This window comes from Actinospineispora eucalypti (assembly GCF_039543365.1).
GTDB lineage: Bacteria > Actinomycetota > Actinomycetes > Mycobacteriales > Pseudonocardiaceae > Pseudonocardia > Pseudonocardia eucalypti.
The window spans coordinates 1-54935 of sequence record NZ_BAABJP010000020.1 but is presented as its reverse complement, the minus strand read 5'-3'; the positions used below and the strand labels follow the sequence as shown (position 1 = coordinate 54935).

General features: G+C 71.6%; 58 protein-coding genes (1 of these 58 running past the window's edge). 30 read left to right on the top strand and 28 right to left on the bottom strand.

Annotation, left to right across the window (positions count from 1 at the left end; all coding sequences use genetic code 11):
- On the top strand, positions 1-332 hold the final stretch of the coding sequence (locus tag ABEB12_RS20850; RefSeq protein WP_185060425.1) for an IS1096 element passenger TnpR family protein. It extends 775 nt beyond the left edge of the window; the window shows 332 of its 1107 coding nt (coding positions 776-1107); the start codon falls outside the window, past its left edge; it ends in the stop codon at positions 330-332.
- A 4-nt stretch (positions 333-336) separates the two neighbouring features.
- Positions 337-1044, top strand: coding sequence for a UPF0158 family protein (locus ABEB12_RS20845; RefSeq protein ID WP_185060426.1), 708 nt, complete (start codon positions 337-339; stop codon positions 1042-1044).
- Between the two features lie 298 nt (positions 1045-1342).
- Here the strand turns inward: ABEB12_RS20845 and ABEB12_RS20840 are convergent, their stop codons facing one another.
- The 3 genes from ABEB12_RS20840 to ABEB12_RS20830 are packed head-to-tail and all read right to left on the bottom strand — an operon-like array spanning position 1343 to position 3447.
- A complete protein-coding gene (locus tag ABEB12_RS20840; RefSeq protein WP_185060427.1) occupies positions 1343-2140 on the bottom strand; it encodes an SURF1 family cytochrome oxidase biogenesis protein in 798 nt (265 codons plus the stop codon).
- Positions 2141-2144: 4 nt separating this feature from the next.
- Positions 2145-2975 (bottom strand): fructosamine kinase family protein, encoded by an 831-nt coding sequence (locus ABEB12_RS20835; RefSeq protein WP_185060428.1) that lies wholly within the window; start codon positions 2973-2975, stop codon positions 2145-2147.
- A gap of 1 nt (position 2976) precedes the next feature.
- Positions 2977-3447: an arsenate reductase/protein-tyrosine-phosphatase family protein gene (locus tag ABEB12_RS20830; RefSeq protein ID WP_185061314.1), complete on the bottom strand. Its 471-nt coding sequence runs from the start codon at positions 3445-3447 to the stop codon at positions 2977-2979.
- 77 nt (positions 3448-3524) lie between these two features.
- Here ABEB12_RS20830 and ABEB12_RS20825 point away from each other — a divergent pair, with 77 nt between their 5' ends.
- Entirely contained in the window at positions 3525-4052 is a 528-nt protein-coding gene (locus ABEB12_RS20825; protein ID WP_185060429.1) for a MauE/DoxX family redox-associated membrane protein, read from the top strand.
- Positions 4052-4747: a thioredoxin domain-containing protein gene (locus ABEB12_RS20820; RefSeq protein ID WP_185060430.1), complete on the top strand. Its 696-nt coding sequence runs from the start codon at positions 4052-4054 to the stop codon at positions 4745-4747. Before ABEB12_RS20825 ends, ABEB12_RS20820 begins: the two co-directional genes overlap by 1 nt.
- Before the next feature lies 1 nt (position 4748).
- On the opposite strand, the gene ABEB12_RS20815 is transcribed toward ABEB12_RS20820, so the two are convergent.
- The gene (locus tag ABEB12_RS20815) at positions 4749-6512 is read right to left on the bottom strand and encodes a chorismate-binding protein (protein WP_185060431.1); all 1764 of its coding nucleotides are present in this window, start codon (positions 6510-6512) and stop codon (positions 4749-4751) included.
- Between the two features lie 16 nt (positions 6513-6528).
- Positions 6529-7914 carry a mycothione reductase gene (locus ABEB12_RS20810; RefSeq protein ID WP_185060432.1) on the bottom strand — a complete coding sequence of 462 codons (1386 nt, stop codon included), beginning with the start codon at positions 7912-7914 and terminating at the stop codon, positions 6529-6531.
- A 228-nt stretch (positions 7915-8142) separates the two neighbouring features.
- Here ABEB12_RS20810 and ABEB12_RS20805 point away from each other — a divergent pair, with 228 nt between their 5' ends.
- The 3 genes from ABEB12_RS20805 to cobO are packed head-to-tail and all read left to right on the top strand — an operon-like array spanning position 8143 to position 11328.
- Positions 8143-8619, top strand: coding sequence for a GNAT family N-acetyltransferase (locus ABEB12_RS20805; protein ID WP_185060433.1), 477 nt, complete (start codon positions 8143-8145; stop codon positions 8617-8619).
- Entirely contained in the window at positions 8616-10709 is a 2094-nt protein-coding gene (locus ABEB12_RS20800; RefSeq protein ID WP_185060434.1) for a putative cobaltochelatase, read from the top strand. The genes ABEB12_RS20805 and ABEB12_RS20800 overlap by 4 nt, the downstream gene beginning before the upstream one ends.
- A 4-nt stretch (positions 10710-10713) precedes the next feature.
- Positions 10714-11328, top strand: a complete 615-nt coding sequence (cobO, locus tag ABEB12_RS20795; protein WP_185060435.1) for a cob(I)yrinic acid a,c-diamide adenosyltransferase — start codon at positions 10714-10716, stop codon at positions 11326-11328.
- Between the two features lie 162 nt (positions 11329-11490).
- Here the strand turns inward: cobO and ABEB12_RS20790 are convergent, their stop codons facing one another.
- Entirely contained in the window at positions 11491-12165 is a 675-nt protein-coding gene (locus tag ABEB12_RS20790; protein ID WP_185060436.1) for a GDSL-type esterase/lipase family protein, read from the bottom strand.
- Between the two features lie 153 nt (positions 12166-12318).
- Here ABEB12_RS20790 and ABEB12_RS20785 point away from each other — a divergent pair, with 153 nt between their 5' ends.
- Positions 12319-13776: a cobyrinate a,c-diamide synthase gene (locus tag ABEB12_RS20785; protein ID WP_185060437.1), complete on the top strand. Its 1458-nt coding sequence runs from the start codon at positions 12319-12321 to the stop codon at positions 13774-13776.
- Here ABEB12_RS20785 and ABEB12_RS20780 read toward each other — a convergent pair.
- Positions 13743-16523 (bottom strand): insulinase family protein, encoded by a 2781-nt coding sequence (locus ABEB12_RS20780; protein WP_185060438.1) that lies wholly within the window; start codon positions 16521-16523, stop codon positions 13743-13745. The genes ABEB12_RS20785 and ABEB12_RS20780 overlap by 34 nt on opposite strands.
- Before the next feature lie 121 nt (positions 16524-16644).
- Here ABEB12_RS20780 and ABEB12_RS20775 point away from each other — a divergent pair, with 121 nt between their 5' ends.
- On the top strand, positions 16645-17100 hold the full coding sequence (locus ABEB12_RS20775) for a lipopolysaccharide assembly protein LapA domain-containing protein (protein ID WP_185060439.1): 456 nt from the start codon (positions 16645-16647) through the stop codon (positions 17098-17100).
- Positions 17093-18304, top strand: a complete 1212-nt coding sequence (gene cobA, locus ABEB12_RS20770; protein WP_185060440.1) for a uroporphyrinogen-III C-methyltransferase — start codon at positions 17093-17095, stop codon at positions 18302-18304. The genes ABEB12_RS20775 and cobA overlap by 8 nt, the downstream gene beginning before the upstream one ends.
- Before the next feature lie 32 nt (positions 18305-18336).
- On the opposite strand, the gene ABEB12_RS20765 is transcribed toward cobA, so the two are convergent.
- Positions 18337-19572: a cytochrome P450 gene (locus ABEB12_RS20765; protein ID WP_185060441.1), complete on the bottom strand. Its 1236-nt coding sequence runs from the start codon at positions 19570-19572 to the stop codon at positions 18337-18339.
- Positions 19573-19865: 293 nt separating this feature from the next.
- On the opposite strand from ABEB12_RS20765, the gene ABEB12_RS20760 reads away from it, so the two are divergent.
- Positions 19866-20258, top strand: coding sequence for a hypothetical protein (locus ABEB12_RS20760; RefSeq protein ID WP_185060442.1), 393 nt, complete (start codon positions 19866-19868; stop codon positions 20256-20258).
- The gene (locus ABEB12_RS20755) at positions 20255-21139 is read left to right on the top strand and encodes an alpha/beta fold hydrolase (protein WP_185060443.1); all 885 of its coding nucleotides are present in this window, start codon (positions 20255-20257) and stop codon (positions 21137-21139) included. The genes ABEB12_RS20760 and ABEB12_RS20755 overlap by 4 nt, the downstream gene beginning before the upstream one ends.
- Here ABEB12_RS20755 and ABEB12_RS20750 read toward each other — a convergent pair.
- On the bottom strand, positions 21136-22053 hold the full coding sequence (locus tag ABEB12_RS20750) for an SCO6745 family protein (protein WP_185060444.1): 918 nt from the start codon (positions 22051-22053) through the stop codon (positions 21136-21138). The genes ABEB12_RS20755 and ABEB12_RS20750 overlap by 4 nt on opposite strands.
- Before the next feature lie 121 nt (positions 22054-22174).
- Between ABEB12_RS20750 and ABEB12_RS20745 the strand changes: the two genes are divergently transcribed.
- Positions 22175-22585 (top strand): nuclear transport factor 2 family protein, encoded by a 411-nt coding sequence (locus ABEB12_RS20745; RefSeq protein ID WP_345702994.1) that lies wholly within the window; start codon positions 22175-22177, stop codon positions 22583-22585.
- Positions 22582-23376 carry an enoyl-CoA hydratase-related protein gene (locus ABEB12_RS20740; protein ID WP_185060446.1) on the top strand — a complete coding sequence of 265 codons (795 nt, stop codon included), beginning with the start codon at positions 22582-22584 and terminating at the stop codon, positions 23374-23376. The genes ABEB12_RS20745 and ABEB12_RS20740 overlap by 4 nt, the downstream gene beginning before the upstream one ends.
- 384 nt (positions 23377-23760) lie before the next feature.
- Here the strand turns inward: ABEB12_RS20740 and ABEB12_RS20735 are convergent, their stop codons facing one another.
- On the bottom strand, positions 23761-25038 hold the full coding sequence (locus tag ABEB12_RS20735) for a sensor histidine kinase (RefSeq protein WP_345702993.1): 1278 nt from the start codon (positions 25036-25038) through the stop codon (positions 23761-23763).
- Between the two features lie 151 nt (positions 25039-25189).
- Between ABEB12_RS20735 and ABEB12_RS20730 the strand changes: the two genes are divergently transcribed.
- A complete protein-coding gene (locus ABEB12_RS20730; RefSeq protein WP_185060448.1) occupies positions 25190-26167 on the top strand; it encodes a R2-like ligand-binding oxidase in 978 nt (325 codons plus the stop codon).
- Between the two features lie 51 nt (positions 26168-26218).
- On the opposite strand, the gene ABEB12_RS20725 is transcribed toward ABEB12_RS20730, so the two are convergent.
- Both ABEB12_RS20725 and ABEB12_RS20720 read right to left on the bottom strand, forming a co-directional pair.
- A complete protein-coding gene (locus ABEB12_RS20725; protein WP_185060449.1) occupies positions 26219-27487 on the bottom strand; it encodes an MFS transporter in 1269 nt (422 codons plus the stop codon).
- A gap of 170 nt (positions 27488-27657) precedes the next feature.
- Positions 27658-28329 carry a response regulator gene (locus ABEB12_RS20720; protein ID WP_185060450.1) on the bottom strand — a complete coding sequence of 224 codons (672 nt, stop codon included), beginning with the start codon at positions 28327-28329 and terminating at the stop codon, positions 27658-27660.
- Between the two features lie 86 nt (positions 28330-28415).
- Between ABEB12_RS20720 and ABEB12_RS20715 the strand changes: the two genes are divergently transcribed.
- The 6 genes from ABEB12_RS20715 to ABEB12_RS20690 all read left to right on the top strand — a co-directional run bounded on the left by ABEB12_RS20715 (position 28416) and on the right by ABEB12_RS20690 (position 33841).
- Complete coding sequence (locus ABEB12_RS20715) at positions 28416-29225, top strand: enoyl-CoA hydratase-related protein (protein WP_185060451.1); 810 nt, start codon at positions 28416-28418, stop codon at positions 29223-29225.
- A gap of 1 nt (position 29226) precedes the next feature.
- Positions 29227-29967 (top strand): SDR family oxidoreductase, encoded by a 741-nt coding sequence (locus tag ABEB12_RS20710; RefSeq protein WP_185060452.1) that lies wholly within the window; start codon positions 29227-29229, stop codon positions 29965-29967.
- Positions 29968-30185: 218 nt separating this feature from the next.
- Positions 30186-31442: a Rieske 2Fe-2S domain-containing protein gene (locus ABEB12_RS20705; RefSeq protein WP_185060453.1), complete on the top strand. Its 1257-nt coding sequence runs from the start codon at positions 30186-30188 to the stop codon at positions 31440-31442.
- The gene (locus ABEB12_RS20700; protein ID WP_345702992.1) at positions 31439-31912 is read left to right on the top strand and encodes an aromatic-ring-hydroxylating dioxygenase subunit beta; all 474 of its coding nucleotides are present in this window, start codon (positions 31439-31441) and stop codon (positions 31910-31912) included. The genes ABEB12_RS20705 and ABEB12_RS20700 overlap by 4 nt, the downstream gene beginning before the upstream one ends.
- 1 nt (position 31913) lies before the next feature.
- Complete coding sequence (locus ABEB12_RS20695; RefSeq protein WP_185060454.1) at positions 31914-32144, top strand: hypothetical protein; 231 nt, start codon at positions 31914-31916, stop codon at positions 32142-32144.
- A complete protein-coding gene (locus ABEB12_RS20690; RefSeq protein ID WP_185060455.1) occupies positions 32141-33841 on the top strand; it encodes an AMP-binding protein in 1701 nt (566 codons plus the stop codon). The genes ABEB12_RS20695 and ABEB12_RS20690 overlap by 4 nt, the downstream gene beginning before the upstream one ends.
- 193 nt (positions 33842-34034) lie before the next feature.
- Here ABEB12_RS20690 and ABEB12_RS20685 read toward each other — a convergent pair whose 3' ends face one another.
- The 8 genes from ABEB12_RS20685 to ABEB12_RS20650 all read right to left on the bottom strand — a co-directional run bounded on the left by ABEB12_RS20685 (position 34035) and on the right by ABEB12_RS20650 (position 42845).
- The gene (locus tag ABEB12_RS20685; RefSeq protein WP_185060456.1) at positions 34035-34676 is read right to left on the bottom strand and encodes a TetR family transcriptional regulator; all 642 of its coding nucleotides are present in this window, start codon (positions 34674-34676) and stop codon (positions 34035-34037) included.
- Between the two features lie 4 nt (positions 34677-34680).
- A complete protein-coding gene (locus tag ABEB12_RS20680) occupies positions 34681-35844 on the bottom strand; it encodes an acyl-CoA dehydrogenase family protein (protein WP_185060457.1) in 1164 nt (387 codons plus the stop codon).
- Between the two features lie 58 nt (positions 35845-35902).
- A complete protein-coding gene (locus ABEB12_RS20675; RefSeq protein WP_185060458.1) occupies positions 35903-36679 on the bottom strand; it encodes an alpha/beta fold hydrolase in 777 nt (258 codons plus the stop codon).
- Positions 36680-36690: 11 nt separating this feature from the next.
- Positions 36691-37848, bottom strand: coding sequence for a hypothetical protein (locus ABEB12_RS20670; RefSeq protein ID WP_185060459.1), 1158 nt, complete (start codon positions 37846-37848; stop codon positions 36691-36693).
- The gene (locus ABEB12_RS20665; RefSeq protein WP_185060460.1) at positions 37848-38735 is read right to left on the bottom strand and encodes a nitrilase-related carbon-nitrogen hydrolase; all 888 of its coding nucleotides are present in this window, start codon (positions 38733-38735) and stop codon (positions 37848-37850) included. Before ABEB12_RS20665 ends, ABEB12_RS20670 begins: the two co-directional genes overlap by 1 nt.
- A 12-nt stretch (positions 38736-38747) precedes the next feature.
- On the bottom strand, positions 38748-40175 hold the full coding sequence (locus tag ABEB12_RS20660) for an amidase family protein (protein ID WP_185060461.1): 1428 nt from the start codon (positions 40173-40175) through the stop codon (positions 38748-38750).
- Positions 40176-40288: 113 nt separating this feature from the next.
- Entirely contained in the window at positions 40289-41587 is a 1299-nt protein-coding gene (locus tag ABEB12_RS20655) for an MFS transporter (protein WP_185060462.1), read from the bottom strand.
- A 640-nt stretch (positions 41588-42227) separates the two neighbouring features.
- Positions 42228-42845, bottom strand: a complete 618-nt coding sequence (locus tag ABEB12_RS20650) for a TetR family transcriptional regulator (RefSeq protein WP_185060463.1) — start codon at positions 42843-42845, stop codon at positions 42228-42230.
- Positions 42846-42904: 59 nt separating this feature from the next.
- On the opposite strand from ABEB12_RS20650, the gene ABEB12_RS20645 reads away from it, so the two are divergent.
- Complete coding sequence (locus ABEB12_RS20645) at positions 42905-43381, top strand: hypothetical protein (protein WP_185060464.1); 477 nt, start codon at positions 42905-42907, stop codon at positions 43379-43381.
- 22 nt (positions 43382-43403) lie between these two features.
- Here ABEB12_RS20645 and ABEB12_RS20640 read toward each other — a convergent pair whose 3' ends face one another.
- The 5 genes from ABEB12_RS20640 to ABEB12_RS20620 form a co-directional block, all read right to left on the bottom strand.
- Complete coding sequence (locus tag ABEB12_RS20640; RefSeq protein ID WP_185060465.1) at positions 43404-44189, bottom strand: VOC family protein; 786 nt, start codon at positions 44187-44189, stop codon at positions 43404-43406.
- Between the two features lie 90 nt (positions 44190-44279).
- Positions 44280-44699: a DUF732 domain-containing protein gene (locus tag ABEB12_RS20635; RefSeq protein WP_185060466.1), complete on the bottom strand. Its 420-nt coding sequence runs from the start codon at positions 44697-44699 to the stop codon at positions 44280-44282.
- A 123-nt stretch (positions 44700-44822) separates the two neighbouring features.
- The gene (locus tag ABEB12_RS20630; protein ID WP_185060467.1) at positions 44823-45932 is read right to left on the bottom strand and encodes a hypothetical protein; all 1110 of its coding nucleotides are present in this window, start codon (positions 45930-45932) and stop codon (positions 44823-44825) included.
- On the bottom strand, positions 45932-47068 hold the full coding sequence (locus tag ABEB12_RS20625) for a phosphotransferase (protein ID WP_221497661.1): 1137 nt from the start codon (positions 47066-47068) through the stop codon (positions 45932-45934). Before ABEB12_RS20625 ends, ABEB12_RS20630 begins: the two co-directional genes overlap by 1 nt.
- 58 nt (positions 47069-47126) lie before the next feature.
- The gene (locus ABEB12_RS20620; protein WP_185060469.1) at positions 47127-47519 is read right to left on the bottom strand and encodes a DUF6463 family protein; all 393 of its coding nucleotides are present in this window, start codon (positions 47517-47519) and stop codon (positions 47127-47129) included.
- Positions 47520-47603: 84 nt separating this feature from the next.
- Here ABEB12_RS20620 and ABEB12_RS20615 point away from each other — a divergent pair, with 84 nt between their 5' ends.
- Complete coding sequence (locus ABEB12_RS20615) at positions 47604-48164, top strand: TetR family transcriptional regulator (protein ID WP_185060470.1); 561 nt, start codon at positions 47604-47606, stop codon at positions 48162-48164.
- A gap of 748 nt (positions 48165-48912) precedes the next feature.
- On the opposite strand, the gene ABEB12_RS20610 is transcribed toward ABEB12_RS20615, so the two are convergent.
- The 3 genes from ABEB12_RS20610 to ABEB12_RS20600 all read right to left on the bottom strand — a co-directional run bounded on the left by ABEB12_RS20610 (position 48913) and on the right by ABEB12_RS20600 (position 51230).
- Positions 48913-49419: a HEPN domain-containing protein gene (locus ABEB12_RS20610; protein WP_185060471.1), complete on the bottom strand. Its 507-nt coding sequence runs from the start codon at positions 49417-49419 to the stop codon at positions 48913-48915.
- Between the two features lie 291 nt (positions 49420-49710).
- On the bottom strand, positions 49711-50388 hold the full coding sequence (locus ABEB12_RS20605) for an HAD-IA family hydrolase (RefSeq protein ID WP_185060472.1): 678 nt from the start codon (positions 50386-50388) through the stop codon (positions 49711-49713).
- On the bottom strand, positions 50385-51230 hold the full coding sequence (locus ABEB12_RS20600) for a GntR family transcriptional regulator (RefSeq protein WP_185060473.1): 846 nt from the start codon (positions 51228-51230) through the stop codon (positions 50385-50387). Before ABEB12_RS20600 ends, ABEB12_RS20605 begins: the two co-directional genes overlap by 4 nt.
- Before the next feature lie 130 nt (positions 51231-51360).
- Here ABEB12_RS20600 and ABEB12_RS20595 point away from each other — a divergent pair, with 130 nt between their 5' ends.
- The 7 genes from ABEB12_RS20595 to ABEB12_RS20565 all read left to right on the top strand — a co-directional run bounded on the left by ABEB12_RS20595 (position 51361) and on the right by ABEB12_RS20565 (position 54889).
- On the top strand, positions 51361-51744 hold the full coding sequence (locus tag ABEB12_RS20595; RefSeq protein ID WP_185060474.1) for a hypothetical protein: 384 nt from the start codon (positions 51361-51363) through the stop codon (positions 51742-51744).
- A gap of 365 nt (positions 51745-52109) precedes the next feature.
- Complete coding sequence (locus ABEB12_RS20590) at positions 52110-52298, top strand: hypothetical protein (RefSeq protein ID WP_185060475.1); 189 nt, start codon at positions 52110-52112, stop codon at positions 52296-52298.
- Positions 52299-52301: 3 nt separating this feature from the next.
- The gene (locus ABEB12_RS20585; RefSeq protein ID WP_185060476.1) at positions 52302-52655 is read left to right on the top strand and encodes a hypothetical protein; all 354 of its coding nucleotides are present in this window, start codon (positions 52302-52304) and stop codon (positions 52653-52655) included.
- Positions 52655-52954 carry a hypothetical protein gene (locus tag ABEB12_RS20580; protein WP_345702990.1) on the top strand — a complete coding sequence of 100 codons (300 nt, stop codon included), beginning with the start codon at positions 52655-52657 and terminating at the stop codon, positions 52952-52954. Before ABEB12_RS20585 ends, ABEB12_RS20580 begins: the two co-directional genes overlap by 1 nt.
- 24 nt (positions 52955-52978) lie before the next feature.
- The gene (locus ABEB12_RS20575) at positions 52979-53152 is read left to right on the top strand and encodes a hypothetical protein (protein ID WP_345702989.1); all 174 of its coding nucleotides are present in this window, start codon (positions 52979-52981) and stop codon (positions 53150-53152) included.
- Between the two features lie 115 nt (positions 53153-53267).
- Positions 53268-54674, top strand: coding sequence for a cell division protein FtsK (locus tag ABEB12_RS20570; protein WP_185060478.1), 1407 nt, complete (start codon positions 53268-53270; stop codon positions 54672-54674).
- Positions 54674-54889 carry a hypothetical protein gene (locus ABEB12_RS20565; RefSeq protein ID WP_185060479.1) on the top strand — a complete coding sequence of 72 codons (216 nt, stop codon included), beginning with the start codon at positions 54674-54676 and terminating at the stop codon, positions 54887-54889. Before ABEB12_RS20570 ends, ABEB12_RS20565 begins: the two co-directional genes overlap by 1 nt.
- Positions 54890-54935 lie beyond the last annotated feature (46 nt).

Here is a 54935-nt window from a genome sequence, read left to right as displayed (position 1 = left end):
TCCGCAGGCTGCGGTCGTGGTTCGAGCCCGACGAGTTCCTTGGCATCCTCACCGTTCTCACCACGGCCGTCCTGTCGGCCGCTGGCCCGCTCAACGGCAGGGAGCTGGCGACCCGGGCGCACTCGCTGCTGGGCGAGCGATGGTCGGTGGACGGCCGGTCGCTGACCGCCGCCGACGTGGAGGCGGCGATCAACGAGCTGAGTGGGCAACTGGCCGCACTCGATCTCGCCGTGCATGACTGCAAGACGTGGCAGGCGGGCATGTCGGCGCGGACCCTGCTGCCGAGGGCCGCCGCTCTGGCGGCGCACTGGTCGCGCAGCCCGGCACGGTGACGCGATGGACCGACGGGATTGGCTGACACAGCTTCGCGCGGCCACCCATCGCCGTGACGGGGCGGCGGTGGTGACTCTGGCCGAGGACCCGGCTCGGCCGAGCGGGGTCTTGCAGCTCCTCGGCGACGGCCTGGCGGCTGTATTCGATCAGCGGGTCGACGGCTTGCGACCCGTGCTTGCCGACTGCGTCGCCGCGCTGCGCGAACGCGGATGGGCCGGTGACGTCGAGCTGGCCGACCAGCTCGACGCGCTGTCCGGAACCGCGCCGACCCCGATGTTGCGGTCGCTGGCGGTGGACCTGGACCAGCTGTCCGAGCTCCTCGAAGGTGACCCGATGACCACCGGCGGCGGGATCGACCTGCGGACCGGCGAGGTGTGGCCGCGCAGCGTCATCGAGTACGCCGAAGAGGGCGCGGACGACCTGGACGCCCCGGACTTCGAGGACGAGGAGCGGTTTCGGTGGGTGGACGGTGGGGGTTCCCGTGACGGTTACCGGGACATGGAGTCGTTCATCGACACGATCGGCGACCACGACCGGGCGGATCGGTTGGGCATCGCCATCCAGGGACGGGGCGCATTCCGCCGATTCAGGGATGTCCTAGCTCGCTGGCCTGACGAGCTGGACCGTTGGTACGCGTTCCGCGACGAGCGACAACGGGGCCGGGCACGCGAGTGGCTCGCCGACGCCGGTTACCGGGTCGCGAGCGACTGATGGAATGGCGGGCCGGCGCCGCACTACTTCGTCCCGCTGCCGGACGAAGACTCCGCCGCCATCGGCGACTTGGTCGTGATCGCGACGTACGGATGGGGCGTGATCCCGGTCGAGGCCAGCGTGCCGGGGTGATCGCTGTTCGTGGCGGTTTAGCCTCGAATATCGACGCTCAACCGCCACGTCTGGCGATCAAGCCTGGGCCAGGCCAACACTGACCCGGCGAAGCCGGGCGTTGCGTATTTCCACGCAGAGCCAAAGCGTTGTCGGGAGACCTCGGGAGGGAGAGCCGAGTGGCGGGTCAGAAGCGGGACTTGCCGTAGCGGGCCAGGAGGGGATCCTCGGGGGCTTCGGGTTCGGCGGTGTCCTCGGACGGTTCCCGGCGTTGCAGGAGTTCCAGGCGGATGAAGTAGACCAGGCCGAACAGGGCCATGGCGCCGAACGTGAGCCACTGCCAGGCGTAGGAGAGGAACGGCCCGTCGTCCATGTCCGGCAGGGGCAGCGCGCCCAGGCCGCCCGGTTGGTTCTCCACCAGCTGCAGGTAGCCGCCCTGCACCGGCAGCTTGGTGACCCGGGCCAACTCCCGGCTGTCGACGGCGTAGACCTGGTGCTGGCCGGCGTTGTCCAGTGGCGGGCGGTGCTGCGGGTCGGTCTCGTCCATCCGGATGCGGCCGGTCAGGGAGACCGGACCGGCGGGGGCCGGCGGCACCGAGGCGGTCTGGCTGCCGTCGTCGGGGCGCAGGAAGCCGCGGTCCACCGCGACGGTCCGGCCGTCATCGGTGCGGAACGCGGTGAGCACCTCGAACGCCGGCCGGCCCAGAACACTGCGCAGCCGCACCACGGCCTCGGCGCCCGGTACGTACTCGCCTCGGACCACGGCCTGCCGCCACTCCACGTCGCGGGACGGCCCGTTGCCGGGAACCAGGGAAGCCAGGGGCGCGGGCGCGTGCGCGTAGGAGGCGGTGATCGCCGCGTTCTGCGCCTCCCGCTCGGCGTTGCGCCGGAACTGCCACGGGGCCAGCAGCGTGTAGCAGGCCACGGCGAAGCCGATGACGCCGAGGATGAACGCCACCCAACCCGGCTTGAGCAGGAACCGCACCCCTCTACGGTATGCCGTCGGCCAGCCGGCGCACGGAGCGGGCGGCCGACAGCGCGCCGGCCGCGTAGCCCTGGCCGAACAGCGCCACGTGCACCAGCAGCGGGAACAGCTGGTGCAACCCGACCCGGTCCGGCCAACCCGGCGCCAGCGGGTTGACCGCCTGGTATCCGGCGAGCACCGCGTCCAGGTGCGGGCAGCCGAACAGCGCGAGCATGGCCAGGTCGGTCTCCGGGTGGCCGCCGTGGGCGGCCGGGTCGATGAGCCACGCCTCCACCCGGCCGCGGCCGTCACCCGGGCCACCCCGCCCGGCCGGTCCCCGGCTCCACAGCACGTTGCCGGACCACAGGTCGCCGTGCAGCCGGGCCGGCTCGACCGGCGGCCCGGCCACGTCGGCGAGCACCGTGCAGGCGGCCTCCACCTCGGCGCACTCGTCGGCGGTCAGGTCGCCGGCGTCCCGGGCCCGGCGGGCGTAGCGGAGCACCCGGTGCTCGGCGTACCAGTCCGGCCAGTCGGGCGAGGGCGAGTTGCGCATCGGGGCGCGGCCGATCCAGGCCTCGGAGGCTCCGCCGGGTGGCGGGGCGCCGAACGCGGGCGCGCCGGCCGCGTGCAGCCGGGCCAGCCCGGCGCCGAACCGGCGGGCCGCCGCCGCGTCCGGCCCAGCCGGTGGCAGGTACTCCACCACCAGCTCCCGGTCCTCCGCGCCGAGCACCCTGGGTACCGGAACGGCGCCGGCATCGGCCAGCCAGTTCAGCCCGGCCGCCTCGGCGGCCGCCTGCCCGCTCTCGCCCCGTTTGCGGACCACCGTCGTGCCGTCCGGCAACTCCTCCGGCCTCACCTCAGGTGAGCCGTTCCCTGGTCCAGTCCAGCAGGCCGGGCATGGCCGCCTCGATCAGGCCGAGTACCTGGTCGAAGCCCCGGTCACCGCCGTAGTAGGGGTCCGGCACCTCGGCGCCGGCCGGCGCCGCCGGGTCGAACGAGCGCAACAGGCGCACCCGCTCGGCCGCGTCCGCGCGGCCGAGCGTCCTGGTCAGCTCGTGCACGTGCCCGGCGTCGGCCGCCACCAGCAGGTCCGCCTCCAGGTGGTTGAAGTTGACCTTGCGAGCGGTGTGCTCGGTAGGGTAGCCGTGCCGGCGCAGCACCTCGGCGGCGCGCTCGTCGGCCGGCTCGCCGGCGTGCCACGCACCGGTGCCGGCGCTGGTGACCCGGACCCGGTCGGCCAGGCCGGCGCGGGCCAGCTCGGTGGCGTACACCTTCTCGGCGATCGGTGAGCGACAGATGTTTCCGGAGCAGACGAAGCAGACGTGCAGGTTCACCCATGCAGTTTCGCGTAACGTGGGAAGCCCGGGTGAGGGGGCCAGGAGCGGGTTTGCCACGATGAGCGCCGATGAGTGTTTCTGACACCGGGGTGCCCGCCGCCGCGCGGCTTTCCGACCTGTCCGGTTGGTTGGTGCTGATCGGGCGGCTGATCCTGGGCGGGGTGTGGATAGCCGCCGGCTACGCCAAGATCACCGACCTGGACGCCTCGGTGCGCGCGGTGCGCGCCTACCAGCTGCTGCCGGAACTGGGTGCGCAGGTGGTCGGCTCCGCGCTGCCCGCCGCCGAGCTGCTGCTCGGTGTGCTGCTGGTGGTCGGGGCGTTCGTGCGGGTCAGCGCGCTGGTTTCCGCCCTGCTGATGCTGGGTTTCGTGATCGGCATCGCGTCGGCGTGGGCGCGCGGGCTGCGCATCGACTGCGGCTGTTTCGGGTCCGGCGGCGAGCTGGCCGCCGGTGAGGACCCGACCTATGGACTTGAGCTGGCCAGGGACGGCGGGCTGTTCGTGCTCGCGCTGCTGCTGGCCCGCTGGCCGAGTGGTTTTTTCGCGATCGACAAGGTGCTTGCCGGCAGGCGAGAGGAAGTGAGCCAGAACCAATGATGGCCAAGAAGACGGCCCGGCGGCGCCCGGCTCCGGTGGTGACCCAGCGGCGGGGACCCTCGCTCGCGCTGATCATCGGAGCGGTGGTGGTGCTGCTGTTCGCCGGCATCGTCGCGTTCGGCATCTACCGCACCCAGCAGCAGAACCAGGCGCTGAACGCGCCGCCGGCCGGCGTGATCGCGGACGGCCTGGTGGTCGGCCAGCCGCAGGCCAGCACCACGATCGACGTCTACCTGGACTTCCAGTGTCCGGCCTGCCGCAACTTCGAGAAGAACGCCGGCCCGACCATCGACGAGCTGGTGGCCAAGGGCACGGCCCGGGTGATCTACCACCCGGTGGCCTACCTGGACGACATGTCCGGCGGCACCCGGTACTCCTCGCGGGCCTCGGCGGCGTCCGGCTGTGCGGCGAAGGACAACGTCTTCCCGCAGTTCGCCAAGCTGCTCTACGACAACCAGCCGTCCGAGGGCGGCAAGGGCCTGCCGGACCAGCAGCTTCTCGCCTACGGCCAGCAGGCCGGCGCCTCGCCGGCGTTCGCCGAGTGCGTGAACACCAAGGTCTACGAGCGGTGGACCCGCAAGGTCACCGAGGAAGCCTCCAAGAAGGGCTTCAACTCCACGCCGACCGTGCTGGTCAACGGCAAGAAGATCACCAACACGGACAGCGCGCTGCGCCAGGCCGTCGGCATCCAGTGACCTAACCGCCAAGCACCGCCGTGCGCCACCCGCGCACCGAGCTGACCAGCGCCAACGCCTCGGCCGCCGCCAGGTCCGGAATGCCCAGCACGCGTTCGGTGAGCGTGCCGTCGGCCACCAGCCGCCCCCGCTCGATCCCGGGCAGGCAGCCGGCCGACAACGGCGGGGTGTACCAGCGGCCGGCCAGGCGGAGAGCCAGGTTGGCGATCGTCGCCTCGGTCAGCTCGCCGCGCTCGTTCACCAGGATGACGTCATCGGCGTCCGGGTGCCGGCGCAGCCGTTCCGCGTACGGCTCGCGCAGTGAGGTCTTGTGGTACGGCCACGGCTGCCGGGTGTCGATCGGCTCCCGCTCCAGGGCCAGCCGCACCGGCCCGGGCGGCGAGGGCGGCAGCGGCCGGGCCTCCACCTCCACCGTGCTGTCCCGGTTCAGCCCCAGCCTCAGCATCGCGTCGCCCGCCTGCTCGGCGGCGGCCTCGGACAGGGCGGTCCGGGCGGCGGCCAGGTCGCAGGTGAACCCGAAGTAGTCGGCCGAGCGGGCCAGCCGGGCCAGGTGCGCGTCCAGGTGCCGGATGCCCTCGCCGGTTCGGAAGCCCAGCGTCTCGCGCAGGGTGAACTCCCGGGGCCGGTGGTGCAGCACCGCCGACTTGGCCAGCAGCTCGGCGTGTTCCGCCGCCGGGTCGGAGGACCAGGTGATGCCGCCGCCGGTGCCGTACTCGGCGGTGCCCGACTCGCGGTCCAGCACCGCGGTGCGGATGGCCACGCTGAACCGCGCGCGCTCCGGCGCGTCCGGCGGGGCCAGCCAGCCGACGGCGCCGCAGTAGACCCCGCGCGGGCCGTCCTCCAGCTCGGTGATCAGCCGCATGGTGCGCGGCTTGGGCGCACCGGTCACCGAGCCGCAGGGGAACAGCGCGCGGAACACCTCGGTGAGGCCCAGACCCGGGCGAAGGTGGGCGCTGATCCGGGAGGTCAGCTGCCAGACCGTCTCGTAGCGTTCCAGGTCGAACAGCGACTCCACCCGTACGCCGCCGGTCCGGGCCAGCCGGGCCAGGTCGTTGCGCATCAGGTCCACGATCATCACGTTCTCCGCGCGTTCCTTGGCACTGGCGCGCAGGGCCTCGGCGAGCCGGAGGTCCTCGCCGGGCTCGCGGCCGCGCACCGACGTGCCCTTCATCGGCCGGGTGGTGATCCGGTCCCCGCGCCAGTGCAGGAACAGCTCGGGGCTGGCGCTGGCCACCACGAACCGGCCGAGGTCCAGGTAGGCGCAGTAGCCGCCGCGCTGGGCCAGCGCGAGGTCGGCGTACACCCGGTCCAGCCGCGTGTCCCCGGTGTCGAGCTTGCCGGCCAGCCGCACGGTCAGGTTGCACTGGTAGGTCTCACCGGCGGCGATGTGCTCGCGCACCCGCCCGACGCGCGCGTGGTAGTCGTCCACCCGCCAGGTGGGGTGCCAGTGCGGCGGCTCCCCGGCACCGCCGCCGTCCGAGGGCCGCACCGGTGGCACCTGCTCGGGCGGCCCGGTCACGCCGAACCAGAGCAGCGGCGGCCCGTCCTCGGCCGGCGGGTGGGTGGCCAGCTGGGGGTCCAGCCCGCTGGCCGCCTCGTAGGCCAGGTAGCCGAACGCCCAGCCGCCCGCCCGGGTCGCCCGGTCCACCTCGCCCAGCGCCCCGGCCACCTGGCCCGGACGCTCGGCGGTGATCACCCGGTCCGGCCGGCCGAAGCGCAGCGCGGTGTTCGTCCGGAGATCGTCGAAGCGGGCCCAGGCGGTCACCGCTGGACAGTACGTCTCAGGTGACGTCCAGCGGCAGGGCCAGCAGCGCGTTCTCCACCACCTCGGGCAGCGCGGGGTGGATCCAGTACTGCTCGCGGGCCATCCGGTGCGCCGGCAGGCCGAAGGACATCGCCTGGATCAGCGGCTGGATCACCGTGGACGCCTGGGGACCCATCACGTGCGCGCCGAGCAGCTCGCCGGTCGCCGGGTCGGCGATCAGCTTGCAGAACCCGGTGGTGTCCTCCATCGCCCAGCCGTAGGCCACCGAGCCGTACTCCTGCACCGAGGTGACGTGGCGCAGCCCGCGCTCCCGGCACTCCTCCTCGGTGAGGCCGACCTCGGCGATCTGCGGCCGGGTGAACACCGCCGAGGGCACGTAGCGGTGGTCCGCCTTACGTCGGTTCCCCGGGTTCGCCAGGTTGTGCGCGACCACCTTGGCCTCGTGGTTGGCCACGTGTTTGAGCTGGTAGGGGGAGCAGATGTCGCCCAGCGCGTAAATGCCGGGGAGGTTGGTCTCCTGGTATTCGTCCACCACCACCCGGCCGTCTTCGTGGGTGGCGATGCCCGCACGGTCCAGCCCTAGCCGGTCGCTGTTCGGGGTGCGCCCGGTGGCCACGAGCAGCGTGTCGCCCTCCACGACCGTGCCGTCCTCCAGCTCCAGGTGCACCCCGGGGCCGGAGTCCGCGCAGCCGATCGGGGGCGCGTTGGTGTGCACCGTCCAGTGCTGCCTGGCCACCTCGGTGAACCGGGTGGCCACGGTGCCGTCCAGGTGCCGCAGCAGCCGGTCGCCCCGGGTCACGATGCTCACCTGGCTGCCCAGCGCGGAGAACACGTGCGCGAACTCCGCGCCGATGAACCCGCCGCCCAGCACGACCAGCCGCTCCGGCGGCTCGTCCAGCCGCATGATCGTGTCCGAGGTGTGGAACGGGATGCCGGAGTCCAGGATCACCGCGGGGATGCTCGGGCGGGCACCGGCCGCCAGCACCACCCGGTCGGCGGAGATCTGTTGGGCCGGCCCGCCGTCGGTCGGCGCGACGGACAGCTGCTTGGGGCCGGTGAACTCGGCGTGCCCGGCGATCAGGGTGATGTTCGGCTCACCCTCCGCCCGGTACCGGCGGCCGCCCTCGGAGATCGGGTCGATCCGGCCGAACACCCGGTCCCGGATGTCCGCCCAGCGGATCTTGTCCTGGGTGGCGTCGATGCCGTAGCGGGCCGCCTCGGTGACCTCGCGGGCCACGTCGGCGGCGTACACGTACATCTTCGTGGGGATGCACCCGACGTTCAGGCAGGTGCCGCCGAACACGCCGTGCTCCACGACGGCGACGTCCAGGTGGGAGAAGCGCTCGTCGGGCAGCGAGTTGCCCGAACCGGAGCCGATGATGACCAGATCGAAATGCCGCACACCACCGACATTAACCGGTGTTCCCCTCGCCCGTTTCGTAACGCCGGCCGTGGCACCGGCGACATACCTGGCACATGCCTGACCGCCGTGGGGGGTGGTCAGTCGCCGCGCATCGCGCCGCGGCTGGGTCACCCAGCCTTCACCCAGCCGCGCGCGGGCGGACGTGAGGTTGATCGTCACCGCTGCCTGATCTCGCCGTCCCCGGCGCTCGCATGGTAGGCAGAGCCGGTGAGCAGCGAACTGTTTCCCGCCACCGTGCACCGCTCCTGGGCCGCCGACCTGGACCCGCAGACCCTCTATGCGCTGCTGCGCCTGCGGGTGGACGTTTTCGTGGTCGAGCAGAAGAGCCCCTACCACGAGCTGGACGGGCGGGACCTGGAGCCGAGGACCCGGCACTACTGGCTGGGCGGTTCGGGCAACCCGGAACCGGTGCTCGGCTGCCTGCGACTGCTCAAGGACCCGGACGGCAACTACCGGGTGGGCCGGGTCTGCGTGGCGGCGGAGCACCGGGGGCGCGGGCTGTCCCGGCGCCTGATGGACGCCGTGCTCGCCGAGGTGGGCGACGCCGACTGCCTGGTGGACGCGCAGCGCTACCTGGCCGACTTCTACACCGGCTATGGCTTCGTGCCGGTCGGCGAGCCGTACGACTGGGACGGCATCGAGCACCTGCCCATGCGCCGCCGCAAGCGCGAGCTGGTGCCGTGAAGACTGGGCGCGCACAGTTCCCGTTCTCGGCCGTTGTCGGCCACGACGACCTGAGGCTGGCCCTGTTGCTGACCGCCGTGCACCCGGCGATCGGCGGGGTGCTGGTGCGGGGGGAGAAGGGCACCGCCAAGTCCACCGTGGTCCGCGCGCTGGCCGACCTGCTGCCCGGGCTGGTCGCGGTCGAGGACTGCCGCTTCGGCTGTGACCCGGCGGCCCCCGACCCGGACTGCCCGGACGGCCCGCACCCGGCGGGGGCGGAAACCGTGCGCCGGCCGGCCCGGTTGGTCGAGCTGCCGGTGGGCGCCACCGAGGACCGGCTGATCGGGTCGCTGGACCTGGAGCGCGCGCTCACCGAGGGGGTCCGGGCGTACCAGCCCGGCCTGCTGGCCGCCGCGCACCGGGGCGTGCTCTACGTGGACGAGGTCAACCTGCTGCACGACCACCTGGTGGACCTGCTGCTGGACGCGGCGGCGATGGGCCGCTCGCACGTGGAGCGGGACGGCGTCTCGCTGTCCCACGCGGCGGCGTTCCTGCTGGTCGGGACCATGAACCCGGAGGAGGGCGAGCTGCGCCCGCAGCTGCTCGACCGGTTCGGGCTGACCGTGGCGGTGGCCGCGTCGCGGGACGTCGACGTGCGCACCGAGGTCATCCGCCGCCGGCTGGCCTTCGAGGCCGACCCGGCCGGGTTCGCGGCCGGCTGGGCGGCGGAGGAGGACGCGCTGGCCGAGCGCATCGCCGCCGCTCGGGAACGGCTGCCCCGGGTGGTGCTGCCGGACGCCGAGCTGCGCCGGATCGCGGCGGTGTGCGCCGAGTTTGAGGTGGACGGCATGCGGGCCGACCTGGTGACCGCGCGGACCGCCACTGCCCACGCGGCCTGGCGCGGCGCCGACCTGGTCGGCGAGGAGGACATCCGGGTGGCGGTCCGGCTGGCCCTTCCGCACCGGCGCCGCCGCGACCCGTTCGACGAGCCCGATCTGGACCAGCGGGCGCTGGACGAGGCCCTGGACCGGGCCGCCGAAGCGGCGAACCCGACCGACGAGCCGCCGCCCGGCGGTCCCGGCGGTCCCGACGGCCCGGACGACCGGGGTCCGGACGGCGGCGGCCCGAACGGCGGTCCCGACGGCCAGGGGCCCGACGACAGTGGTCCGGACGGCGGGGGCGGTGCTCCCCGGCCGGAAGCCTTGCCCGAGCCTTCCACGAACGGCTCCAACGGACAGGCCCAGCCCTCCGGGGACGGCGCCAGCCGGCCGGTGCCGGCCCCCACGAGCCCGTTCCGCGCCCGGCTGCTCAGCGTGCCCGGCATCGGTGAGGGCGCGCCCGGGCGGCGGTCCAGGGCGCGCACCGAGTACGGCCGGGTGGTGCGGGCCGGCGACGCCGGCAACGGCCCGGCCAAGCTGGCCGACCTGCACCTGCCGGCCACGCTGTCGGCCGCCGCGCCGCACCAGGCCGCCCGGGGGCGGTCCGGCGCGGGACTGCTGGTACACCGGGAGGACGTGCGGCTGGCGGTGCGCGAGGGCCGCGAGGGCAACCTGGTGCTGTTCCTGGTGGACGCCTCCGGCTCGATGGCCGCCCGCAAGCGGATGGCGGCGGTGAGCGGCGCGGTGCTCTCCCTGCTGCGCGACGCCTACCAGCGGCGGGACAAGGTCGGCCTGATCACCTTCCGGGCCGCCGAGGCCGAGCTGCTGCTGCCCCCGACGTCCTCGGTGACCGCCGCGCTGCCCCGGCTGACCCGGATGCGCACCGGCGGGCGCACCCCGCTGGCCGCCGGGTTGCTGCGGGCGCGCCGGGTGCTGGCCGCCGAGCGGCTGCGTGACCCGCGCCGGCGCCCGCTGCTGGTGCTGCTCACCGACGGGCGGGCCACGGTGGCCGCCCGGCCGGGGGGCGATCCGCTGTGGGACGCGCTGCGGGCCGCCGGGCTGTTGGCGGCCGACGGGGTGGCCACGGTGGTGGTGGACTGCGAGTCGGGGCCGGTGCGGCTGGCGCTGGCCGGCCGGGTCGCGGCGGCGGCCGGCGGCGCACTGGTGCCGATGGCCCAGCTGGATGCGGACCGAGTGGCCGGCGTGGTGCACGCCGCACGAAAGGCGGCGTGAGGACATGCCTCAGGGACAGGTGACCGAGGTACCGGAGGACGGGCTGACCACCCGGCAGCGGCGCAACCGGCCGCTGCTGATGGTGCACACCGGCGAGATGAAGGGGAAGTCCACCGCCGCGTTCGGCATGGCCCTGCGGGCGTGGAACCAGGGCTGGTCGGTGGGCGTGTTCCAGTTCGTCAAGTCGGCGAAGTGGAAGGTCGGCGAGGAGGCCGCGTTCCGCGCGCTCGGCCGGCTGCACGAGCAGACCGGCGAGGGCGGGCCGGTGGAGTGGCACAAGATGGGCGAGGGCTGGTCCTGGTCGCGCAAGCCGGGCACCGAGGAGGACCACGCCGCCGCCGCGCTGGAGGGCTGGCGGGAGATCCGCCGCCGGCTGGAGTCACAGGCCCACGGGTTCTACGTGCTGGACGAGTTCACCTACCCGCTGAAGTGGGGTTGGGTGGACGTGGCCGAGGTGGTGGAGGTGCTGGCCGCCCGGGAGGGCCGCCAGCACGTGGTGATCACCGGCCGGGACGCCCCGGCCGCACTGGTCGACGCCGCCGACCTGGTGCTGCGCACCGACAAGGTGAAGCACCCGATGGACGCCGGCCAGAAGGGCCAGCGCGGCATCGAGTGGTAGGCGTACCTGGTGGATCATCCAGCCGGCTGCGCGGCGCCCAGATCGCGTCTCGCGGCGTTGTCCTCCTCGCCGATAGCTCCGCTATCGACTCGTCGTCCGCCTTGCGAGACCCAATCTGAATCGCCGCTCGCTCGGCATAGATCCACCAGGCACGCCTGCGCGTTACGACCGGCAGCCGCCGTCCCGCACCGCCCGGTTGAGCGCCCGCGCGATGTGTTTCTCGCCCTCGTCGTTCGGGTGGATGCCGTCCTTGGACAGGTGCTCCTCGGGGTCCCACCCGCTGGACGCGTCCACGATCCGCACGGCGGAGAACTCGGCCGCCACGGCCGCCTGCTTGGCCGCGTAGGCGGCGATCACCTTGGGATCCCGGCCGGGGTGGTTGCGCGCGCTCACCCGCAGCGGCTTGAGCAGCAGGATCTCCGGCACCGGCGGGGTGGCGAACGCGGACAGGGTGTGCCGCAGCGCCCCGGTCCACCGCTCGGCCGGCAGCTTGTCCTGGATGTCGTTGATCGCGGAGTCGATCACCACCATCTCGGCGCTGCCGGGCACCCAGCGGGTCGGGCCGGAGTGCACCAGCTTGTCCACGTTGACCGTGGTGCCGCCGTTCACCGCGCGGATCACCGGCCGCACCTGCAGCGCCGAGGCCACCAGGCCGGCGTAGCTGGTGGTCGCGCCGCCGATCTGCGGCGAGTTCAGGTAGCTGTGCCCGTAGGCGACCAGCGGCCCGCGCGGGCGTGTGCACTCCTTGGCCCGGGCGGCCGGGGCGTGGGTCAGGGAGCTGGCGATCAGACACGTTGCGGTGGCCGCCAAGGTGACAGCCAGGGCACGTACCCGCACTGCGACTCCTCGAAGATCGAAAGGGCGACGGGGGGAGCGCCGTCTGTGATCACTGTTGCATGAGATGATCCCGGCTGCGTCCTCCGAAAGAGGGTAAGTGAGGTCACCGATTAACAGGTTGTTAAGCACGTGCCGTCGAACGGGTGAACCGTTATGACGGTTCGGACCAGCGCGATCGTGATCGCGGCGCCGGCCTCGGGCAGCGGGAAGACCACGGTGGCCACCGGGCTGATGGCCGCGCTGTGCCGGAGAGGCACCTCGGTGGCCCCGTTCAAGGTCGGCCCGGACTACATCGACCCCGGCTACCACGCGCTGGCCACCGGCCGCCCCGGGCGCAACCTGGATCCGGTGCTGGTGGGCGCGCACCGGGTGCGGGGGCTGTTCGGGCACGGCGCGGCGGGCGCCGAGCTGGCCGTGATCGAGGGCGTGATGGGCCTGTTCGACGGCCGCCTGGGCGTTCCCGACGGGACCGGCCAGCCGGCCGACGGCTCCACCGCGCACGTGGCCGGGCTGCTCGGCGCACCGGTGCTGCTGGTGGTGGACACCCGAGGGCAGAGCCGCAGCCTGGCCGCCCTGCTGCACGGGTTCGCCACCTTCCGGCCCGGCACCCGGCTGGCCGGCGTGGTGTTGAACCAGGTGGGCAGCCCCCGGCACGAGCAGGTGCTGCGGGACGCCTGCGAGGAGGTGGGCCTGCCGGTGTTCGGCGCGCTGCCCCGCCGCGACGCGCTGGCCGTGCCGTCCCGGCACCTGGGCCTGGTCACCGCCGCCGAGCGCGGCGCGGCGGCATTGGCGGCGGTGGACGCCATGGCCACCCTGGCCGCAACCCACCTCGACCTCCCCGCCATCCAGGCCGCCGCCACCCCCGTCGACCCCGGCGAACCCTGGACCCCCACCGACGAGCTCCAACCCGATTCAGTCACTCCAGCAGCCCGATTCAGTCACTTCGGCAGCGTGGTTCAGTCACTTTCGCCGGTGATCGCGGTGGCCGGTGGATCGGCGTTCAGCTTCGGCTACGCCGAGCACACCGAACTGCTCGCCGCGGCGGGCGCCACGGTGGCGGTGTTCGACCCGCTGCGGGACGAGGCGCTGCCGGCCGGGACGGCCGGGTTGGTGCTGCCCGGCGGGTTCCCCGAGGAGCACGGCGCGGCGCTCGCCGCGAACGCGGCACTGCGCTCCGAGGTGGCCGCGCTCGCGCGCGCCGGCGCCCCGGTGCACGCGGAGTGCGGCGGCCTGCTCTACCTGGGCCGGGAGCTGGACGGGCACCCGATGTGCGGGGTGCTGCCGGCGGTCGGCCGGATGACCCCCCGGCTGCGGCTGGGCTACCGGGACGCGGTGGCGGTGACCGACTCGGCCCTGTTCGCCACCGGCCGGCGGGCCACCGGGCACGAGTTCCACCGCACCGCCATGGAACCGGCGGCCGGAATGCCACCAGCCTGGCGCTGGTCGGCGCCGGAACCGACCGCCGAGGGGTTCGTGGCCAGCGGCGTGCACGCCTCCTACCTGCACACCCACCCGGCCGGCCAGCCGGAGTCGGTGGCCCGGTTCGTGGCCGCGTGCACGCGGTTCGCCGCCGACCGTCAGGGCCTCGGCGTGCCGTCCGTGCCCCGGTAGGTGACCGGCCCCAGGTTCAGGTCCCGCAGCTGCGGGACTATCGCCGCCGCGTCGCCCAGCGCGACCACCTTCATCAGGTCCGGCCGCAGGTGCGCCCGGGCGACCTGGAGCACCTGGTCGGCGTCCACCGCCGCCACCCGGGCGGCCAGCTGCTCGTAGTAGTCCGGCGACAGCTCGTGCAGGAACAGGTAGCGCGCGGTCGCGGCGCCGTCGCTGTTGGTGATGAACTCGGTCGGCAGCTGCTGGATGATCGACTGCTTGGCCCGGTTCAGCTCGTCGGCGGTCACCGGGGCGTCCCGCAGCCCGGACACCTCGGCCAGCATCTCCCGCACCGAGGCGCCGGTCACCGGGGTGTGCGTATTTGTGCGCAGAGCCAAAGTGCCGTCGCCCCGGGTGCGGGACAGGGTCGAGTAGGCGCCGTAGGTGTAGCCGTGGCGGCCCCGCAGGTTGGCGAACAGCCGGCCGGTGGTGCCGCCGCCGAGCACCTCGTTCAGCACCCGCAGCTTGTCGTAGTCGGGGTGGCTGGCCGCCACCATGGGCTGGGCCACCCGCAGCGTGGTCTGGCTCGAGCCCGGGCTGTCCACCACCAGCACTCGGTCCGGGGTCGGGGTGGCCGGGCCCGGTCTCGGGGTCCGCGTCGCCGGGCCGGACCAGCCGCCGAAGGCGTCCTCGGCCAGCCGTTTGGCCGCCTCCAGGGTGAGGTCCCCGGACAGCACCAGCACGCAGTTGCCGGGGGTGAACGCCTGCTGGTGGAATCGCACCACGTCGTCCCGGCTGATCGTGGCCACCGCTTGTTCGCGCCCGGCCGCCGGGTGGCCGTACGGGTGGTTCTCCCCGTACACCTCGCGGCTGACCACCCGGTCGGCGATCGCCGTCCGGTCGAACTTGGCCAGGTCGACCAGCCGGGCCCGCCGGGTCCGCTCCACCTCGGCCGGCGGGAAGGTGGACGACCGCACCAGATCGGAGAGCATCCCGACGGCCGGGCCGAGCTGCTCGCTCAGCGCGGACACCTGGACCGTGCTGCCGTCCACACCGGCGTTCACGCTCAGCTCGGCGCCCAGCGAGTCGATCTCCCGGGCGATGCCGGGCGCGTCGCGGCCGGGCGTGCCCTGGTCCATCAGGTCGGCGGTGAAGCCGGCCAGCCCCGGTTGCGCGGCCGGGTCGGCGGCGCTGCCCCAGCGCGAGGTGACCGAGGCCACCACCAGCGGCAGCGCGTGCGACTCGACCAGGTAGACGGGCAGCCCGTTGGCCAGCTCGAACCGCTGCGCGCGGGGCAGCGGGGTGGTGGGCAGCGGGCCGAGCGGGGGCGGCGTGTTGCGCCACGGCTCGGCCGACGGCGGCCTCGGCGGGGCGGCCGGGGGCGCCGGCGGGGTGGGAGGTTCCGGCGGCAGCACGGCCTGGCCGGGGAGCGTGTGGATGACCACCCGGCGGTCGGATCGCAGGTGGTCGGCGGCGAACCGCTTGACCGCCTCGGGCGCGACGTCGGCGTACCGGCGCAGGTCGCGGTCCAGGTACCCGGGGTCGCCGGTGTACAGGTTGTAGGTGTTGAGCGACGCGGCCCACTTGGAGGGTTTCTCCAGGTTGGAGAGCAGGTCGGTCCGGATGGTCGCCTTGGCCGCCGCCAGCTCGGACGGCGTCGGGCCGTTTGCCTTGAGGGCGTCCAGCTCCCGCTGGATGGCCGCCTCCAGCTCCTGGGGGCTGTGCCCGGGCCGGACGGTGGCCTGGATCCTGAACAGCGAGCCCAGGGCCAGGGAGTACTGGGTGGCCGTGACCTGCTGGGCGATCTCGTCGCGGCGCACCAGCGCGTCGTGCAGGCGGCTGGCCCGGCCGCCGGCCAGCACGTGCGCGGCCAGGTCGCTCTCCGCGTCACCCGGGGTGTAGACCGCCGGGGTGAGCCAGGCCATGGTCACCACGGGCAGCGTCACGTTCTCCGTCATGGTGACCCGCTTCTCGCCGGTCAGTGCGGGGGCGTCGACCTTGGGGCGGGGCACTTCCGCGCCCCGAGGGATGCCGCCGAAGTACTTCTCGATCATCGCCTTGGTTGCCGCCGGGTCGATGTCGCCGACGATGGCCAAGCTGGCGTTGTTGGGCACGTAGTAGCGGCGGAAGAAGTCCCGCGCCTCGTCCAGATGGGCGGCCTGGATGTCCTCGTGCGAACCGATGATGTTGGCGTGGTACGGGTGGCCCGGCGGATAGATCTCGCGGTACACGGCGTCCTCGGTGTTGCCCAGCGCCGCCGCCTCGTGGGTCTGCCGGCGCTCGTTGCGCACCACGCTCTGCTGGTTGGCCAGCTCGGCCGGGCCGAGGGCGTCGAGCAGGAAGCCCATCCGGTCGCTCTCCTGCCACAGGGCCAGCTCGAGTGCGTTGGACGGCACGGTGGTGGTGTAGTCGGTGCGGTCGAAGCTGGTGCTGCCGTTCACGTCCGTCGCGCCGGCCGTGTTCAGCAGGCGGTCGGCCTCGCCGTTCGGGATGTGCCCGGAGCCCTCGAACATCAGGTGCTCGAACAGGTGCGCGAACCCGGTACGGCCGGCGACCTCGTCGGCCGGTCCGACGTGGTAGAAGAGGCTGGTCGAGACGACCGGCAGCCGGTGGTCCTCGCGCAGCACCACGCGCAGCCCGTTGCCCAGGGTGTACTGCTCGAAGCCGCCGTTCACCCTGGACTCACCGGCGCCGCGCACCGGCCCTCCGCAGCCGGCCAGCACCAGGAGCACACAGCTCAGCAGTAGGCCGGTCAAGCGCATCTTCATGCCGACAAAGTTATGCGGATCATGCATAGGGGTGGCAGGTGGCCCCGATCCGACACACCGGCGCCGCCTCGGGGGATACTCCGCTCGGACCGCGTTGGCCAGCATCTGAAGGGACCGCGAGATGGCGGACGAGCAAAATCCCGAAGATCGAGGACCCGTCGAGGAGGGGAACGGCGGTCCGGTGACGCCGCACGCCGGGCTGCCGCACGGCACGCACGGCAACGGCACGAACGGGTTGGGTGCGCTGCCCGCCGTCCGGGAGCCCGAGGGCCCGGCGACGGTGGTTCCCGAGTCGGAGCGCGAGCCGGACCTGGAGATCAAGCACACCCGGATCAGCGGGCTGTGGACCGGCATCATCCTGTCCGCCGTGGTGCTGGTGCTGCTGCTGGTGTTCATCGTGCAGAACATCGAGCCGGCCCGGATCCGGTTCTTCGGCGCCGAGGGCAGCATGCCGATCGGCGTGGCGCTGCTGTTCGCCGCCGCGCTGGGCGTGCTGCTGGTCGCCATCCCCGGCTACCTGCGGATCCTGCAGCTGCGCCGGCTGGCCCGTAAGCGGAGCCGGACCGAGCATGGCTGACCCGCACTACCTGGTCGGCCTGGAACTGCGGGATCGGCTGGTCGTGGTGGTCGGCGGCGGCTCGGTCGCCCAGCGCCGGGTGCCCCGCCTGCTCGCCTCGGGGGCCCGGGTCAAGGTGATCTCCCCGTCGGCGACCGCCGTGGTGGAGGGCCTGATCGAGCCGGGCGGCCGGGTGGAGTGGGTGCGCCGCCGCTACGCCGAGGGCGACCTCGCCGACGCCTGGTACGCCCTGGCCTGCACCTCCGACCCCGAGGCGAACGCCGCCGTGGTGGCCGAGGCGACCCGGCGCCGGATCTTCTGCGTGCGCGCGGACGCCGGCGAGCTGGGCAGCGCGGTCACGCCGGCGGTGGGGGAGCACGAGGGGCTCACCCTCGGCGTGCTGGCCGGTGGCGAGCCGCGCCGCTCGGCGGCGGTGCGCACCGCGTTGGTCGAGGCGCTGCAGGCCGGCGTGATCAGCGACTCGGCCGAGCCCGCCGCGCCCGGGGTGGCCCTGGTCGGTGGTGGCCCCGGCGACCCGGGGCTGATCACCGTGCGCGGCCGGCGGCTGTTGTCCCGGGCGGACGTGGTGGTGGCCGACCGGCTGGCCCCGCAGCGCCTGCTCGAGGAGCTGCCGTCCCACGTCGAGGTGATCGACGCGTCCAAGATCCCGTACGGCCGGGCGATGCAGCAGGAGGCGATCAACACCGCGCTGGTCGAGGCGGCGAAGGCGGGCAAGTTCGCGGTCCGGCTCAAGGGCGGTGACCCGTTCGTGTTCGGCCGGGGCTTCGAGGAGCTGCTCGCCTGCGTGGAGGCCGGCGTGCCGGTCACCGTGGTGCCCGGGGTGACCAGTGCGTTCGCCGCGCCGGCCGCGGCCGGCGTGCCGGTCAGCCACCGGGGCGTGGCGCACGAGATCGTGGTGGTCTCCGGCCACGCCGCCCCGGACGACCCGGCCTCCCTGATCGACTGGCCGGCGCTGGCCCGGCTGCGCGGCACGCTGGTGCTGCTCATGGGCGTGCAGAAGCTGGCCGCCTTCGCCGAGGTGCTGGTGGAGCACGGCCGGCCGGCGGACACTCCGGTCGCGGTGATCCAGGACGGCACGCTGCGCGACCAGCGCACGCTGCGCAGCACGCTGGCCAAGGTGGGCGAAGAAGCCGTGGCGGCGGGCGTGCGGCCGCCGGCGATCATCGTTATCGGGGCGGTGGCTGGGCTCAGCCCAGCCCCGTGAGTGGCGAGTAACGCCATAGCGTCACTCGCCACTCACGAGCCCGCCCACCGGGCGGGCAGCTCCAGCGGCCCCCGGAACGACAGGTTGGGGGTGAACCGGGGCGACGCGCCGGGGGCCAGGCGCAGCCCGGGCAACCGGTCCGCCATCAGGTTGACCACGATCTCGCACTCCAGCCGGGCCAGCCCGGCGCCCAGGCAGAGGTGGATGCCCCGGCCGAAGGAGAGCTGGCGGCGGGCGTTCGCCCGCCGGATGTCGAAGCGGTCGGGCTCGGGGAACACCCCGGGCTCCCGGTCGGCGGCGGCGAAGGCCAGCACCAGCCGGCTGCCCGCCGCCAGCCGCACCCCGCCGACCTCGGTCTCCGTGGTCGTGACCCGCCGCCACATGGGCACCGAGCTCTCGAACCGGAGCGCCTCCTCCACCGCGCCGGCGATCAGCGAGCGGTCCTCGGTGATCTCCAGCCACAGGCCGGGCCGGCGCAGCAGGTGCAGCGTCAGGTTGCCCAGCAGGTTGGTGGTGGTCTCGTGCCCGGCGAAGCTGAGAGCGAAGACCAGGCTGGTGATCTCCGGGTCGGTGAGCGACCGCTCGTCGGCGATCAGCTGGTCGACCAGGTCGTCACCGGGTTCCCGGCGGCGGCCGGCGACGAACGCGGCGACGTAGTCGAAGAACTCGCGCATGCCGAGCGCCGAGCGGATCTGCTTGTCCCGGGTGGGGCGCCCCCAGTTCACCTCGAGCTTGTCCGCGCACCACGCCTTGATCCGGTCGGCGTCCGCGAGGGGCAGCCCGATCAGCGCGAACACGGTCAGCGCGGGCAGCGGGAAGAACAAGGCCGGCACCAGGTCGGCGCGCCCGTCGGCGGCGAACCGGTCGATCAGCTCGGTGGCCCGCCGGGTGATCACCGGTCGCATGCCGGCGACCCGGCGGGGGGACATCGCGCTGGTCATCGCGGTTCGGTAGCGGCGGTGCGCGGGCGGGTCGCAGTTGGACATGGTGGGGACCAGGGGCAGACCGGCGAGGATCTCCGCCGCCTCCGGGCAGGGCGGGTGCAGCGGTCGCTGCGCCTCCACGGCGGAGAAGGTGGCCGGGTCGGCGAGGATGTGCTCGATCTCCCGGTAGCCGGTCACCACCCAGCGGTCCAGCTTGGGCGAGTACCAGACCGGGGACCGCTCGCGCAGCCGGGACAGCTCGGGGTGCGGGTCCGCGACGAACGCGGGGGCCAGCGGGTCGAAGTCCGCGGCGATGGGGCATCCCGTGGTCGGCTCGGCCGTCATGGTCACCCATTCTGACCCGGCCGCGCGGCCGGCACCAATGCCCAAACCGGCCCACCGCCTTGCCTGTACGGGCATGGCGGGGAGTTCTTGCAGTCATTGCACGAGTGCTTCCGCCGCGGTAGCGTCCCGGCTACTTCTTGCAACGATTACACGAATTGGGGTGCGCCGGGTGGTCGAGGTGGGCTGGACGGCGTGGTGACCGCCGGTGAACGGGCCGCCGCCGAGGTGGCCGAGGCGCTCCGCACGGCGCCTTCGACGGACACGGCGCCTTCGATGGAAAGGGGAGCGGTCGCATGAGCCCACTCGGTTGGCGGTTCGCGCTGCGCGGCCTCGGCGGGCTGTACCTGGTGCTCGCCGCGTGGGCCGCCGCGCACCCGGTGTCGTTCAGCCTGGTCCTGGCCAACTTCGGCCCGACCAACGAGCACCTGGTGCACGACTTCGCCGCCTGCTCGGCCACCTTCGGGCTGGGCCTGGTGATCGCGGACCGGCTGCCGTCCTGGCGCACCCCCGCGCTGGCCGTCGCCGGGCTGTGGAACGGCTTCCACGCCGTCTCGCACCTGGCCGACATCCGGGACGCCCAGCCGGCCTTCGTCGGCCCGGTGGAGGCGGTGCTGCTGGTCGCGATCACCGCCCTGTTCGCCACCCTGACCAGGCTCAGCATCCAGCAGGAGAGGGCAGCCCGATGAGGAACGCGTCGACGTGGCGGGACGATCGTCTCGGGCGGCCCCGCTCGGTCACTCTGTCCAGCGGACCGCTGCGGTTCCACGACACCGGTGGCGACGGCCTGCCGGTGCTGGTGTTCGCGCACGGCTACCTGGTGAACGCCAACATCTGGCGCAAGCTGGTGCCGCTGCTGCGCGCCGAGCACCGGTGCATCACGCCGGACCTGCCACTGGGTTCACACGTCGTCCCGGTGAACCGGGACGCGGACCTTTCCCCGCCGGGCATCGCCGGAATGATCGCCGAGCTGCTCGAGGCGCTCGACCTGGACGAGGTCACGCTGTTCGGCAACGACTCCGGCGGCGCCTACAGCCAGCTGGTCGCCGCGTGGCACCCGGAACGGCTGGCCCGGCTGGTGCTGGCCACCTGCGAGACGCCGGAGTGCACCTGGCCGCCGACGCCCGGCGGTTTCGGCCTGTTGAAGGCCACCGCCGCGCACCCGGCCAGCTACCGCGCGCTCTACCAGGTGCTGCGCCTGCCCCGCACCTGGCGCTGGCGCAACACCTACGGCTGGCTGGCCAAGTACCCGATCGAGGCGCCCGCGATGTGGAGCTACCTGCGGCCGGTGCTGGACCGCGCGGAGATCAGGCACGACGGGCGGAAGGCGATCGGCGCGGTCTCCGCCCGGTACAGCCGGGCGGCGGCGGAGGAGCTGGTGCGGCGGTTCGACCGGCCGGTGCTGCTGCTCTGGGCGGAGGAGGACCACGTGTTCCCGGTCGCCCACGCGCAGCGCTACACGGCCCGGCTGCCCAACGCCGAGCTGGTCCGGGTGCCGGACTCGTACACCTACCTGTCCGAGGACCAGCCGGAAGCCGTGGCCAAACACCTGCGCGACTGGTTCGCCTAGCCGGCGGCGCGCTTGCGGGGGTCGAACGGGTAGAGGCCGGCGGCGACGCACCGGCTGGACCAGGAGGAGACCTGCTCCAGCACCGGCTCGAACTGGTCGCCCAGGGCCGCCAGCAGGGTGCCCTGGGCGGCGTCGGTGCGCTGCTCGATCATGGTGCGGAACTCGCGGCCCGAGTCGGTGAGCTCCCAGCTGGCGATGTGCCCGGCCACGGTGAGCTGCTTGATCGCGGCCTCGTTGTCCGGCTGCGCCCAGGCGTGCAGGTTGCTGTACCGGCCCAGCGGGTAGTCCAGCCACAGCTCGGTCAGGATGTTGATCTCGGGGGCGGTCAGGCCGAGGGCCACCCAGGTGGCGTGGTGGCCGCCGCCCCGGTGCTCGCGGACCAGCTCGGCCGCGCGCCACAGCCGCGCGTAAGGGTCGGTCAGCCGGGGCATGTCGCGCAGCGCGGCGAAGACCGGCCGCCCGCCGCCGTCCGCCGCGTCCGCGGCCCGCTCGAGCAACTCGGCGACCCGGTCGACCTCGGCCTCGGTGGTGATGTCGCCCAGCACCTTGCGCAGGCTGATCGCGGTGCCCTCGTCGCGCAGCTTGATGAACTGGTCGCGCTCCAGCTTGGACCGCGCGTCGGTCCAGCGGGCCTCCACGAAGTCGGGGGAGAACACGGCGAGCGCGGCGGTGACTACGGGGGCCGTCACGTCGCCGAGCGCGACCCCCCGGCCGTAGATGTAGCCGCCGAACATGTCGATCTCGTACTTGGCCAGCGCGTCGTTCACCTCGCGGGACCACACCGAGTGCATGGCCAGCGGTTCCAGCGCGTCCCGCAGCTGGCGGGCCGGTCCGCCCTCACTTACCGCGGCCGGGGTCTTGGTGCCTTCCGGCGCGGTGGTGAAGAACTTGGCGTACGCGGCCTCGTAGTCCATGCGGGTAAATCTAGTGTGCGCGGGTAGCGGAACGGCCGGGTGGCCACCCCGGCGCGCCGAGTGATCTCGGCCGGGTTCGGCTTGACGCCGCCACCGTGCTCGGACAGAGTGCATGGACATGATGTCCAGCAACGCTGTGCGCGGCCTGGCGGAGCGGGTCTACCCCGCGCTGGCCGCCGGGGACCGGGACACGCTGACGACCCTGCTCAGCCCCGATTTCCAGGGTCATTTCAGCCCCGGGCTGCCCGCCCCGATCGGCGGCACCCACGTCGGCCCGCAGGAGTGCATCGAGCGCGGGTGGTGGGCGATCGGAGCGCGGTGGGCGGTCCGCGCCGAGCCGGAGCGGTGGGTACCCTGCGGGGACGCCGAGCTGCTGGTTCTCGGCACCTACCGGGGTCGGGGGCGGGCCACCGGGAAGGCCTTCGAGGCGCCGTTCGCGCACCTCTGGACCGCGCGCGGCGACCGGCTCGGCGAGCTGCGCCAGTTCACCGACACCGCCCTCTGGGTGGCCGCCCTGGAGGAAACCCCGTGAGCGACCGGACCGTGCTGGAGATCGCCGACGGGCTGGCGCGGCTGCGGCTCACCCGCCCGGACCGGCGCAACGCGATCGACATGGCGATGGCCGGCGGGATCGCCGAGCGGATGGACCAGCTGGTGGCGGCCACCGACGGCGGCGACGTGCGCGCGGTCCTGATCGAGGCCGAAGGCCCGGCGTTCACCGTCGGCGGGGACGTGGACCACCTGGCCGGCCAGCTGGACCGGCTGTCCGCCGAGCTGGACGACATGATCACCCGCTTCCACGGCGCGCTGGCCCGGCTGGCCGAGCTGCCGGTCCCGGTGGTCACCGCCGCGCGGGGCGCGGTGGCCGGCGGCGGGTTGGGGCTGTTCTGGTGTGCCGACCTGGCCATCGCCGGCGACGACCTGCGCATCGCCACCGGATTCGCCCGGCTGGCGCTGTCCGGTGACGGCGGCAGCTCGTGGCACCTGCCGCGGCTGGTGGGGCTGCGCCGGGCGCAGGAGCTGCTGCTCGGCGGCCGGGTGCTGGACGCCGCCGAGGCGCTGGACTGGGGACTGGTCACCCGCGTGGTGCCGGCCGATGAGCTGGCCACCCACGCGCTGGCGGTGGCCCGCGAGCTGGTCGAGGGGCCGACCTACGCCTTCGGCCGGATGAAGCGGCTGCTGCGGGAGTCGGGCGGGAACACCTACCGGGAGCAGCTGGAGGCCGAGCGCGCGGCGATCGTGGACTGCGGCGCGACCTCGGACGGCCGGGAGGGCCTGGCCGCGTTCGCCGAGCGCCGCTCGCCCCGCTTCACCGGGCGGTAGGTCCGAGGCCGCCTGAGCGCGTGTCACCGGGCATGATCGCTGGCTGTGGCGGTGCAGCCGCGATTTTCGCGGCCCAACCGCCAGCAACGACGATCACCTCCACCCCGGAAACACCACACAGCCACTCCGCCGAAGTCACCTGGTGCCGCCCCTGACCCGACCGACGGGTCCAGCGCAGCTAGTGATCAATTCATCCTCACAGACGTTTCCCACTCGTAGAACGTCTCGCACGATGAGTTGACCATGGAATCGGCACCGGGCCGACCCGGAGTCTCGACCAACGCAACAGGCCGTACTCGAGCTGCGGCCACCCAGCTCCGCCGTCCGAGCTCTTTGAACCCCGCGGCACCACCGCGCCGCGCAGTGGTGAACCGAACGTGCTGGTCAGCCGCGAGTATGTAACGGGATCTCCAGGCGGGCGACCAGCCCGCCGCCGTCGCGGGCCGACAGGGTGAGCTGTCCCTGCACGCTGCCCACCAGCTGCGCCACGATCCACAGCCCCAGCCCGGCGGTGCCCCGCCGGTCGCCGTGGCTGACGTACTTGCGGGACACCTGGCCCAGCTGTTCCGGGGGCAGCCCGGGTCCCCGGTCGCGCACCTCGGCGACCAGCCGGTCCGGCTGCCCGGCCAGGTGCAGCTCGACCGGGCCGCTGGTGCTGTGCCGCGCGGCGTTCTCGGCCAGGTTGGTGAGCACCCGGCGCAGCAGCTGCGGGTCGCTCCACACCGCGGCGCCGGGGGGTTCCACGGTGCTGGCCCGCCGCTCGGCGGGGATCGCGGCGGCGTCCAGCACCGCCTCGGCCAGCTCGGCCAACGGCACGTCACGCTCCCGGGGCCGGCCCACCGGCGAACCGTCGGCCAGGGCCAGGTCGGCCAGGTTCTCCAGCATGTCCCGCAGGTGCTCGGCGTGCGCCCGCACCAGGGTGAGCGCGGTGGCCCCGGCCGGCTCGGCCAGCGCCCCCGACTCCAGGTCGCGGCTCAGCGCGGTCAGCGAGGCCACCGGGGTGCGGAACTCGTGCAGGATCACCCGCAGCCCGTCCTGCCGGGCCTGCTGCGACTCGTGCAGCCGTTCCCGCAGGTCCCGCTCCTCCAGCAGCGCCTCGTGCTCGGCGATGGCCTCGGCTCGGGAGCTCACCGCGGCGTCGTACTGGCGCTGCAGGAGCTGGGTGAACACCTGCACCAGCACGGCGGTGGCCACCAGGTAGCCGATCCACCAGCCGCCGTGCAGCAGCCGCTCGGACAGCGACATCGCGCCGGGGGAGACCAGCACCGCACCCGTGTAGCCGAGGCCGAGGCCGACCGCGACCGGGTAACCCTGGCGGCCGCCCAGCCCGGCGGCGATGACGATCAGCGGCAGCACCGCGACCAGCAGCGTGTCCGGCCCGCCGAACAGCGCGCAGCCGAACAGAGTGAGCACCGAGTCCATGAGCGAGATCGACCAGGTCGGAGGCGACCAGTGCCAGCGCACCAGCAGCAACGCCAGCACCACGCTGTAGCAGGCGCAGGTCCCGAACAGCGTCCAGGCCAGGCCGCGGTTGCCGGCGGCCAGCTGTTCCTGGGTGAGCAGCAGGGTTCCCCAGGACAGCACGACCGCGATCCGGACCACTACCACGGCCCGTTGCTCCCGGGGGTCGAGCAGCTCCGCCAGTCCCGACGGTGGCCACATGGGCCCTCCCTTCATTGGCCCGTGCGGGCCAACCCTGGCGCGCGCGGTCCTAGGCATGGTGACCGCCCATTTGTGATGATCGGCACAGCTGGAGATTCATGCCCGAACAGCGCCGTTCATACGAGCCGTATTCAGCGAGGAGTACACCCCAATGGCGATCGACAGGATCATCGAGCACAACAAGCGCACCGGCTACGGCAGCCTGTGTACCGGCGGGCTGCGCATGGAATCCTTCCCGATGAAGCTGTTCCGCAAGGGGAACAAGAAGTTCTGGAACCCCGAGGACATCGACTTCAGCCAGGACGCCGAGGACTTCGCGGCGATGACCGACGACGAACAGCTGATCACCGCGTCGCTGGCCGCGCGGTTCATGGCCGGCGAGGAGTCGGTGACCCAGGACATCCAGCCGTTCATGCAGGCCATGGCGGCCGAGGGGCGGCTGGCGGACGAGGCCTACCTGGCCCAGTTCGCGTTCGAGGAGGCCAAGCACATGATGGGCTTCCGGATGTGGTTCGACGCGATGGGGCTGGACGGCGACCTGCACGAGTACGCCGACTACGGGCCGGCCTACGCGATCATCTTCCAGGTCGAGCAGCCGAAGGCGATGTACGCGCTGATGGACGACCCGTCGCCGGCCGCGCAGGTACGCGCCTCGGTGACCTACAACCACATCGTGGAGGGCTGCCTGGCGCTGACCGGCTACTTCGCCTGGGCGAAGGTGTGCAACAGCCGCAACATCCTCCCCGGCATGCAGAAGCTGATCAAGCACATCGGTGACGACGAGCGCCGCCACATGGCCTGGGGCACCTTCACCTGCCGCCGGCACGTGGCCGCCGATGACGCCAACTGGACCGTGGTCGAGCAGCAGATGGGCAAGCTGATGCAGCCGGCACTGGACCTGACCAACGAGATCTACAACCGGTTCGAGGGCCGGGAGATGCCGTTCGGAATCGACCAGGCCGAGATGCTGCAGTACGCCACCGACAAGCTCACCCGCCGGCTGGAGTCCATCCAGGGCGCCCGCGGCCGCCCCGTGTTGGAAATCGACGAGGACTACTCGCCGATGGAGCTGGAGGACAAGTTCGGAGACGAGGACCTGGCCAAGCACCGCGAGCTGGCCAGCGCCTGAGTTTGGTAGGGGCTTACCTGGGGACCCGCGCGCGCCTAACTGGGCGCGCGCTCAGCCAGCGCGTTCCGCGCTGGGGACCCGCCCGCGGGTCCACCAGGTGAGCGCCGCCCCGACCACCAGCAGGAAGCTGGTGGACAGGAACACCGCCGGCATGCCGAAGTGGCCGCCGACGAACCCACCGGTGGTCGGCCCGGCCACCTGGCCCACGTACTGCGCGCTGATCGAGTAGCCGAGGATCTGCCCGGCGCCGTCGGCGCCCACGTTGTGCCGGATGGACGCGGTGATCGCGGGCAGCAGCCCGCCCAGGCTCAGCCCCATCAGGAAGCGCAGCAGCCCGAGCTGGAGGTTGTTCTGCGCGGCGGCCTGGAGGGTGAGCAGCGCGGCCGCGACCAGCAGGCAGCCGCAGATCACCGGCGGGTGGCCGATCCGGTCGGCCAGCTTGCCCAGCCGGGGCGCGGACACGATGGTGCCCAGCGCGCCGGCCGCCATCACCACGCCGGCGATGGTGGCCACGGCCGTGGTGCCCGGGGCGAGCTGCGTGACGTACACCGTGATGATCGGCTCCACCGACATGGTGGCGAACATGAGCAGCATCGCGGTGGTCAGCAGGGCGGCCAGCCGCCACGGGTGGGTCACGCCCGACCACGCCGTGCGCCGCTTCGGTTGGCCCGGCTCGGCCGCCGGGGCGCGAGCCGGCCGCCGCTCCTTGATCAGGAACGTGGTGGCCAGGAACGCGCAGAAGATCGTCGCGCCGGAGAGGAAGAAGGTCGCCCGGATTCCGATCAGGTCCGGGGCGATCCCGCCGAGCAGCGGCCCGATCACGCTGCCCGCCATGATGCCGGAGGAAAGCACGCCCAGCGCCCACGCCGACCGGTTCTTCGGCGTCTGCGTGGCCACCAGCACGGTCGAGCCCGAGGTGTACCCGCCGAGCAGCCCGACCAGCAGGCGCAGCGCGAGCAGCTGCCACACGTTCTGCACCAGGCCGGTCAGGGACATCGCCACGGTCATCCCGGCGCTGGCCCTGATCAGCATGGACTTGCGGCCGTAGCGGTCGCCCAGGGCGCCCCACAGCGGCGCGGTGAGCGCCGCCATGAGGAACGTCGCGCCAAACGTGACGCCGGACCACTGCGCCACCGCCCGGGGATCGGTGACCCCCAGCTCACGGATGTAGATCGGCAGGTAAGGGATGAGCAGGGTCATCGCCACGATCGTCGTAACCGACCCGCCGAAACAGACGAACAAATTCCGCCGCCAGGCCGGATTTACCTCATCACTTCCCACAATATGAGACACCCTTCCCAATTTCTGAAACCCTACCATCCCGATTCAGTGGTTTCAGCAGCGTGATTCAGTGGTTTCAGCAGGCTGGTTCAGTGGTTTCAGCAGGCTGGTTCAGTCACTTCGGGCTTGCGGTCGCCGCACGTGCGGCCCCGTCCAAGCCGATCTCTGAGCCCACACCGACGCCGAGCCGGCGTGGAACTCCGAATTACTCAGTGCGCCTGGGCGTCGTCGAGCAGGCCGTAGTGGCCGGCCAGGCCGGCGGCCTCGATCCGGTTGGGCACGCCGAGCTTGTGCAGCAGCGCGGCGACCAGGCGCTTGGCGGTGCGCTCGGAGACCAACAGCTGGGTGGCGATGTCGGCGGTCTCCATGCCCCGGGCGATCAGGATCCACAGTGCCCGGTCCTGGTCGTCCAGGCGCTCCAGCAGTTCGTCCGGGGGCTTGCGGGCCGACGCGAGAAGCGCGTCCAGCAGTGCGCCCGGCATCACGCGCAGTCCGGCGGCCACGGTGAGCAGCGGCGCGAGCAGGACGTCCGGGTCGGCCGATTTGGGCAGGTAGCCGTCGGCACCGGCGCGCAGTGCGCGTTCGGCCAGCGTGAGGTCCTCCGACCCGGAGAGGGCGATCACCTTGGTGCACGGCCGGCGCCGCTTGACCTGGCGGATCGCGGCGGCGCCGCCCAGCGGCGGCATTGCCAGGTCGATCAGGGCCAGGTCGGCCGCGCTGGCCTCGACCAGGTCGGCGGCCTCTTCTACCCGGGTGGTCAGGCCGCCGACCTTGAACCGGTCACCGGCCTTGCTCTCCAACAGCAGCGCCAGCCCCTGCGCGAACAGGTCGTGATCGTCCACGATCACCACCGTCAGGCGCCGGGCTTCGGGGCCGCTCACCCGCGCAGAGTCTCACATCGCCGGTTGCGCCGCGCGTCACCTACCTGGACACTATGTCCAGACAGTGTGCACAGATGAGGGCGGTCATGACCGAGAAACTGATCGACAGCGGCATGGTGCTGCTGGACCTGGAGGACGACGGTGTCGGCCGGCTCACGCTGAACCGGCCCGAGGCGTCGAACGGGATGAGCGTGCCGTTCCTGCGCGCGCTGTACGACGCGCTGATGCGCTGCCACGGCGAGCCGAGGTTGCGCGCGCTGTTGCTGCGCGGCGCCGGTCCCAACTTCTGCGCCGGCGGGGACATCAAGGACTTCGCGGCCAAGGGCGAGGCGTTGCCGGACTACCTGCGCGAGGCCACCTCGTGGCTGCAGATCTCGGTGACCGCGCTGATCCGGCTGCACGCCCCGGTGGTCGCCGCGGTGCACGGGTTCGCCGCCGGTGGCGGCGGCTTCGGGCTGGTCTGCGCGGCCGACCTGGTGGTGGCCGCCGAATCGGCCAAGTTCCTGCCCGGCGCGACCAGGGTGGGCATGGCCCCGGACGCCGGCGTGTCGGTGACGCTGCCCCGGCTGGTCGGCATGCGCAAGGCCATGGAGCTGGTGCTCACCAACCCCACGCTGAGCGCCGCCGAAGCGCGCGACCTGGGACTGGTGAACACCGTGGTCCCGGACGACGCGCTGGCCGACACGGCGGACAGGCTGGTCGCCAAGCTCGCCTCCGGCGCCCCGCGCGCGCTGGCGGCCAGCAAGCGCCTGCTCTGGGATGGCGTCGGCCGGTCGGTGGAGTCCGGCTTGCCGGACGAGGCGCGCACGGTCTCCGAGCTGTCCGGCACCGCCGACGCGCGGGAGGGCCTCGCCGCCGTGATCGAGCACCGCCGCCCCCGCTTCACCGGGCGCTGAGGTGGACCGGCTGAACGGCCAGCGGGCCGTGGTCACCGGCGGCGGGCGGGGCATCGGGGCGGCCATCGCCCGCCGGCTGGGTGCCGAGGGCGCGCACGTGACGGTGCTGGACCTGGACCTGGAACCGGCGCGCGAGGTGGCGGGGGAGATCGGCGGCGAGGCGGTGCGCTGCGACGTGGCCGACCCGGCCGCCGTGCAAGCCGCCCTCGGCGGCGACCGGAGCTTCCAGATCCTGGTGAACAACGCCGGGTACGACTCGTTCGCCTGGTTCACCGACGTCACGCCCGAGCAGTGGCGGCGGATGCTCGCGGTGAACCTGGAAGGCGTGTTCGCCTGTACCCAGGCGGTGCTGCCCGCGATGCAGCGGGCGAAGTACGGCCGGATCATCACGGTGTCCTCGGAGGCCGGCCGGATCGGCTCCAAGGGCAACGCGGTCTACGCCGCGACCAAGGCCGCCGGCATCGGGTTCATGAAGTCCATCGCCCGGGAGAACGGCCGCTTCGCCATCACGGCGAACGCCCTGGTCGCCGGCCCCACCGATACCCCGCTGCTGGACAAGGTCCGCGCCCAGGGCGAGGTCGGCGACCGCCAGATCGCCGCCATGATCGCCGGCACCCAGCTCGCCCGCCTGGCTACCCCCGAGGAGCTGGCCGCCGCCGCCGCCTTCCTGGCGAGCCCCGAATCCGCCTACGTAACCGGCGAAGCCTTCGGCGTCTCCGGCGGCATGGGCCTAGGCGCCTAATCCATGTCGCGGATTCCAGCACCCCATGTCGCGCATTCCGCCAGGGTCGAGCCCGGCTGCCCCCGGTCATTGGCTGCGCACGTCCGCGACACGGCCTGGCGGAAACCGCGATATGGCGTGTGTGAATCCGCGATATGGAGTGGCGGGGTCCGCGACATGTCGTCTAACATAGTGTCCAGACACGGTGTCCGATTTTGCCGTAAGTGGAGGTCGAGGGCATGACCGTCACCGCCAACCCGTCCCGGTACGCGGAGCTGATCAGGCCGGACCGGGTACACGGGTCGCTGTACACCGACCCGGAGATCTTCGCCGAGGAGCTGGAGCGGATCTGGTACACCGGCTGGGTCTACGTCGGCCACGAGAGCGAGATCGCCCAGCGAGGCGACTACGTGGTCAAGAGCATCGGCCCGCAGTCGGTGATCATGACCAGGGACCGGACCGGCCAGGTGCACCTGCTGCTCAACCGGTGCAGCCACCGGGCGAACCTGGTGTGCGACGCCGAGCGCGGCAACTCCAACGCGCTGCGCTGCCAGTACCACGGGTGGACCTTCAGCAACAACGGCGACCTGCTCGGCTACCCGTTCATGCAGGGCTACGGGGGCAAGGAGAAGAAGAAGGAGCTGGGGCTGGGCCGGGTCACCCGCACCGAGTCGTACCGCGGTTTCGTGTTCGGCAGCTTCGCCCCGGACGGCCCCACCCTGCGCGAGCACCTGGGCGACGCGGCGGAGGCCATCGACCGGCTGGTAGCGCTGTCCCCGGAGGGCGAGGTCCGGCTCACCGCCGGTTGGCTCAAGCACAAGGTGAAGGCCAACTGGAAGATGCTGGTGGAGAACGAGACGGACGGCTACCACCCGCAGTTCGTGCACGCGTCGATCTTCGAGGTGGCCAAGAGCGGCATCGGCGACCTGTACAGCGACAAGTCGGCGGCGGTCAGCCGGGACCTGGGCAACGGGCACACGGAGAACGACCTGCGCCCGGAGTTCCGCCGCCTGGGCGTGCCGATGGGCTGGTTCGGCACCACCGCCGACCGGATGCCCGAGTACGTCAGCGACCTGCGGAAGGCGTACGGCGAGTCGGCCGAGACGTCGCTGATCGACGGCTCCCCGCACGTGATGATCTGGCCGAACCTGTTCATCGCGGAGATCCAGCTGTTCGTCATCCAGCCGCTGGCCGTGGACCAGACGGTCCAGCACGTCACCGCGTTGCAGTTCGCCGGCGCGCCGCAGCTGAACGAGCGCATGCTGCGCCAGACGCTCGGCTCGGTCGGCCCGGCCGGCTTCCTGCTCGCCGACGACTCGGAGATGTACGAGCGCAACCAGCGCGGCGTGCAGGCCCGTCATCCGGAGTGGCTGACCATCAGCCGGGGCATGCACCGGGAGCGCGTCGACGCGCGCGGCCACACCATCGGCTACGCCACCGACGAGGTCCCGCTGCGCGCGATCTGGCAGCACTACCTGGGGCTGATGAACCGGTGACCGGGCTGACCGACGTCGCGCAGTTCCTGTACCGCGAGGCCCGCCTGGCCGACGAGCACGACTACGACGGCTGGGAGTCGCTGTGGACCGACGACGGGCTGTACTGGATCCCCGCCGGGGGCAGCTCGGCGGAGGACCCGGACACCCAGGTGTCCATCGCCTACGACAACCGCTCCCGCATCGCGCTGCGGGTGGCCCAGCTCAAGAGCGGCAAGCGGCACTCCCAGACACCGCCGTCCAGCGTGCGCCGGATGATCAGCAACATCGAGCTGCTCGGGGAGGATTCCGGTGACCAATGCGTCGGCGCCAACTTCCTGGCCGTGGAGTCGCGCGAGCGGGGCACCCAGCTGTGGGCCGGCCGCGCCGAGTACCGGCTGCGGCAGGTCGACGGAGAGCTGCGGATGGCGGTCAAGAAGGTGAGCCTGGTAGACCGGGACCGCGCCCTCTACACGCTGTCCTTCCTCATCTGAAATGGCCTCCCGAGAAGATCCGATCGGCACCGTGGCCAGCGAGTTCGCCGCGGTGTCGGTGAGCGTCGACCACACCGCCAACGGCCCGAGGCTCCGCCTGGAGGACCTGAACAGCGGGCGCGTCGCCTTCCTGGACGCGCTGCAGCTGGAGTCGCTGGTCTGGCTGCCCGCCGAACGGCTGGAGCAGCTGGTCGACCCCTCCCACAACCGCTGGCGAGACGAGGCACGATGACCCGCTCGAGCACCGAACAGCGCCGGGAGACGCTGCTGGCCGATCACCCGACCTGGCGGCCGCGCACGCTGGACCAGGCGCTGCGCGAGGCGGGGCGGCGGTACGGCGACCGGCCGCTGGTGCTCACCGACGACCGTGCGCTGAGCTACGCGGAAGCGGCCGAGTGGGCGGGCAAACTGGCCGACGGGCTGGCCGCCGCCGGGGTGCGCCCGGGTGACCGGGTGGGCGTGGTGATGGCCAACTACCTGGAGTTCGTGCCGGTGAAGTTCGCCATAGCGGCAGCCGGCGCGGTGGCCATCCCGTTCAACTACCTGTACCGGCGGGACGAGCTGGCCTACGTGCTGGCCCAGTCTCGGTGCGCGATGTTGATCACTATGACGGGGTTCGCCGGCCTGGACTACCTGGCCATGCTGGACGAGATCGCACCCGGGTGGTCAGCGGGACCGACCGAGGCGTTGCCCGAGCTGCGCAAGGTCGCGCTGCTGTCCACCGACGGCCGGACGCGGGACGGCGTGCCGGACATCGCCTCGCTGACTCGCCTGGGCGCGGCCAACCCCGGGGCGGCCTCGGCGGCGGCACACCGGCCCGACGACGTGGGCGACATCCTGTACACCTCGGGCACCACCGGCTCGCCCAAGGGCGTCATGGTGACCCACGACGCGGTACTCCGCACCGGCTACGCCTCGGCGCTGACCAGGGCGTTCGAGGACGGCCGGCGGATCCTGTTCTCGCTGCCCTGCTACCACATGTTCGGCTACGTGGAGGGGTTGCTGGCCGCGCTGTTCGTCGGCGGGGCGATCGTGCCGCAGACCGCGTTCGACCCGGCCCGCTACTTCGCCGGCATCGCCCGGCACCGGGCCACCGACATCCTCTGCGTGCCCACCATGACGGTGGCGCTGCTGGAACACCCGGCGCGCACGGAGCACGACCTGTCCTCGGTGTTCGGCATCCTGTCCGGCGCCGCGCCGGCGCCGCGCTGGCTGTGGGAGCGGGTGCGCTCCGACCTCGGCATCGACGAGATCACCACCGGCTACGGCATGACCGAGGCGGGCGGCGCGATGACGCTCAGCCGCCCGGAGGACACCCTGGACCTGCACTCGGGCACGGTGGGCGCGGTGAAGATGGCCGGCGCGGCCGGGTTGCCCGAAGCCGGCGGCGCGCTGTGCGAGTACAAGACCATCGACCCGGTGACCGGGGCGGACCTGCCGCCGGGCACCGAGGGGGAGCTGTGCTCGCGCGGCCCGAACACCATGCTCGGCTTCTGGGAGAAGCCCGAGGAATCGGCCGCCGCGCTGCGCGGCGAATGGCTGCGCTCGGGCGACCTCGGCCGGGTGCGCTCCGACGGATATCTGCAGATCACCGGCCGCAGCAAGGAGCTGTACAAGAGCGGCGGCGAGCTGGTCATGCCCAAGGAGGTGGAGGAGCTGCTCTGCGCGCACCCCGGCGTCAGCCAGGCGTTCGCGATCGGCGTGCCGGACGACCGCTGGGGCGAAGTCGGCTGCGCCTGGGTGGTCCCGGAACCCGGGTCGAACGTGACCGTGGCGGAGCTGCTCGAGCTGTGCAAGTCGAAGCTGGCCCGCTTCAAAGTGCCCAAGCACGTGCTCTTCCTGACCGCCGAGGAACTCCCCACCACCCCCACCGGCAAAGTCCAAAAGTTCGCCCTGGTCAAACGCGCCACCCAGCGCCTGTCCGGATAGCCCACAGATGATCGACATCATCATCATTGCCCTTTTACCTGCGGGTAACGGCAGTGATGATGAACTCGATCGTCATCAGGCGGAGAGGTCCGCCAGCATCTACTCGCGCGGGTTTCGATCACCGTGCCGAGCCGGCTGAGGGCCGCTCGCATGGCTCCCAAACCGTGCGTGCGGGCGACCTGATGGGTGGAACTTAGCGGGCGGCGGAGGCGTAGAGGGTGTTCCAGATGATGGTGGTGTAGGCGTCTACCAGGTCTTTCAGGTCCTCGGTGGTGGCGTCGCGGATTAGTCGGTGCAGGCCGCGCTCGGCCATCCACTGCAGCCAGGCGGCGGTTTGCGCGGGTAGCAACTTCTGGTCCACCCAGCCGCCGGACTGGCCGGCCTTGATGTGTTTGCGCAGGCCGGCGATGTTGCGCTCCATCATGGTTTCCACCTGCTCGCGCACGCCGGGGTCGTAGGCGGCGGCGTCGAAGGCGGCGGCCATCAGTGTGGTGTGCGGCCGGTAGACCTCCACCACCTGGTCCAGCGCGGCGCGCAGCTCCTCCCAGGTCACCGCCCCTCGCTCGGAGCCCAGCGACCACCAGGTCTGCGCGGCCAGGTCCAGCTCGGAGATGATGTCCGCCAGCCAGCCCTGGATGAGCTCGCCCTTGTCCTCGAAGTACACGTAGAACGTGGACCGGGACACCCCGGCCAGCGAGACCAGGCGCTCCACCGACAGCTCGGTGAAGCTCTCGCCCTCGGCCAGCAGCGACTCCACGGCGGTGAGCAGCCGCGCGCGGATCTGGTCGCGCCGCTCGGCGCGACCCCCCTGGGACTTGCGGGTAACGGAGGGCACGGCGTCAGAACCCGTACGATTTGCCGATCACATCGAGCATGATCTCATCCGCCCCGGCGCCGATGCGGTAGAGGCGGATGTCCCGGAGCACCCGGGACACGTCGTACTCGTCCATGTAGCCCGCGCCGCCGTGGATCTGCACGCACTCGTCGGCCACCTCCCACGCGGTCTGCGTGGCCAGCAGCTTGGCCATGGAGATCTCCCGCACCGGGTATTCGCCGGCCGCGTAGGACCGGGCGGTCTGGTAGATCAGCGCGCGGGCGCCGGCCAGCCGGGTGGCCATCGCGGCGAACTTGTGCCGGATCGCCTGGTGCTGGCCCAGCGGCCGGCCGAAGGTGTGCCGCTCGCGGGCGTACCGCAGCGTCTTGTCGAACGCGTACTGCCCGTAGGCCAGGCAGCCGGCCGCGCCGATCAGCCGCTCGGCCTGCAGCTCCCACATGATGTGCTCGAAGCCCTTGCCCACCGTGCCGAGCACCGCCGAGTCGTCCAGCCACACGTCGTCGAAGGACAGCAGCGCGGTGTCCGAGGCGTGCATGCCCATCTTGCGCAGCTTCTGCTGCCGGGTCACCCCGGGCGTGGACATCGGCACCAGGAACAGGGTGAACCCGTGGTGGCCGGAGTCCGGGTCGGTCTTGGTGACCAGCACGATCATGTCGTTGCGGTGGCCATTGGTGATGAAGGTCTTGGACCCGTTGATCAGCCAGCCGCCGTCGTGGCGCACCGCCCTGGTCTTGATCGAGGCCACGTCCGAGCCGGCGTCCGGCTCGGTGATGCCCAGTGAGTAGATCTTCTCGCCGGCCACTCCGGGGCGCACCCAGCGCTGCTTCTGCTCCTCGGTGCCGAACTCCAGGATGGGCGGCATCACCATGTCGGTGTGCACGGACAGGCCCATCAGGAACCCGCCGCTGCCGCCCCGGGCGATCTCCTCGGCCAGCACCAGGTTGGTGAAGTAGTCGCCACCCTGGCCGCCGTACTGCTCCGGCACCGACAGCCCGAGAAAGCCCAGCTCACCCATCCGCCGGACGATCGAGTCCGGGAAGGTGCGCTCCTCCCACTCGGCGACGTGCGGCACTATCTCGCGCTCCACGAAGGCGCGGATGGCGGCGCGCAGGGCCTCGTGCTCGTCGGTGAACACCACATGTGAACTGGCCGGCGCGGTGGCGGTCATGGCTGCTCCAAGAACTGGCTGGACAATCTGTCCGGACGCTATGACCGACAGTATCAGCTCAGTCGGCGGCGAGCGCATCCTCGATGTGCTTGGCCAGCAGCTGTGGCGCCTGGGCGTGGGCCAGGTGACCCTGCCCGGCCAGCCGGTCCACGCGCGCATCCGGCAGCGCGCGGGCGAACGGGGCGAACGCCGTGCCGTAGGGCGGCCGGTGCTCGTTCAGCTCGCCGAGCAGCAGGGTGACCGGGCAGGAGATCTCGCGGTACCGGTCGAACGCGGGAGCGAAGTTGTCGATCGCGGCCAGCTCCTCGGCCAGCGGCCCGGCCAGGCGCCGCAGCACCGGCCACACCGGGTCGGCGCGCAGCGCGGCCACGTACTCCGGTGTGAACCCGGACACGGTGATGTTCACGATCTCCACCGCCCGGTCCAGGTCGCCGGACCGGATGGCCGCCCGCAGCGGGTCCAGGGCCTCGGGGGCGAACGGGCGGCTGACCGGTTCGTACAGGGTGAGCGAGCGAGGCGCCGCCCGCTCCACGGAAGCCGAGACCGCGATCAGGGCGCCGTAGCTCCAGCCGAACAGGTCCACCGGCTCGCCCAGGCCGTCCAGCACCCAGTGGAGGTCGTCGATCTCGGTGCGCACCGAGTAGTCCGGGCCGAGCGGGGCACTGGCCGCCCGGCCGCGCCGGTCGACCACGATCACCGGGTTGGGCCGGGTGAGGTGGTCGACCACCGGCCGCCAGGTCGCCGCGTCGGCCATGACGCCGGGCAGCAGGACCAGCGGCGGCCCGTCACCGTCCCGGATCTGCGCGCTCAGCGGGCCGAAGTGGATCAGTTGCATCGAGGGTCCTTTCACAGGAGGCCGACCAGCGGGACGATGACCAGGGAGCACGCGGCCATGGAGACCACGTTCCCGATGAACGGGTGGAAGTCGGCCGGCAGGCGCCGGGAGATCCACGCGGCCAGCGGCGGCCCGGCGAGCGCGCCGAGCACCGCGCCGGCAACGAGCGCCACCGGGTTGGAGCCGTAGGCCAGCGCGACGGCCGGGGCCACGGACACCACCGGCACGAAGGTCGGGTACCAGCCCGCCTCCGCCCAGCGGCGCCGGTACACCAGCACGCCGACCGTGCCGGCGATCACCTGCGCCACCAGCACCGAGGGCAGCGCGCCGGACCCGTAGACCGGGGTGGACGGGTTGAGCAGGTAGGTCAGCACGGTGCCGCTGATCAACCCGATCGACGCCAGCTCGTTGCCGTAGAACTGCGGCTCGGTGAAGTCGGCCAGCGTTCGCCGGACCACCCAGCCCGGCCCCTGTTTCACCGCCGGCGTCGCGGCTTCCGGCGCGGGCAGGGGACGCGGCATCCAGGGCAGGTGCCGGCACACCAGGAAGGCGATCAGCGCGCCCACCCACATCCCGGTCACGTTGCCCACCACCGAGGGCACGCCCAGCGGCAGGCAGAAGAAGTTGACCACGAGCAGCGCCACCGGGGTGGTGAGCACCGCCCCGAGCACCGCGCCGGTGGCGGCCACCGCCCAACCCGCGCCGTACACCAGCACCACGGCCGGCGGGACCGAGACGAACGGCACGAACGTGGGCTGCCAGGCGCCGGTGGCCGGCACGGTCCAGCCCCAGGCGGCGTCGGAGAGCAGCAGCCCCAGCAGCGCCGAACCGACCAGCCAGGGCCACAGCCCGGAGCCGTAGCTGATCGGGAAGCCCGCCCAGCGGCGGCCGCGTTTCCAGGCGGCGTGGGCCAGCCAGCCACCGGCCAGCATGCAAACCCCGCCGAGCCCGGACTTGTAGAACTGGGCCTCGGTGGTGTCGCCGATCCACCACCACAGGAAGTACGGGAGATCCCGGTACGCGCCCGCCTGCCAGTCCGGGTAGGCCGGTATCAGGTGCGGCAGCCGGCCGGCCAGTGCCGACAGCCCGGTGGCCGCCAGGGTGACCGCGCCGATCAGGGCGAGGCCGGTCAACCAGAGTCGTTCCCGGCCCTCGGTCCGGGTGTCCATCAGCGGGGCAGCGCCGAGCCGCCCCGGTAGCCGAGCAGCGGATCGTAGAGGTCGGTGCGGCGGTCCCGGGCCAGGTCGTTCAGCTCGTTCCACACCAGGGCCGAGCGCGCCGCGACCAGGTCCAGGTCGCCGTAGACGATGGTCTCGCCCTCGGCGGGGGCGATCCCGCCGACCGGCCAGCCGTTGGTGCCGGTGATCAGTGAGCAGCCGAGGAACTTGCCGCCCCGCTCCTCGCCGACCCGGTCGGCGGCCACGAACGCGACGTTGCTCACGTGGGAGGCGGTCATCGTCAGGTAGGCGGCCATGCACCGGCCGGCGTCGTCGAACAGCGGCGGCGGGGTCCACACCCAGTTGTTCGCGCTGCAGATGACGTCCGCCCCCTGCACGGCCAGCAGCCGGGCGGTCTCGGGGAACCAGATGTCCCAGCAGATGAGCAGGCCGATCCGCCCGATCCGGGTGTCGAACACCGGGAAGCCGAGGTCCCCGGGCGTGAAGTACAGCTTCTCCCGGTTCCACAGGTGGGTCTTGCGGTACTTGCCGATGAACCCGTCCGGCCCGATGAGCACGGCGGTGTCGAACAGCCGGACGCCGTCGCACTCGGTCAGCCCGCCGACCAGGTGGATGCCCCGCTCGCGGGCGAGCGCCACCCAGGCGTCGGTGGTCGGCCCTTCGGGCACCCGCTCGGCGTGCGCGTACGCCTCCTCCCGGGTCTCGAAGGCGTAGCCGGTGTTGGCCAGCTCGGGCAGCACGACCAGGGTGGCGCCCCGGTCGGCGGCCTCGTTGACCAGCTCGAGGGTCCGCTTCAGGTTCGCGTCCTTGTTGGCCACGCCCACCCTGGGGTCGAACTGGATGGCGGCGGCGGTGACCGGGCTGGTGGCAGGGGACATCGTTGTTTCCCTTCAGTGACGGGTGTCGGGCAACCGCTGTGCGACGGTGAGCAGGAGGTCCTCCGCGCCGGGCGGGGCGACCAGCTGCAGCCCCACCGGCCGGCCGCCGACCAGGCCGGCCGGCACGGAGAGGGCGGGCAGGCCCAGCACGCTCCACGGGCTGGTCAGGGCCAGGAGGGCGGCGCGGACGTCGACCGTGCGCCCGTCGAGCCGCAGCTCCCGGGCGTCCAGTTCCGGGGCGGGGATGGGCACGGTGGGCAGCGCGAGCAGGTCGTAGCCGGTGAACAGCTCGCGCAGCGCCCGGCCCCGGGTGGCGCGGGCGCGCACGTACTCCCACCCCCGCACCCGGCCGGCCGCCTCGAGCCGGGCCCGCACCTCGGTGCCGTAGTGGTCGGCGGCGGCGCGCAGCCGCTCCGCGTGCACCGCGTACGCCTCCGCGCCCTGCAGCGTGGCGTACGTGCCGGCCAGCTCGGCCGCCGAGGGCACGGTCACGTCGTGGACCGGGAGGCCGCCCTCGGCCAGCCGGTCCCGTGCCCGCTCCACGACGGCGGGATCGGCCGGGTGGAGGCTCTCCGGGGCCAGCCAGCCGACCCGCACGGCGTCGGGGCGGCTCTGCGCCGTCGCGCCCGCTCGGGCCGTCGCGCCCACCTGCGCCGCCGTGCCGGCCTGCGCCGCGCTGCCGGCCTGCGCCGCGCTGCCGGCCCGCGGCGCCGTGCCGGCGAGAACGTGCCAGAGCAGCCGGCAGTCCTGCGCGGTTCGGGCCAGCGGGCCGACGGTGTCCAGGGACTCGGCCACCGGGAAAACCCCGTCGACGGGCACCGTGCCGTGCGTGGGGCGCAGGCCGACCACGCCGCAGAGCGCGGCCGGAATGCGGATCGAACCGCCGGTGTCCGTGCCGATGCTCAACGGAACGATCCCGGCCGCCACCGCCACCGCCGACCCGGAGCTGGAGCCGCCGGACATGTGGCCGGGCCGGTAGGGGTTGCGGGTCGGGCCGTTGGCCGCCCGGTCGCCGGTGGGGCCGAAGGCCAGCTCGTGGGTCGCGGCCTTGCCGATGATCACCGCGCCGGCCGCGCGCAGCCGGCGCACGCAGCCCGCGTCCCGGTCCGGGACCCGGGCGGGGAAGGCCCGCGAGCCCAGCGTGGTGGGCATCCCGGCGACGTCCACCACGTCCTTCACCGCCACCGGGATGCCGTGCAGCGGGCCCCGGTCCAGGCCCGCCGCCAGCTCCTCGGCGGCCCGCCGCGCGGCCGCCATGGCGCCCTCCGCGGCGAGGGTGACGAAGGCGTTGAGCGCCGGGTCGAGGCGGGCGGCTTCGGCCAGGGCCCGGGCCACCAGCTCGGTCGGGGAGGTGCGCCCGGCGCGCAGCTCGCCGGCCAGCCCGGCCACGGTGTGCGCGGCGAAGTAGCCCGCGCCCTCCGGTGGCTGCACCGTGGCCATCTCGCTCCTTACCCAAACGTTCGGGTTCAGCGCCCGTGAGTGCTCAATCGATTGCGCCAAACGTTTGGGTAGCATGAAAGCCGGCAGAGCAAGGGCTTGTCAAGCCGAACTGATCAGTGCAGCTCTGAACCCGCTGTCTCCGGCAGCGTGAGCACCACCAGGAAGGCGATCACCGCGCCGACCGCCACGTAGTAGAAGAAGGCCATGCCGTAGCCGGCCTCGGCCAGCGAGGCGATGACCAGGGGGGCGGTGCCGCCGAACGTGGCGACGGTGATGTTGTACCAGGCCCCGATGCCGATCCCGCGCAGCTCCGTCGGGAACAGCTCGCTCATGATCGCCGGGGCGATCGAGCTGAGCAGCGAGTACAACCCGAGGCCGACGCAGAACACCACGGTCAGGTTCAGCACCCCGGGCCGGACCAGGTAGGAGAGCGGCACGATGAGCAGCGCGATGCCCGCGCACCAGACCAGCATCGGGGGCTTGCGGCCCACCCGGTCGGAGAGCACGCCGAAGGGGTACTGCAGCGCGATGAACAGCACCGTCCCGATGGACAGCGCGATGAACACGTCGCCCGCGTCGGCCTTGCGGGTGTTCACCGCGAACGGGGTGAGCGCGGCGAAGAAGGTGTAGTAGCAGAGCGTGGACAGCATGGTGAAGCCCACCAGCTGGGCCACCGCCTTCGGGTGTTCGCGCAGCGTCACCATCAGCGGCCAGCGCACGGCGGCCGCCTTCTCCTTGTTCTGCTCGAACTGCTCGGTCTCGGTCAGCGTGGTGCGCAGCCACAGCCCGATCAGCGCCAGCACGCCGCCGATCAGGAACGGGATGCGCCAGCCGAAGCTCTCCAGCTGCGCCTTGCTGAGCGTGTTGGCCAGCAGCGCGCCGAGCAGCGACGCGATGAGCAGGGAGGCGCCGGTGGAGATGTAGAAGAACGAGGAGAACCGGCCGCGCCGGGTCGGCGGGGCGATCTCCGCCAGGTAGGCCGACGCGTTGGACACCTCGCCGCCCAGCGAGATGCCCTGCGCGATCCGGGCCAGGGTGAGCAGCACCGGGGCCAGCCAGCCGACCATCTCGTAGGTGGGCAGCAGGCCGATGGCGGCCGAGCCGCCGGCCATCAACAGGATGGTCAGCAGCATCGCCGGTTTGCGGCCCCGGATGTCGGCGAACCGGCCGAGCAGCCAGCCGCCGAGCGGCCGGAAGAAGAACGCCAGCGCATAGGTGGCGGACGTCTTGATCACCGCGATGCCCGGGCTGTCCGACGGGTAGAACTGGTTGGCGAAGTAGATGGTGAAGGTCGCGTAGATCGTCCAGTCGTACCACTCGATGGCGTTGCCGATGCTGGCCGCGACCAGCGTGCGGACCGGCAGCCGGTCGTGTCGGGTGGACTCCGTGCCGACTCCCGTGCCGCTGCTCATCCCGGCCCCCTCAGGCTTTTTGGATACCGATTTCCGCAGAGTAAAAGGGGACACTAAACCGAGATACCCCTCGATCGCCAGGGCTGGCCGTGCCTAATAGGTCCTCGATCGCGGTCTTCGCGCCCCGGTGGCCCCCGTCCGCCTTGTCGGCACGGCCACGTCGCGGTCTGGGCCTGGCATCTTCGGCCCCGCGCCGGCCTGGCATCTTCGGCGCCGCGCCGGCCGGCGGATCCGCGTGGGTCGGTTTGGAAGGACGGTCTGGACGGCGGCCGGGTGGCTGCCCGCCGCGGTTGCGGCTCCCGGCCGCCGGTCTCGCTACGGAGCGTGACTGGAGTTGGTTGGGTTCGGTTCGTCTCGTTCATCGAAGTCGACAACGGTCTAGGATTTTTCAAGATCGAACCAGAATGGTGTCGCACTCGATGCGGCCTTGCGACGGTTCGCCCGCGGGGGGCTTGGTGTTTGGCAACGCTGAGTGACTGAGGCCGCCCTCGCGCCAGACCGCCAACCCGAGCCGCCGGCCAGGCCGTCCTTCCAACCCGACCCGCGTGGATCCGCCGGCCGGCGCGGGGCCGAAGACGACAGGTCCACACCACCAGCTGAGCGGCTTAGCGCCCACCCCGTGTTCACCGGCCTGCCGGAATCAGCCGCGCAGGTAGCGGCCGAGCATGGCGACCAGCTCGCGCTCGAACCGGTCCACCTCGGTCGGCGGCTCGGCGACCGCGAAGAACCGGTGCACCAGCGACTCGATGGTGCCGACCACCATGCGCGCGGCGACGTGGGTGTCGGTCACCCGCACCTCGGGGTGGCCGGCGAGGAAGGCGCCGGCGCCGGCCACCAGCTCCGCCTCGAGGACGTGCAGCCTGGCCAGGAACCGGGCCGGCCGGGGCGCCTCCTCGAACAGCACCTGGTGCAGTCGGGGCTGGTCGCGGTGGTTGTCCACGGCGGCGCGCACGAACAGCGCGAGCGTGTCCTCCAGGCGGTCCGGCAGGCCTCCGGCCAGGTGTTTCCGCACCGCGTCCACGCCGGCGTCCACGTGCGCGTTCATCAGCTCGAGCAGGATCGCGTCCTTGTTCGGGAAGTACTGGTAGAGCGCCCCGATGGACAGGTACGCGGCCTCGGTGATCCGGTTGGTGGTGCCGGCGGCGTACCCGTGCTGGGCGAAAACCTGAGCAGCCGCACGCAGGATGTCCTCCCGGGTCTGCCGGGCGCGGGGCTGTTTGGGCTGGTTGCGGGGCCGTAGGCGCTTGGGCGTGGTCACCGTGGCGCTCCTGGAAGAAGTGAGTACCGGAAAAATGAGCAATCCCTCAGTATTTTCCCATGAGGACAATCCGTGTGGAGACCGAACTTCCCACCGACGCGGACCGGGTCTGGGACGCCCTGCGCTACCCGAGCACCTTCCTCTACGTGTGCCGGGGCCTGCTGGGGTTCCCGGCGCTGGCCGGGCGGTCGTCGCCGATGGTCGCGGGGGAGCGGGGCAGCGGGTGGCTGTTGCTGTTCCACGTCCTCCCGCTGACCAGGCACACCATCGAGGTGCGGGAGGTCGACCCGGCCACCATGACCATCCGCACCCACGAGCACGACCACCTGGTCCAGACCTGGGACCACACGCTGCGGGTCACCCCGGCCGCGCCGGGCCGCTGCCGGTACAGCGACACCGTGGACATCGAGGCCGGCCGGCTGACCCCGCTCGTCGCGCTGTTCGGCGTGGCCATCTACCGCTACCGGCACCGGCGCTGGCGCAAGCTGGTGCGCAGGCACCTGACGGCACCCGGTGACCTGGCGGCGACGGCCTGAGGTCACCGGGTGCCGGGGTGGCTCACTTCGCCGGCATGGCCTCGTTCGCCGCGACCAGCCGGAACAGCGCACCGGTCGGATCGGTGGCCGAGGCGAGGCGCCCGTACGGGGTGTCCTCGGCCTCGTCCACCACCGCGCCGCCCAGCTCGACGACCCGGCGCAGCGCCGCGTCGGTGTCCGGCACGCCGAAGAAGATCGACCAGCGGGGGCACGCCTCCCCGCCGGCCCCCGACGCGTCCATCACGCCGGCCACCTGCTCGCCGTCGACGGCCAGCGCGGTGTACCGGAACTCCGGCGTGTCCGCCACCGTCTCGGTCTGCACGCCGAACACCGCGCGGTAGAAGTCCAGGGACTTCGCGTACTCGTGGGCCTGCAGGTCGAACCAGCAGGGCGCGCCGTCCTCGGCCACCACGCCGAAGCCCTTGTGCTCACCGGGCTGCCAGATGCCCACGCCCGCCCCGCTCGGGTCGGTGAGCACGGCCATGGTGCCCAGGTCACCGACCTGGTCCGGCGGGAGGATGACCTGACCGCCGTTGGCGACGGCGGTCTCGGCGGCCTTGGTCGCGTCCGGCGAGGCCAGGTAGACCGACCAGGTGTCCGGCAGGTCGGCCGGCTGGGGGTTGGCCATGCCGCCGGCCACCAGCACGCCGTCCTTGCGGAAGTTGAAGTACCCGCCGAACTCCTCGTTCGGCTCGTCGGCGGTCCAGCCGAACAAAGCGCAGTAGAAGTCCCGGCTGCGCGCGGTGTCGGAGGTCATCACGTCGATCCAGCAGGGCGCGCCGGCGGGGGTGGTGTCACGAGCGGGCATGGCGAGGTCCTTCCGGGGTTTCCGAGGTCTGTCGCAAGCTTTGACCGGCCCCGACCGCAAAACTCATCGCGCCCCCCGGCCCGGACGTTCCTACCGCTGGGTGCAGAGCCCTGAATACAGCACCACCTGCACAAACCGGTCTTCGCTCCCGGACGGCAGGTCGGGGCGCAGCACCCCGGCGGCGAGTATCCGTCCCTTCCGATCACCGGACGAGATCATCACCCGGCACACCTCGTGGCCCCGGGCCAGCGACTGCGAGTCGCTGGTGACCGGTAGGCCGTAGTTCCGGGCCATGGCCAGGAACGTCTGCTCCGTTGGCGAGGGGCCGGACGTCTGCTCCTGGCCCGCCGGCGACCGGCCGAGGGAGAGCGGTGAGCCCTCCGTGTTAGCGATCCCGACGATGACGAACGCGGTCACCACGCCGAGGAGCATCATGGCCAGTGCGGAGACGTACTTCCGTGCCTTGTCGGGCAGGAGCTTGGGAAACATCGGCGTGGTTTGGCTGGTCATGATGGTGCCTCCGTGTTCGTTCACAGCCCCCCGGCCGATACAGCTGTTGAAGTGTGAGGCTTGCGTGAACTCGTGGGCAGGGGCCCAAGGGCCCCATTTCGATAACCAGCCGATTACGGGGAATCAGGAAGCGACGGTGGTCCAGTCGGGGAAGCCGCTGGGGTCGTGCCGGCCCAGGGCGGCGTGCTCGAACAGTCCCCAACCCTCGGCGCCGTCGCAGACCGCCCGCCCGACGTGGTCGATCACCCCGAACATGACCCGGCCGGCGACCTCCGGGGCGGTCATGTTGTAGCTGACCCGCTCGGCGAAGCCCGGACCCCGCCACACGCCGTGGCTCCAGTCCGGGTCGCCCCCGTAGCCGCCGCCGACGTGCAGCGGCACCGGCAGCAGCGACTCGACCTCCAGCCGCACCGGCTTCCCGTCCGGCGCTGTGCAGGCGACCGACGCGCCGGTCGGGATGCGCGTCCCCGGGGCGTAGTGGACCTTCACCCGGGGCCAGCCGAGCTGCTCGCGGCGGCCGTCCCGCCAGATCCGGGTGCAGTCGTTGAGGGTCCGGAACCCGTCCGGGTCCTCCTGGATGATCAGCACGATCGCAAAGTCGTCGAACCGCAGCGGCAGGTAGAGCCACCACATGCCCTCGAACGGCGGCCGGGCCGGCGCACCGGCGGGCGCGGGCTCGCCGACCGGCCGGATCCCCCAGGAGCGGTCCCGCGTGCCGACCCACCGGTCCGGGGAGACGGCGATCAGCTCGCCGTCCACGGTGATCGAACCCTCCCAGGTGCCGACCTGCGCGAACCGCTGCGCGTCGAGGGTCACCCGCGACCCCGACCGCATCACGTGCGGCTGCTCGCGCACCACGTCGAAACAGCCGCGCCAGCGCAGGTCGAGCGCGATCCCCTCGGTCTCCTCCAGGACCAGCCGCAGCGTCTTCAGCGGCTCGGTGACCTCGATCCGGTAGCCACCCACCCGTTGGTCGAGCCGGTCGTCGTCGATGGCGTCGCCCAGGTGAACCGCGGTCTGTGTGTCACCCCGCCGGACCAGCACGAAGGCGTCCTTGGTCCCCAGGTTGGGGTAGTAGCCCAGGCCGGTGACGACGAAGATCTCGCCCGTCCGGTCGTGGGCGTTGAGGTAGCAGCGGTCGTAGAAGTTGCGGTCGCTGCTGGCCACCCAGAGTGCCGGCTGGGGCGCCTGGTGGACGGGGTACTCGTCCAGCCCGCTCAGCCCGTCCGCCATCAGGCGCCGACCTCCGCGAGCAGCTGGTCGAGCAGCGGCTTGTGGTGCATCAGCGTCTCCACGTCCGCCGGCTTCTGGATCTCGCCGAAGTGGATGGACCGCGCCCCGGTGCGCATGAACACCACGCACCACTGCACGGCGTTGTAGACGTGGTACCAGTGCAGGTCGCCGAGGGCGACGCCGGTCAGCCGCCGGTAGGTCTCGCGGACGTCCGCCTCGCGCATGAACTCCGGCATCCCGGGCAGCCCGAGCCGGTTGGTGATCGTGTCGAACACCCGGTGGGCGAAGACCATCCACGAGACGTCCAGCTCGCGCGGGCCGATCGTGGCCATCTCCCAGTCCAGCACGCCCACCGGCCGGAAGTCCCGGTAGAGGACGTTGCCGATCCGCGAGTCACCCCAGCAGAGCACCGACTCCGGTGCGTCGGGCAGGTTGGCCTCGAGCCAGGTCAGGGCTCGCTCCGTGGTCGGCGACCGTCCGATGTCGGCGACCGCGAACTCGTACCAGGCGCGGGTCCGGGCCAGGTTCCGCTCCAGTGGGGCGGCGCCGGCGTGCCCCTGGCGCGCGGGGTCGAGGTAGTCGAACGCCGCCTCGGCGTCCGGGATTGCGTGCAGCCCGGCGAGGAGCCCGACCGAGGCGTCCTGGAGGTTGCGCTGGTCCTCCGGGGAGGCGTCGAACAGCCAGTTGTCGCCGAAGGTGTACGGCATCATGTCCGGCGGCACGTCGCCCTCGACCCGGTCCATCAGGAAGAACGGCATGCCGAGCACCTCACCGGTCGGCTCCAGCCAACGCACCGCCGGCACCGGCACGTCGGTGTGCTCGCCGACGTGCTTCATCACGTCGTACTGCTCGCGCAGCTGGTACGTCGGGAACACGGGCACGTCGTCGGCGGCGGGCGCCACGCGCGCGACGTAGCGCCCGACCCGCCGCTCGCCGTCCTGAGTGCGGGTGACGTCGAGCACGATCGTCTCCGAGGACATCCCGTTGGCGTCGATGCCGCTGTGCAGCACCACGCTCGGTTCGGCGCCTTCGGGTAACAGCGTGGCCAGCCAGGCGGCCAGGTTCGCCGGAACCGTGGCGGCGTCCCGGCTGGACACCCGCAGCTTCAGGTCGGCCGGCAGCGGCGCCTGGGTCACGTTCCCTCCCTGTGACATGGGTCTCCCTCGACCCGCCACAGCATTATTGGAACGTGTTCTAGCTGTCAACCGTTTCCGGGCGCCGGGCCGCGCGGCGGGCTCCGGCCAGCAGCAGGCCGGCGGAGACCAGGTCGACCGGCCACGGCGCCGGTCCGAAGATCACGCCGCAGATCACCGCGTTGGCGGCCAGCGTCCAGGCGATGAACGTCGGCGGCACGATGCCCCGCCGGTCCAGCCACAGCACCAGCACGCCGATCACGACCTGCGGCGGGCCGAAGCTGCCGAAGGTCAGCCAGTAGGCGCCGTTGGCCGGGCTCATCGCGGCGAGATCCTCGTGCCAGATCGCCGCGCTGAACCAGGCCTCGGCATGTTGCGGCGTGGTCAGCGCCAGGGCACTGACCGTGTGCCCGGCTCCGATGAAGATGATGAGCCAGCCAGCCCATTTGATCATCTGAGTGCTCCCTCTATACGGCAACGTATAATTCGAGGGTAGACCGGCTTATACGTATCCGTACAACGAATTGGGGAAGGCGCGATGGGGGCGTTGCGCACGCCGCGCGAGAAGTGGGTGGAGGCGGGGCTGCAGGCGCTGGCGCAAGGTGGGGTGGACGCGGTGCGCGTCGAGGCCCTGGCCAAGTCGCTCGGCGTGACCAAGGGCGGGTTCTACGGCTATTTCGCCGACCGCGGCGCGCTGCTGACGGCGATGTTGGACGTTTGGGAACGGGAGAGCGTGGACGACGTGCTCGACCGGGTCGATCGGGAGTGCGGCGACATGCTCGCCAAGGTCCGGCTGGCCGGGCATCTCACCTTCTCCGGCGGCCGCCTGCTCCCCATCGACCTGGCGATCCGGGACTGGGCCCGCCGTGACCCCGCCGTCGCCGAACGCCTGCGCCGCGTGGACAACCGCCGCATGCAGCTCGCACGCGACGCGATCGGCACCGTCTGCACCGACCCCGACGAGGTCGAGGCCCGCAGCCTGCTCGCCTTCTGCATGGCCATCGGCAGCCACTTCCTCGCCGCCGACCACCCCGGCCGCACCCGCGACCAGGTCAAGTCCCGCGCTAGCGACTTCATCCTGAAACGCGAAGGGGCCTAGGCCTGTTGAGCAGTTACGCGGTGCCGTCACATTGAGAGGTGGCGTAGTCGGTTTTTGATCATGATTGAGGACGACAGGGCTACCGCTCGGGCGCGCCTGACCCTGCCAGGTTGGTGCGTGGGCCGGATGCGTCGAGAGCACGCTGAGTCCGCTGGTTTCATGATCGAAACCGGACTGAGCTTGCGCTCGGCGACAGCGAACCGTCGAACCTGGGGGCAATTTCGAGATCGTCTCCCAGATTTCTCCCAGCGGACCGCCGGGAGAAAGCGAAAGGCCGGCCTCTGCGTCGAGAGACCGGCCCTGAACTGCTAGAACGTTGGTGGACGATACTGGGATTGAACCAGTGACCTCTTCCGTGTCAAGCAATCCCGGGCTCCCGGCGAACTGGGGGAAAGTCCTGGTCGGAGATGGTGCTTCGTCCACTGCCGTCCGGACTGGTCTCCTGTCGGAAGCGGCGGTAGTCAGGCAGTTGGTCAGGCAACGCCTGCGCGCTCCCGAGGTGCCATCCCGTCGACCTGGCATCGCCCGACCAGGCCGTGCGGCGGGGGCAACATCTTCTCGTGCCGGCGGCCGATTATGCCAGGCTTGCCCCCGTCGCACGGCCTGGTAGCCCTCTGGGAGGTCGGCGGGATGGCACCGGACGCAACCACCTCTCACCGTCAGCCCGCGCCCTTTCCTGACCATCCCGGAGACCTGCCCGCCCGGCGAGGGCATCTCTTGGCATTTCGGTTGGATGCGGGGGGAGTGGTCAGATCTGGATGCCTTCGACCCCATTGCTCTGATCACGGCGAATGGCGCTATGCCGGTAGAGTGCGTTAGCAAATACTGTGATTGGGTACTCGTTCAGAACATACACTCCGAACTCATGTCCATAACGGACTTTTACGAAGTACTCGCTGACCACTGGTAGTAACTCGCTGAGAACGGGAGTGCTCAGGGACTCGGTGTAGTACTGGTTGACGGCCTGTCGGTCCTCCTCTGTGAGCAGCGAGTACAGGGCGTCCAGCTTATGCGTCTTGGGTGGCGCTCCGCCTTCACCGAGGAGGAGCGACTTCATAAACAGTTCGGCAGATAGGCAAAGATTGACGACAGCCGGTCCTACGAGGCTTTGGTTGACTCTAGGCCCAACCGCAATGGATAGTAGGCATCTTCGGCCGGCAAGGTAGAAGCCTTGCGCGAGGTGGTAGACGGTGACCGGATCTTTGGGTGCCGGTCCCGTCATATTCAGGGTCATGCTCACTTCTACGCCGTCCACGGCGGGACTCTACTGATTCGAGGATCCGTAGACAGGTCTGAGCGCTACGCCGTACCCCCTTGGAGTAATGACGCTTCCAGTACTCAGGTGGTCGTAGAGGTGCGCCTCTCCTCTGCCTTCGTGGCTGCGTTGTGGTCGCCGGCCGCGAGGTGGCAGCCCGGTGCGCCCGGTGACCGGCCGGCAGGCCGCACGCGCCGGGCGCACGTAGAGGGCTGCCTCTGGGGGTGGGCCGGCAGCGGCGCCGACGGCGCCGCCTTGAAGAAGAAGAGAAACTCTGAACGCGCGGGGAGGTCACGCAGCTTGGAGCGCGTCAGTGACCTCGGCAAGGGAGGACACCAGGGCGTCAGGCCGCGCGTCCCGTAGAGATTCGAGCTTCTGTGGCTTGTTGGCGAACGCGATGGAGCGCGCGCCGAACCGCTGTGCGGCCTGCATGTCTGTCACGGAGTCCCCGAGTAGGACGCATGCAGCCGGGGTGGCCCCGAGTTCCTCTGCTGCGACCTGCAACAGGTGCACGTCGGGCTTGAGCAGTGCGGGATCCGGGTCTGTGCGGGCGATGATGCCTCGAAGGAGGTGCGTCAGGCCTTGGATGTCCAGGAAGGCTCGCGCGGCGCGTGCGGAGTTGTTGCTGACGATGGTCACGGTGTGGCCAGAGCGGACCAGGGTGTCCAGCATGGGGGACAGGTGGGGAGTGGCTGGGGCACCGCTGACGCCCTTGAGCTCGAGTTCGGCGAGGGTTCGTTCCGCTGCGGCGCTGTGTTGAGGAGCGCGCTCGGCAACGAAGTACAGCAACTCGAATGGGTCGGCGGACTGGCCCAGTTCCGACGGAACCGCCAGGCCGAGTCCTCGGAGGGAACTGGCGAGTGCCTCGGTCGCCTGCGCGCTCGTGATGCTGCTGAATACGGCGCAGACTGGGCCGTCGAAATCCAGCAGCACGTGCGGCGTCTCGGAGAGCAGCGTGCGAAGGGTCACGGGGTGCGCTCGCGGGCGACGGTGGACCAGAGGCTGTCGAACCACATGCGCGACTGCTGGACGTACTGGGACGCCATCGTCTCCGGGTCTGCCTCGGCGCTGTGGTGGAAGAGGATGGTGTCCTTGCCCATCAGGTCCCAGATCGCTGTGGGCTCGCCGGCGAGTTTGACCGTGTGCTCCTGGACTGGGTAGTAGCCGAAGAACGCTTCGCTGCCGTTGATCAAGTAGAGCTTGAACAATGGCACGGTTGGGCAGAACCGAAGCTCGGCTTCGGCGGTGTCGACCAGGCCCAGCTCGCCGAGTTCCTGTGTTGCTTCCACGATCGCGTGGGTGTGCCGCTCCATGATCTTGAGCGCACGTTGCCGGAACTCGGGGCTGTCGGCCAGGTCTTCGACTCGGCATGGCAACGACCACGGCTGTGCAGGGTCCGGTACGAGTAGGCGAATCCGGATCGAGTTGGGGCGTACTCGACCGGCGCGGATCTTGTCCAGCGGTTCCGCGATCGCGCCGTGCAAGGTCTCCCCGGAGAAGCCGGCGAAGTCCACGGTCACGTCGGCCTGCTCGAATGCGCGCTCCAGGTGAGGCCGAAGGCCGACCGGGCGCTCTGTGCGTTCCCGGACGAACACCCCGCTGCCCTGGCGGGACACGATCAGCCCCTCCTCACGCAGTAGCCGGATCGCCTGCTGCACGGTCATGCGGGCAACGCCGTACCGCTTCGCCAGCTCCGGGCCGGATGGCAGCTTCTCGCCGGGCTGGAAGGTCCGCGTGAGGATCGCCGCGCGGAGTGAGTTCGCGACCTGCTGATACGGCGGTCGTGGGTCGTCGGGGTCCAGGTTCTCCATGCCTTCATCGTAGGGCTCCTCCCTAGCCAGGCCAAGCAACCTAGGCAAGTGTGTTGACATGGCTAGGCAGGTTAGGTAACTTGGTACCTGGCTAGACAAGCTGAACAACTACGAAGGGAGGAACGGACCGATGCGAGACATCCCAGTGGCGCTGAACGGGTTCCGGTTGACCGTGGTGGAGGCGCCGGAGGTGAAGCAGAAGCGTGATGGTTCGGGTCCGGTGACGGATCGGAACGGGGCGACTCAGTTTGTGGTGTCGCTGTTTGTGAAGCAGCGGCCGGTGGCGGGGCAGCGGACTCCGAAGGGTGAGGAGATCCGGGTAACCCTGGCGTCGGATCCCGGTGAGGGTTTCGGCGAGGGTGAGTGGGTCGAGTTGATCGACGCGCGGGTGAATGCGTGGGAGATGCGCGATGAGGAGACGGGTCGGGTGTCGTCGGGTCTGGCGTTTAAGGCGCTGGGTATGAAGTTGACCGGTACGGAGCCGGTGGCGGTTTCGGCGGCCTCGGAGAAGTAAGCGGCGGTACCGGGCGCGGCTGAGCATTCGGCCGGTCGCGCTCCGGAGTGGTTGATCGATAGTTCTTTGACAATTCCACAGTGGATACCCCCATGCCAAAAACCGGCGCCATTCATGCGCGCCGGGAGTGACAGCAACGTGTGCGGAAACGAGCTGGAGAGGAGGTGTGGAGCGTTGGAATGCGGAACGTGCGCGGGGACGGGCGATTGCCTGGCCTGCGAAGAGGACGAGTTCTGTGACATCTGCCGTGACAGCGGGGAATGCCCGGAGTGCGGCGGTACCGGCGACGAATAGGAGGTCTGTAGATGAGTGCAACGAGTACGGCACGGCGAACGGAAACCAACACGAGCGGGAGCGGAAACGACATGAATAACGGCACGGAGGTCAGGGCGCCGAAGCAGCGGGGTGTGGGGCGGCTGGTGCGTCGGCTGGAGCGGGAGCGCCGGCAGTGGACTCGGCCGGAGGAGCGGGAGATCCCGACCGAGCAGGCGTGGCGGGCCGGGGTGGCTGAGGGCATCCGGCTGTCGCAGGTCGCGATCCGGAAGGGCGTGTGACCCATGGCCGACACGACGGGACGGGTCCGGCCGGAGTGCACCCCGGAGCAGGTTGGGACGGCGGTGGACGCGCTGTACACGGAGGCGCGAAACCGGCCGCGGCCTGAGGAGACTCCGAGCTGGGAGGAGCTGATCGAGGCGGCGCGCTGGCGGATGGACTGGTACGAGCGGCTGCGGGTGCAGTGGGGCCGGCTCGGTGAGTGGGCGCTGCTGACGGGTCAGCCGCACGTGGTGTGGCGGGCCGTCCTCGACGCCGAGTGGTTGGCGTCGAGCAGGGTGCTGGAAGCCGAGGCCGATGTGGTCCAGCGGCAGCGCGCGGCGGCGGCGAAGGCTGCCAGGGCCGGGGCGGTGGCGTGATGGCTACCGCGTTGTCGACGGTGGCGGCGGCGAAGATGAATTTGCGGCCGGTGAACCAGCGCGCTTTGCGGAAGTATCAGGAGTTTTGGAAGTCGCTGGTGCTGCTGGATGTGGCGATGGGCGATATCGAGAAGCTCATCAACGAGGCCGCCGACCATAAGGCGACGGTGGCGAGTTACCGGATTCCGGACGCCGAGGAGTTGATGAAGGCGGCGAAGAAGGCAGGCCGTTCGCTGCAGATCATGGTGACCGCGTCGAAGAAGTGGGAGGCCGAACTGGTCTCCCGCGAATGGAAATAAAGGGGGAGCGGTATGTCTCGCAGGGTGGACGGCGCGCTGGAAGAACTCGATGTCGCCATGAAGCAACTCCGCAAGGCGGTACACGGCATCCCGTACCGGGCGGGTGGGTTCAAGAACACGCATCACAAGCTCGCGCTGGATATGGCGATGTTGACGGTGCTGATTGATTCGGCCCGACCCCGTTTCCCGAGAAGGTGAATGAGGGTGGGGTGGGTGCCCGCCGGTGATCTTGGCGGATACGACGGCGGGCACCCGCTCTACCTGCCTGAACCAAACCCGAAATTGCGACGAATTCTGATTGAGGTGGGTAGTGATGAGTAAGGGTAACGGATACAAGCCGGGGGGCCGGGCCACGCGCCCGACCGGCCGGGACATGAAGACCCTGGCGTGGCTGTGGCGCCACCCGCTGGTGTGGTCGGTGCCGGTCGTGCTGGTGGCCGGGTGGGCGCGCTACGGCTGGCTGCCGGTCGCCTACACCCTCGCCGGTGCGGTGGGCGTGCTGGTGGTGTGGTGGCGGGTTCATCCGCCCACGTTCGACCGGTGGGTGTTGCCGACGCTGCGGGCGTTCAAGCGGCGGTGGTGGGACTACCGGGGCGGTTTGTGGGGTGCGCTGTTGTTCGAGTGCGACCTGACCCGGGACAACCGGCTGACCGGTGAGGTGCTGGTGCCTCGCCTGGAGCGGGTGCGGGCGGTCACACCGTCGATTGATGTGCTGCGGGTCCGCATGGTCCGTGGCCAGGACCTGCGGGCGTGGACGGACCGGTCGGAGGCGCTGGCCGAGGCGTTGTGCGCGCACCGGGTCGCGGTGGCCAAGGCCAAGCCCGGCCGGTTGACGGTGGTTGTCGAGCGGGAAAACCCGTTCGCGGTGCCGCTGCCGGCTCCGGAGATTCCGACCTCGGTGGAGGAGGTGGACCTGTCTGCGCTGGACATCGGGGATGACGAGTTCGGCCAGCCGGTCCTGGTCTCGGTCACCGGTACCTCGCATCTGTTCGTGGCGGGGGCGACCGGGACGGGGAAGAGTTCCACGATCTGGGGGCCGTTGCGGCAGATGGGTCCGATGATCCGCGACGGCTTGGTGCGGGTGCGGGTGATCGACCCGAAGGGCGGCACCGAAACCGAGATCGGGAAGGAGCTGTTCTACCGGCGCGCGGTCACCATCGAGGACGCGCTGGAGCTGTTGCGGGAGGCGCGGGAGGACATGAAGGCGGCCCAGCAGCGGCTACGCGGGGACAAGATGCGCCGGGCGGTGCTCGGTCCGGATTCGCCGCAGGACCTGATCATGGTGGATGAGTTGGCGATGCTGACCGCGTTCGCCAGCCGCGGTGATCGGGGTGAGGCGATCGCGCTGCTCTCGGAGATCATGACTCAGGGTCGGAACACGCTGTTCAACGTGGCCGGCTACGTCCAGGAACCGTCCAAGGACGTTGTGGAGATCCGGGAGCTGTTCACGACCCGCATCTGCCTCGGCGTGACCGCCGCCAGCCACGTGGACATGGCCCTGGGTGATGGGGCGCGGGACCGGGGCGCGCTGGCGGATGAGATCCCGCTGGATGAGGAGCACGCGGGGATCGGGTTCCGGGTGGACAAGGGTTCTCGGTTGCCGCGTCGGCTGCGGCTGGGGCACACCACCGACGAGGACATCACCGAACTGGTCAAGCGGTGTGCACCCCTGCCGCCGGCTGGGCTCGCGGTGGTCCGCAACACGGGGGAGGTGGCGTGATGTTGTCCACCACGGGATGGGTGCTCAAGACCTGGTTCAAGACCACCCTGTGGCTCGCGCTCGGGGTCGGGGCGGTGTGGCTGTTCACCGAGGACACCGGGTATCTGACCGTCGCCATCATCGCCGCTGTCCTCGCCGAGGTCTGGACGATCCGGTCACTGTGCCGGGAGTGGCTCACCGAGGCCGAGGTCTGGTGTTGGTGGTGGCCCAAATGACCCGGTAGCGGTCCGGCGGTCGCGGTGCCCCTCAACCCCAGCAGAC

Bases quoted from the DNA above. Each gene is read 5' to 3' on its own strand.
- ABEB12_RS20845 (WP_185060426.1), top strand. From the start codon at position 337: ATGGACCGACGGGATTGGCTGACACAGCTTCGCGCGGCCACCCATCGC.
- ABEB12_RS20825 (WP_185060429.1), top strand. From the start codon at position 3,525: ATGAGTGTTTCTGACACCGGGGTGCCCGCCGCCGCGCGGCTTTCCGAC.
- ABEB12_RS20820 (WP_185060430.1), top strand. From the start codon at position 4,052: ATGGCCAAGAAGACGGCCCGGCGGCGCCCGGCTCCGGTGGTGACCCAG.
- cobO (WP_185060435.1), top strand. From the start codon at position 10,714: ATGCCTCAGGGACAGGTGACCGAGGTACCGGAGGACGGGCTGACCACC.
- ABEB12_RS20785 (WP_185060437.1), top strand. From the start codon at position 12,319: ATGACGGTTCGGACCAGCGCGATCGTGATCGCGGCGCCGGCCTCGGGC.
- ABEB12_RS20780 (WP_185060438.1), bottom strand. From the start codon at position 16,523: ATGAAGATGCGCTTGACCGGCCTACTGCTGAGCTGTGTGCTCCTGGTG.
- ABEB12_RS20775 (WP_185060439.1), top strand. From the start codon at position 16,645: ATGGCGGACGAGCAAAATCCCGAAGATCGAGGACCCGTCGAGGAGGGG.
- cobA (WP_185060440.1), top strand. From the start codon at position 17,093: ATGGCTGACCCGCACTACCTGGTCGGCCTGGAACTGCGGGATCGGCTG.
- ABEB12_RS20765 (WP_185060441.1), bottom strand. From the start codon at position 19,572: ATGACGGCCGAGCCGACCACGGGATGCCCCATCGCCGCGGACTTCGAC.
- ABEB12_RS20760 (WP_185060442.1), top strand. From the start codon at position 19,866: ATGAGCCCACTCGGTTGGCGGTTCGCGCTGCGCGGCCTCGGCGGGCTG.
- ABEB12_RS20755 (WP_185060443.1), top strand. From the start codon at position 20,255: ATGAGGAACGCGTCGACGTGGCGGGACGATCGTCTCGGGCGGCCCCGC.
- ABEB12_RS20750 (WP_185060444.1), bottom strand. From the start codon at position 22,053: ATGGACTACGAGGCCGCGTACGCCAAGTTCTTCACCACCGCGCCGGAA.
- ABEB12_RS20745 (WP_345702994.1), top strand. From the start codon at position 22,175: ATGTCCAGCAACGCTGTGCGCGGCCTGGCGGAGCGGGTCTACCCCGCG.
- ABEB12_RS20735 (WP_345702993.1), bottom strand. From the start codon at position 25,038: ATGTGGCCACCGTCGGGACTGGCGGAGCTGCTCGACCCCCGGGAGCAA.
- ABEB12_RS20730 (WP_185060448.1), top strand. From the start codon at position 25,190: ATGGCGATCGACAGGATCATCGAGCACAACAAGCGCACCGGCTACGGC.
- ABEB12_RS20725 (WP_185060449.1), bottom strand. From the start codon at position 27,487: ATGGTAGGGTTTCAGAAATTGGGAAGGGTGTCTCATATTGTGGGAAGT.
- ABEB12_RS20715 (WP_185060451.1), top strand. From the start codon at position 28,416: ATGACCGAGAAACTGATCGACAGCGGCATGGTGCTGCTGGACCTGGAG.
- ABEB12_RS20705 (WP_185060453.1), top strand. From the start codon at position 30,186: ATGACCGTCACCGCCAACCCGTCCCGGTACGCGGAGCTGATCAGGCCG.
- ABEB12_RS20695 (WP_185060454.1), top strand. From the start codon at position 31,914: ATGGCCTCCCGAGAAGATCCGATCGGCACCGTGGCCAGCGAGTTCGCC.
- ABEB12_RS20690 (WP_185060455.1), top strand. From the start codon at position 32,141: ATGACCCGCTCGAGCACCGAACAGCGCCGGGAGACGCTGCTGGCCGAT.
- ABEB12_RS20680 (WP_185060457.1), bottom strand. From the start codon at position 35,844: ATGACCGCCACCGCGCCGGCCAGTTCACATGTGGTGTTCACCGACGAG.
- ABEB12_RS20675 (WP_185060458.1), bottom strand. From the start codon at position 36,679: ATGCAACTGATCCACTTCGGCCCGCTGAGCGCGCAGATCCGGGACGGT.
- ABEB12_RS20670 (WP_185060459.1), bottom strand. From the start codon at position 37,848: ATGGACACCCGGACCGAGGGCCGGGAACGACTCTGGTTGACCGGCCTC.
- ABEB12_RS20665 (WP_185060460.1), bottom strand. From the start codon at position 38,735: ATGTCCCCTGCCACCAGCCCGGTCACCGCCGCCGCCATCCAGTTCGAC.
- ABEB12_RS20660 (WP_185060461.1), bottom strand. From the start codon at position 40,175: ATGGCCACGGTGCAGCCACCGGAGGGCGCGGGCTACTTCGCCGCGCAC.
- ABEB12_RS20655 (WP_185060462.1), bottom strand. From the start codon at position 41,587: ATGAGCAGCGGCACGGGAGTCGGCACGGAGTCCACCCGACACGACCGG.
- ABEB12_RS20645 (WP_185060464.1), top strand. From the start codon at position 42,905: ATGAGGACAATCCGTGTGGAGACCGAACTTCCCACCGACGCGGACCGG.
- ABEB12_RS20640 (WP_185060465.1), bottom strand. From the start codon at position 44,189: ATGCCCGCTCGTGACACCACCCCCGCCGGCGCGCCCTGCTGGATCGAC.
- ABEB12_RS20635 (WP_185060466.1), bottom strand. From the start codon at position 44,699: ATGACCAGCCAAACCACGCCGATGTTTCCCAAGCTCCTGCCCGACAAG.
- ABEB12_RS20630 (WP_185060467.1), bottom strand. From the start codon at position 45,932: ATGGCGGACGGGCTGAGCGGGCTGGACGAGTACCCCGTCCACCAGGCG.
- ABEB12_RS20620 (WP_185060469.1), bottom strand. From the start codon at position 47,519: ATGATCAAATGGGCTGGCTGGCTCATCATCTTCATCGGAGCCGGGCAC.
- ABEB12_RS20615 (WP_185060470.1), top strand. From the start codon at position 47,604: ATGGGGGCGTTGCGCACGCCGCGCGAGAAGTGGGTGGAGGCGGGGCTG.
- ABEB12_RS20600 (WP_185060473.1), bottom strand. From the start codon at position 51,230: ATGGAGAACCTGGACCCCGACGACCCACGACCGCCGTATCAGCAGGTC.
- ABEB12_RS20595 (WP_185060474.1), top strand. From the start codon at position 51,361: ATGCGAGACATCCCAGTGGCGCTGAACGGGTTCCGGTTGACCGTGGTG.
- ABEB12_RS20590 (WP_185060475.1), top strand. From the start codon at position 52,110: ATGAATAACGGCACGGAGGTCAGGGCGCCGAAGCAGCGGGGTGTGGGG.
- ABEB12_RS20585 (WP_185060476.1), top strand. From the start codon at position 52,302: ATGGCCGACACGACGGGACGGGTCCGGCCGGAGTGCACCCCGGAGCAG.
- ABEB12_RS20580 (WP_345702990.1), top strand. From the start codon at position 52,655: ATGGCTACCGCGTTGTCGACGGTGGCGGCGGCGAAGATGAATTTGCGG.
- ABEB12_RS20570 (WP_185060478.1), top strand. From the start codon at position 53,268: ATGAGTAAGGGTAACGGATACAAGCCGGGGGGCCGGGCCACGCGCCCG.
- ABEB12_RS20565 (WP_185060479.1), top strand. From the start codon at position 54,674: ATGTTGTCCACCACGGGATGGGTGCTCAAGACCTGGTTCAAGACCACC.